This window comes from Citrobacter sp. Cb023, from assembly GCF_030336805.1.
Taxonomy (GTDB): domain Bacteria; phylum Pseudomonadota; class Gammaproteobacteria; order Enterobacterales; family Enterobacteriaceae; genus Citrobacter; species Citrobacter braakii.
In genome coordinates this window covers 1-57,671 of the sequence record NZ_JAOWCV010000037.1, presented here as the reverse complement: position 1 = coordinate 57,671, position 57,671 = coordinate 1, and the positions used below count along the sequence as shown (strand labels likewise).

Annotated in this window: 55 protein-coding genes (1 of these 55 running past the window's edge); 35 read left to right on the top strand and 20 right to left on the bottom strand. The window is 51.4% G+C overall.

Annotated elements, in window-relative coordinates; translation table 11 throughout:
• The 7 genes in view from OGW44_RS13115 to OGW44_RS13085 are tightly spaced (at most 4 nt apart) and all read right to left on the bottom strand, a layout consistent with a single transcriptional unit that may run on beyond the window.
• Positions 1 to 683, bottom strand: the 5' portion of a protein-coding gene (locus tag OGW44_RS13115) for a glycosyltransferase family 2 protein (protein ID WP_016157269.1). The gene continues 307 nt to the left of window position 1, outside the view; 683 of the gene's 990 nt are visible here — the first part of the coding sequence; the start codon lies at positions 681 to 683; its stop codon lies beyond the left edge, outside the window.
• Between the two features lie 4 nt (positions 684 to 687).
• Positions 688 to 2,058 carry a capsular biosynthesis protein gene (locus OGW44_RS13110; RefSeq protein ID WP_185654488.1) on the bottom strand — a complete coding sequence of 457 codons (1,371 nt, stop codon included), beginning with the start codon at positions 2,056 to 2,058 and terminating at the stop codon, positions 688 to 690.
• Positions 2,055 to 3,266: a lipopolysaccharide biosynthesis protein gene (locus OGW44_RS13105; RefSeq protein ID WP_101701230.1), complete on the bottom strand. Its 1,212-nt coding sequence runs from the start codon at positions 3,264 to 3,266 to the stop codon at positions 2,055 to 2,057. The genes OGW44_RS13110 and OGW44_RS13105 overlap by 4 nt, the downstream gene beginning before the upstream one ends.
• Entirely contained in the window at positions 3,263 to 5,392 is a 2,130-nt protein-coding gene (locus OGW44_RS13100) for a GumC family protein (protein ID WP_185654487.1), read from the bottom strand. The genes OGW44_RS13105 and OGW44_RS13100 overlap by 4 nt, the downstream gene beginning before the upstream one ends.
• 2 nt (positions 5,393 to 5,394) lie before the next feature.
• Complete coding sequence (locus OGW44_RS13095) at positions 5,395 to 5,952, bottom strand: polysaccharide biosynthesis/export family protein (RefSeq protein WP_016154118.1); 558 nt, start codon at positions 5,950 to 5,952, stop codon at positions 5,395 to 5,397.
• A gap of 1 nt (position 5,953) precedes the next feature.
• On the bottom strand, positions 5,954 to 7,240 hold the full coding sequence (locus OGW44_RS13090; protein WP_046274862.1) for an outer membrane beta-barrel protein: 1,287 nt from the start codon (positions 7,238 to 7,240) through the stop codon (positions 5,954 to 5,956).
• Positions 7,230 to 8,645 (bottom strand): undecaprenyl-phosphate glucose phosphotransferase, encoded by a 1,416-nt coding sequence (locus OGW44_RS13085; protein ID WP_016157275.1) that lies wholly within the window; start codon positions 8,643 to 8,645, stop codon positions 7,230 to 7,232. Before OGW44_RS13085 ends, OGW44_RS13090 begins: the two co-directional genes overlap by 11 nt.
• 1,049 nt (positions 8,646 to 9,694) lie before the next feature.
• Between OGW44_RS13085 and OGW44_RS13080 the strand changes: the two genes are divergently transcribed.
• From OGW44_RS13080 to OGW44_RS13065, 4 genes are read left to right on the top strand one after another with little or no spacing between them, the layout of a single operon-like run.
• Positions 9,695 to 10,267: a fimbrial protein gene (locus OGW44_RS13080; RefSeq protein ID WP_016157276.1), complete on the top strand. Its 573-nt coding sequence runs from the start codon at positions 9,695 to 9,697 to the stop codon at positions 10,265 to 10,267.
• A gap of 54 nt (positions 10,268 to 10,321) precedes the next feature.
• A complete protein-coding gene (locus OGW44_RS13075; RefSeq protein WP_016157277.1) occupies positions 10,322 to 10,993 on the top strand; it encodes a fimbrial biogenesis chaperone in 672 nt (223 codons plus the stop codon).
• 13 nt (positions 10,994 to 11,006) lie between these two features.
• The gene (locus OGW44_RS13070) at positions 11,007 to 13,559 is read left to right on the top strand and encodes a fimbria/pilus outer membrane usher protein (RefSeq protein WP_185654486.1); all 2,553 of its coding nucleotides are present in this window, start codon (positions 11,007 to 11,009) and stop codon (positions 13,557 to 13,559) included.
• A 10-nt stretch (positions 13,560 to 13,569) separates the two neighbouring features.
• Positions 13,570 to 14,652, top strand: a complete 1,083-nt coding sequence (locus OGW44_RS13065; RefSeq protein WP_185654485.1) for a fimbrial protein — start codon at positions 13,570 to 13,572, stop codon at positions 14,650 to 14,652.
• Here the strand turns inward: OGW44_RS13065 and OGW44_RS13060 are convergent.
• Positions 14,645 to 16,096: a sensor histidine kinase gene (locus OGW44_RS13060; RefSeq protein ID WP_016154125.1), complete on the bottom strand. Its 1,452-nt coding sequence runs from the start codon at positions 16,094 to 16,096 to the stop codon at positions 14,645 to 14,647. The genes OGW44_RS13065 and OGW44_RS13060 overlap by 8 nt on opposite strands.
• Positions 16,083 to 16,757, bottom strand: coding sequence for a transcriptional regulator TctD (gene tctD, locus OGW44_RS13055; RefSeq protein ID WP_016157281.1), 675 nt, complete (start codon positions 16,755 to 16,757; stop codon positions 16,083 to 16,085). Before tctD ends, OGW44_RS13060 begins: the two co-directional genes overlap by 14 nt.
• A gap of 153 nt (positions 16,758 to 16,910) precedes the next feature.
• On the opposite strand from tctD, the gene OGW44_RS13050 reads away from it, so the two are divergent.
• Genes OGW44_RS13050 through OGW44_RS13040 form a run of 3 tightly spaced genes read left to right on the top strand, consistent with a single transcriptional unit; the run spans position 16,911 to position 19,862 of the window.
• On the top strand, positions 16,911 to 17,888 hold the full coding sequence (locus OGW44_RS13050; protein WP_016154127.1) for a Bug family tripartite tricarboxylate transporter substrate binding protein: 978 nt from the start codon (positions 16,911 to 16,913) through the stop codon (positions 17,886 to 17,888).
• Positions 17,889 to 17,902: 14 nt separating this feature from the next.
• On the top strand, positions 17,903 to 18,337 hold the full coding sequence (locus OGW44_RS13045; protein ID WP_016154128.1) for a tripartite tricarboxylate transporter TctB family protein: 435 nt from the start codon (positions 17,903 to 17,905) through the stop codon (positions 18,335 to 18,337).
• 10 nt (positions 18,338 to 18,347) lie between these two features.
• Positions 18,348 to 19,862 carry a tripartite tricarboxylate transporter permease gene (locus OGW44_RS13040; protein ID WP_181547593.1) on the top strand — a complete coding sequence of 505 codons (1,515 nt, stop codon included), beginning with the start codon at positions 18,348 to 18,350 and terminating at the stop codon, positions 19,860 to 19,862.
• Between the two features lie 43 nt (positions 19,863 to 19,905).
• On the opposite strand, the gene OGW44_RS13035 is transcribed toward OGW44_RS13040, so the two are convergent.
• Complete coding sequence (locus OGW44_RS13035) at positions 19,906 to 20,796, bottom strand: LysR substrate-binding domain-containing protein (protein ID WP_016154130.1); 891 nt, start codon at positions 20,794 to 20,796, stop codon at positions 19,906 to 19,908.
• Between the two features lie 98 nt (positions 20,797 to 20,894).
• Here OGW44_RS13035 and OGW44_RS13030 point away from each other — a divergent pair, with 98 nt between their 5' ends.
• On the top strand, positions 20,895 to 21,497 hold the full coding sequence (locus OGW44_RS13030; protein WP_181627037.1) for a short chain dehydrogenase: 603 nt from the start codon (positions 20,895 to 20,897) through the stop codon (positions 21,495 to 21,497).
• Positions 21,498 to 21,548: 51 nt separating this feature from the next.
• Here the strand turns inward: OGW44_RS13030 and OGW44_RS13025 are convergent, their stop codons facing one another.
• Positions 21,549 to 23,723, bottom strand: a complete 2,175-nt coding sequence (locus OGW44_RS13025; protein ID WP_049270958.1) for an extracellular solute-binding protein — start codon at positions 23,721 to 23,723, stop codon at positions 21,549 to 21,551.
• 337 nt (positions 23,724 to 24,060) lie between these two features.
• Here OGW44_RS13025 and OGW44_RS13020 point away from each other — a divergent pair, with 337 nt between their 5' ends.
• The 9 genes from OGW44_RS13020 to csiR all read left to right on the top strand — a co-directional run bounded on the left by OGW44_RS13020 (position 24,061) and on the right by csiR (position 34,449).
• Entirely contained in the window at positions 24,061 to 24,885 is an 825-nt protein-coding gene (locus OGW44_RS13020; RefSeq protein ID WP_016157286.1) for an MBL fold metallo-hydrolase, read from the top strand.
• A gap of 11 nt (positions 24,886 to 24,896) precedes the next feature.
• On the top strand, positions 24,897 to 26,132 hold the full coding sequence (locus OGW44_RS13015; RefSeq protein ID WP_016157287.1) for an MFS transporter: 1,236 nt from the start codon (positions 24,897 to 24,899) through the stop codon (positions 26,130 to 26,132).
• Positions 26,133 to 26,163: 31 nt separating this feature from the next.
• Positions 26,164 to 26,877, top strand: coding sequence for an MgtC/SapB family protein (locus OGW44_RS13010; protein WP_016157288.1), 714 nt, complete (start codon positions 26,164 to 26,166; stop codon positions 26,875 to 26,877).
• A gap of 239 nt (positions 26,878 to 27,116) precedes the next feature.
• Complete coding sequence (glaH, locus tag OGW44_RS13005; RefSeq protein ID WP_016154132.1) at positions 27,117 to 28,094, top strand: glutarate dioxygenase GlaH; 978 nt, start codon at positions 27,117 to 27,119, stop codon at positions 28,092 to 28,094.
• Positions 28,095 to 28,113: 19 nt separating this feature from the next.
• A complete protein-coding gene (gene lhgD / locus OGW44_RS13000; RefSeq protein WP_103766766.1) occupies positions 28,114 to 29,382 on the top strand; it encodes an L-2-hydroxyglutarate dehydrogenase in 1,269 nt (422 codons plus the stop codon).
• A gap of 23 nt (positions 29,383 to 29,405) precedes the next feature.
• The gene (gene gabD, locus OGW44_RS12995; protein ID WP_016157290.1) at positions 29,406 to 30,854 is read left to right on the top strand and encodes an NADP-dependent succinate-semialdehyde dehydrogenase; all 1,449 of its coding nucleotides are present in this window, start codon (positions 29,406 to 29,408) and stop codon (positions 30,852 to 30,854) included.
• Between the two features lie 25 nt (positions 30,855 to 30,879).
• Complete coding sequence (gene gabT, locus OGW44_RS12990) at positions 30,880 to 32,163, top strand: 4-aminobutyrate--2-oxoglutarate transaminase (protein ID WP_019077521.1); 1,284 nt, start codon at positions 30,880 to 30,882, stop codon at positions 32,161 to 32,163.
• Between the two features lie 153 nt (positions 32,164 to 32,316).
• The gene (gene gabP, locus OGW44_RS12985) at positions 32,317 to 33,717 is read left to right on the top strand and encodes a GABA permease (RefSeq protein ID WP_016154136.1); all 1,401 of its coding nucleotides are present in this window, start codon (positions 32,317 to 32,319) and stop codon (positions 33,715 to 33,717) included.
• A gap of 45 nt (positions 33,718 to 33,762) precedes the next feature.
• The gene (gene csiR, locus OGW44_RS12980; RefSeq protein ID WP_049270954.1) at positions 33,763 to 34,449 is read left to right on the top strand and encodes a DNA-binding transcriptional regulator CsiR; all 687 of its coding nucleotides are present in this window, start codon (positions 33,763 to 33,765) and stop codon (positions 34,447 to 34,449) included.
• A 12-nt stretch (positions 34,450 to 34,461) separates the two neighbouring features.
• On the opposite strand, the gene lysM is transcribed toward csiR, so the two are convergent.
• Both lysM and OGW44_RS12970 read right to left on the bottom strand, forming a co-directional pair.
• Positions 34,462 to 34,911, bottom strand: a complete 450-nt coding sequence (lysM, locus tag OGW44_RS12975; protein WP_016154138.1) for a peptidoglycan-binding protein LysM — start codon at positions 34,909 to 34,911, stop codon at positions 34,462 to 34,464.
• A gap of 96 nt (positions 34,912 to 35,007) precedes the next feature.
• Positions 35,008 to 35,166 (bottom strand): YqaE/Pmp3 family membrane protein, encoded by a 159-nt coding sequence (locus OGW44_RS12970; protein ID WP_003037242.1) that lies wholly within the window; start codon positions 35,164 to 35,166, stop codon positions 35,008 to 35,010.
• Positions 35,167 to 35,350: 184 nt separating this feature from the next.
• Between OGW44_RS12970 and OGW44_RS12965 the strand changes: the two genes are divergently transcribed.
• From OGW44_RS12965 to OGW44_RS12955, 3 genes are all read left to right on the top strand, one after another.
• A complete protein-coding gene (locus OGW44_RS12965; protein ID WP_016154139.1) occupies positions 35,351 to 35,650 on the top strand; it encodes an ArsR/SmtB family transcription factor in 300 nt (99 codons plus the stop codon).
• 9 nt (positions 35,651 to 35,659) lie between these two features.
• Positions 35,660 to 36,187 carry a rhodanese family protein gene (locus tag OGW44_RS12960; RefSeq protein WP_016157293.1) on the top strand — a complete coding sequence of 176 codons (528 nt, stop codon included), beginning with the start codon at positions 35,660 to 35,662 and terminating at the stop codon, positions 36,185 to 36,187.
• Between the two features lie 80 nt (positions 36,188 to 36,267).
• Positions 36,268 to 36,447 carry a GDFGVC terminal motif YodC-like protein gene (locus tag OGW44_RS12955; RefSeq protein ID WP_016154141.1) on the top strand — a complete coding sequence of 60 codons (180 nt, stop codon included), beginning with the start codon at positions 36,268 to 36,270 and terminating at the stop codon, positions 36,445 to 36,447.
• A 36-nt stretch (positions 36,448 to 36,483) separates the two neighbouring features.
• On the opposite strand, the gene stpA is transcribed toward OGW44_RS12955, so the two are convergent.
• Positions 36,484 to 36,885, bottom strand: coding sequence for a DNA-binding protein StpA (gene stpA / locus OGW44_RS12950; protein ID WP_016154142.1), 402 nt, complete (start codon positions 36,883 to 36,885; stop codon positions 36,484 to 36,486).
• A 557-nt stretch (positions 36,886 to 37,442) separates the two neighbouring features.
• Here stpA and alaE point away from each other — a divergent pair.
• Complete coding sequence (alaE, locus tag OGW44_RS12945; protein WP_016154144.1) at positions 37,443 to 37,892, top strand: L-alanine exporter AlaE; 450 nt, start codon at positions 37,443 to 37,445, stop codon at positions 37,890 to 37,892.
• Between the two features lie 36 nt (positions 37,893 to 37,928).
• Here the strand turns inward: alaE and OGW44_RS12940 are convergent, their stop codons facing one another.
• Both OGW44_RS12940 and pdxR read right to left on the bottom strand, forming a co-directional pair.
• Positions 37,929 to 38,279, bottom strand: coding sequence for a DUF2002 family protein (locus tag OGW44_RS12940; RefSeq protein WP_016154145.1), 351 nt, complete (start codon positions 38,277 to 38,279; stop codon positions 37,929 to 37,931).
• Positions 38,280 to 38,404: 125 nt separating this feature from the next.
• A complete protein-coding gene (gene pdxR / locus OGW44_RS12935) occupies positions 38,405 to 39,739 on the bottom strand; it encodes a MocR-like pyridoxine biosynthesis transcription factor PdxR (protein WP_185654484.1) in 1,335 nt (444 codons plus the stop codon).
• Between the two features lie 90 nt (positions 39,740 to 39,829).
• Here pdxR and OGW44_RS12930 point away from each other — a divergent pair, with 90 nt between their 5' ends.
• The 14 genes from OGW44_RS12930 (at position 39,830) to emrB (ending at position 53,932) form a co-directional block, all read left to right on the top strand.
• On the top strand, positions 39,830 to 40,261 hold the full coding sequence (locus tag OGW44_RS12930) for a carboxymuconolactone decarboxylase family protein (protein WP_016154147.1): 432 nt from the start codon (positions 39,830 to 39,832) through the stop codon (positions 40,259 to 40,261).
• A 225-nt stretch (positions 40,262 to 40,486) separates the two neighbouring features.
• Positions 40,487 to 40,732 carry a glutaredoxin-like protein NrdH gene (gene nrdH, locus OGW44_RS12925; RefSeq protein ID WP_016157297.1) on the top strand — a complete coding sequence of 82 codons (246 nt, stop codon included), beginning with the start codon at positions 40,487 to 40,489 and terminating at the stop codon, positions 40,730 to 40,732.
• Positions 40,729 to 41,139, top strand: coding sequence for a class Ib ribonucleoside-diphosphate reductase assembly flavoprotein NrdI (nrdI, locus tag OGW44_RS12920; RefSeq protein WP_016157298.1), 411 nt, complete (start codon positions 40,729 to 40,731; stop codon positions 41,137 to 41,139). The genes nrdH and nrdI overlap by 4 nt, the downstream gene beginning before the upstream one ends.
• A complete protein-coding gene (gene nrdE / locus OGW44_RS12915) occupies positions 41,112 to 43,256 on the top strand; it encodes a class 1b ribonucleoside-diphosphate reductase subunit alpha (RefSeq protein ID WP_185654483.1) in 2,145 nt (714 codons plus the stop codon). Before nrdI ends, nrdE begins: the two co-directional genes overlap by 28 nt.
• Positions 43,257 to 43,266: 10 nt before the next feature.
• Positions 43,267 to 44,226, top strand: coding sequence for a class 1b ribonucleoside-diphosphate reductase subunit beta (nrdF, locus tag OGW44_RS12910; protein ID WP_016157300.1), 960 nt, complete (start codon positions 43,267 to 43,269; stop codon positions 44,224 to 44,226).
• 354 nt (positions 44,227 to 44,580) lie between these two features.
• Entirely contained in the window at positions 44,581 to 45,783 is a 1,203-nt protein-coding gene (proV, locus tag OGW44_RS12905) for a glycine betaine/L-proline ABC transporter ATP-binding protein ProV (RefSeq protein ID WP_016157301.1), read from the top strand.
• The gene (proW, locus tag OGW44_RS12900) at positions 45,776 to 46,840 is read left to right on the top strand and encodes a glycine betaine/L-proline ABC transporter permease ProW (protein WP_169329888.1); all 1,065 of its coding nucleotides are present in this window, start codon (positions 45,776 to 45,778) and stop codon (positions 46,838 to 46,840) included. The genes proV and proW overlap by 8 nt, the downstream gene beginning before the upstream one ends.
• 68 nt (positions 46,841 to 46,908) lie before the next feature.
• Positions 46,909 to 47,904, top strand: a complete 996-nt coding sequence (proX, locus tag OGW44_RS12895; protein WP_016154154.1) for a glycine betaine/L-proline ABC transporter substrate-binding protein ProX — start codon at positions 46,909 to 46,911, stop codon at positions 47,902 to 47,904.
• A 179-nt stretch (positions 47,905 to 48,083) separates the two neighbouring features.
• On the top strand, positions 48,084 to 49,268 hold the full coding sequence (locus OGW44_RS12890; protein ID WP_047358817.1) for an MFS transporter: 1,185 nt from the start codon (positions 48,084 to 48,086) through the stop codon (positions 49,266 to 49,268).
• Positions 49,269 to 49,390: 122 nt separating this feature from the next.
• Positions 49,391 to 50,128 (top strand): AzlC family ABC transporter permease, encoded by a 738-nt coding sequence (locus tag OGW44_RS12885; RefSeq protein ID WP_019077531.1) that lies wholly within the window; start codon positions 49,391 to 49,393, stop codon positions 50,126 to 50,128.
• On the top strand, positions 50,118 to 50,453 hold the full coding sequence (gene ygaH, locus OGW44_RS12880; RefSeq protein WP_016154157.1) for an L-valine transporter subunit YgaH: 336 nt from the start codon (positions 50,118 to 50,120) through the stop codon (positions 50,451 to 50,453). Before OGW44_RS12885 ends, ygaH begins: the two co-directional genes overlap by 11 nt.
• 90 nt (positions 50,454 to 50,543) lie before the next feature.
• Entirely contained in the window at positions 50,544 to 51,074 is a 531-nt protein-coding gene (gene emrR, locus OGW44_RS12875; RefSeq protein ID WP_003037300.1) for a multidrug efflux transporter EmrAB transcriptional repressor EmrR, read from the top strand.
• 130 nt (positions 51,075 to 51,204) lie between these two features.
• Entirely contained in the window at positions 51,205 to 52,377 is a 1,173-nt protein-coding gene (gene emrA / locus OGW44_RS12870; RefSeq protein ID WP_049282740.1) for a multidrug efflux MFS transporter periplasmic adaptor subunit EmrA, read from the top strand.
• Between the two features lie 16 nt (positions 52,378 to 52,393).
• The gene (emrB, locus tag OGW44_RS12865) at positions 52,394 to 53,932 is read left to right on the top strand and encodes a multidrug efflux MFS transporter permease subunit EmrB (protein WP_016154159.1); all 1,539 of its coding nucleotides are present in this window, start codon (positions 52,394 to 52,396) and stop codon (positions 53,930 to 53,932) included.
• Positions 53,933 to 54,073: 141 nt separating this feature from the next.
• Here the strand turns inward: emrB and luxS are convergent, their stop codons facing one another.
• The 4 genes from luxS to yqaB all read right to left on the bottom strand — a co-directional run bounded on the left by luxS (position 54,074) and on the right by yqaB (position 57,364).
• Complete coding sequence (gene luxS, locus OGW44_RS12860) at positions 54,074 to 54,589, bottom strand: S-ribosylhomocysteine lyase (RefSeq protein ID WP_016154160.1); 516 nt, start codon at positions 54,587 to 54,589, stop codon at positions 54,074 to 54,076.
• 149 nt (positions 54,590 to 54,738) lie between these two features.
• Positions 54,739 to 56,295 (bottom strand): glutamate--cysteine ligase, encoded by a 1,557-nt coding sequence (gene gshA / locus OGW44_RS12855; RefSeq protein WP_101700154.1) that lies wholly within the window; start codon positions 56,293 to 56,295, stop codon positions 54,739 to 54,741.
• Between the two features lie 77 nt (positions 56,296 to 56,372).
• A complete protein-coding gene (locus OGW44_RS12850) occupies positions 56,373 to 56,801 on the bottom strand; it encodes a YqaA family protein (RefSeq protein WP_003825961.1) in 429 nt (142 codons plus the stop codon).
• Positions 56,798 to 57,364, bottom strand: a complete 567-nt coding sequence (gene yqaB, locus OGW44_RS12845; RefSeq protein ID WP_046274846.1) for a fructose-1-phosphate/6-phosphogluconate phosphatase — start codon at positions 57,362 to 57,364, stop codon at positions 56,798 to 56,800. The genes OGW44_RS12850 and yqaB overlap by 4 nt, the downstream gene beginning before the upstream one ends.
• Positions 57,365 to 57,671 lie beyond the last annotated feature (307 nt).

Below are 57,671 nucleotides of genomic sequence, written 5' to 3'. Positions count from 1 at the left end.
AAAAGCTCGCCCGGTGCCTGATAGTATCCACTTTTCCAGCGGTGCTTCAGCATCTGAAAGGTCGGCATGGTATGCGAAGTATGAATAAAATACGGAATATTCAGACGGCGTAGTTTATAACCCGCATCGAGCAAACGCAGGCCAAGTTCAGCTTCTTCATAAGCGTGCAAATTACGGTTGGTGAGATAACCAATTTTCTCAATCGCAGAGCGGCGATATAACCCACCACCGCCTAAATGGTCGCTATCTCCAAGCGGATAGATTTTACTAATACGCTGCTTACGCGATTTAAATTCATAGTTAACGGCATCGTCCATTTCAACGGTTCCCGCGACACCTGCATATTCCGGCTCAGCCTGCAAAAAAGCGACAGCCTGATCCACAAAGCCCGCTTCCAGCTCCATGTCGCCGTCCATCAGCAACAGATATTCCCCTTCACTATACAGATAACCTAACTGATGCCCGACGCCGCAGCAGCGATCGCCTGGGTCAGTTAAAGAGACCACGGTCACCCCTTTATCGATCGCAAGCTGTTGGGTGTTATCCGTTGACAGGCTATCTGCCACTATAATTTTATGTGGATAATCAACAAGCTGTCTGCGGATACTGTCTATCGTTTTCTCAATACATTCAGATTCATTGAGTGTTTTAATACTCACTGAAATAAACGGTTTTTGGTCCATACAATTACCCTACACAGCGAAGGACGGTTCGACGAATCACTAAACTTGATCCTAGTGATAAATAGAACAGGAATTGTAACATCGGTGTAATCATCAGTATCTGGCTGTAAGGTAAGCTAATTAAGCAACTGATAGCAAAAGCGTTAAACGCCGGTGCAAAGCTCAGCAACTGAAGATCCTGCTGGTCCAGTTGTTCAAGCGTCAGTAATGGCTTTGGCTGACAAACTTTCAGGATATAAATGAATAAGCTAATAAAAAGTAACGTGCCGATCACCCCGACTTCCCACAGCAGCATACTCAGGGAAGTCGAGTCGAGAATTAAGTTATAAATGATATTCAAAAAGCCCGGCGACACCGTACTCCCGCTGTTTGTGGCGTTGAGCCCATAACCAAATAACGTTCCTGAAAGCCCCCACAGATCGTTATTTTTCAACCAGAACAGGAACGTCGTAAAGCGCCCTAACTCCCCGGTAGACATGATGTAGTTCGGGTCAAAAATATAGCTTAAGGAGTCGATGAAAATGCTTAACGAGCTTTTCGACGGATCGCCGCCAAACGCGGAAGAATAATAGTACGCGAGGATCACTATCGACAAGCTAATAAGCAGCAGCATGCCCGCCACAATAACCAACAGCGTTTTCAGATTAACCTTACTGACGTCTTTGACGTAGCTCGGTGAGATCCACACCCACGCGAGGAACAGAGGTGACAGCAGAATGACGAACTTCACTTCACCAATAATACATAGCCCGATCCCAAGAACAATGTGCAACGCCATGGACTTGAACGTGGTCAACCCGTGCTTATACTCAGAGACTTTTAACAACATAATCAACAGGCAAAACAGGCCCATCGCAGCAGTGTTACCGCCCCCCATGGGGTCACCGCCAAACGTGCCAACCACGGAGTCCCATTTCTCATCTTCGCCACGCACCGCAACGCGTTGGGGAACGACCAGTAAAACCTGATAAATCATTACCGGGATTTGCGCGTAAAACACCCAGTACAGATAGCGCGTTGCACGGTAAATCTGCGACTCCCGGCAAAATCCCAGCAGCAAACAGATCATCACCAGTGACAATGCGATTTCATTTTTAAATGCCACAATCGCGACGGTGATCCCGCCCTGAATCAGCGTCGATGTTCCGGCCAGTATCAGGAACGAAAAATACAACGCCAGGACAATCGTCTCCTGCGCATCCAGCTGCAGCGAGCCATCACGCGTCTGCATCACCAATAATCCCACCATCAACAGGGTCAGGAAAAAGGGGATCCACAGCACCGACTGCATGCCGGTAAAGTATTGCACCAGGCCACACAGGATCAGCGTGATAAAGCTAAAAACCTGTAAATAGTATCCGGTATTCAGCATCATAGTATCACCGGCTTATCTTTCAGAAGATTGGCTCGCTTATTCATTTTCAGATAAATGAAGGCGTAGCGAATAAATGTCAGTGAAGAAAACAGGATAACCGACGTGGCATAATCTTTATGAAAATAGGGAATGACGACAAATGCGAATAACACAATCGCCAGCTGTTCCAGTTGGATACGCAGAAAATAGCGGTGGGAACCAAAAATAAGCTCAATCACCGTCAGAGGGCTTATCGCCAGCGCCGGGAACAAATAGGGTAACATGTAGCGCGACGTCTCAATGGAGTTAATCCAGTCTTCGCTAAAGCCCAGACGCATCACTATTGGATAGAAAATAAACACCCCGAGAGTACAGATAACCCCCAGAACCAACAGTAGCATCCGCACCCTGGTATATTCCTGATAATTAAAGGTGTTATTTCTGAAGTCGATAGACCACTTGGAAAAAATAGTATTGCGCACTGCGTTGCCAATGATCACCACCGGCGCCAGGCAAAAGCGGCTAACCACGGAAAAATAACCTGCCGTCAGCGCCGAGAACCAAAAGTTAATCAACATAATCGGCAAATTACTGCTGGCCATCGCCAGCACTTCCGCACTACCGACTTTGGTAATGTGATGGATATTTTGTTTGAAAAAATGCCAGTTACTGGCAGGTCGCAAATGTCTGGCCGCCACGGAACGAATATCAAACGAATGCAAAATACAGCTTATGGTCAGCACCATCGTCGCGCAGGCCCATGACCAATAAAACAGTTGCACCTGATGCGTAACCAGAACCGAAAGTAATACCACCACAGAGACAGAGATGCGCTGGAAAATCAGAAAACGAAAATTGGCCGTGCGCAGCGACAGGTTTTCCGAGATTAAAACCCACGCCGTCGCCAGCGTCAGCAAATAGAGGAACAGGATGTTCTGGTGAAACAGCCACGCTGTCAGTACGGCGTACGGTAAGGCAATGATCGTGCTTTGGATCAGGCAAAATACGACGTTCTGTACCAGTTCGTCGTCGTGCTGTTTTGGAATTAAAAGCTGCGATGCAAAGGTACACACCTGCGCGCCCACCACGGCGATGCTGTAATTGAGCGCATAAAGCCCCACCTCAGCCATATCGTACTTGTGTGAAATCAACCAGATAGACAGCGCACCAATCAACTGCGAGATGACTGATGAACCGGCTATCGTGGAAGCGCTCTTCAGTAGACTCATACCCGACCTGGCGTCGTCATCAGTTGATCGGTACTGAAGTTAAGTGAACGCAGACCCTCCTGGGTTTCAAGATCTTTTTCTTCAACCGCATTGAGTACCGCGCCAATCACCACGCCGTTATTTTCCTCAATCTTATCCAGCGCGCTGGCGATGTGTACCGCCGACCCCACCCCGGCTTTCACAATGAAAACAACCCCATCGACGGCACGTTTGATCAGTTGAACATCCTGACTCTGATTCACAGCAGCAACATCAATAATGATGCGCTGATAATGCGATTTCAGTTCGCGCATTAAGGGTTCAACGTGCTCCGACGACAACATCAGTAAAGAAGAGATGGTGCTCTTGCCGTGCGCAATAAAGTCGAGATTATCACTGAGCGTGATCCGCGCCTGTTCCAGCTGAGTCTCTCCGCGCAGCAGCTCAGCCAGGCCTGCGGATGTGGCTGATGCCAGTTCAGAAGAAAGCCCGCCCGTATTAAAGAAATCTGCATCAATAAGCAGCGTTTTCTGGTCAAAACTAAAGGAGTTCGCTAACAGATTCGCCAACAAAGAACGCCCATCACCGTGTTCCGTCGATGCCACGGCGAGCGTCTGTAATGGACGATTATCCAGCATAATCCGGGTACGGATACCGTGCACAATATCGGCATTCAGCGGGTTCTTCAGGATCATGTCCCGCACTTGCGCACGCCCTGAGGTTCCACTAAAACGACGGATTTCGCCCAGCGGGGTAACGTTGAGGCGCTTTTTCATGCGACTCAGGCTAGCGATTGAGTTATCCATCGCCGCTTTGACAATGAAATACATGATGCTGAACACAACCACCAGCATGACCACCATCACCAACAGCAGTGATTTATTCGGCTTCGCCGGTTTTAATGCAGGAACTGCGGGATCGTATAACACCGCATCGGCATTCACGCCGGACAGCGACAACTCCTGAGTACGCTGATAGAGCGATTTATACAGGTCTTCCATTTTATCTAACGACAGTTTTTGGCCGTTCCAGGCATCCCGTTTTGACGCCATTTTCTGGAAGATCTCTTTCTGCTGTTCCACCTGTTGCTGATAGTTCTTTTCATCCGCCAGCGCCGCCAGATATTGCTGACGTAAGCCGACTTTCAGCTCACCCAACACCCGTCCGGTTTGGCTTTGGATCGACTGAACATCGGCCTCTGCTTTTAAAATGGCGGGGTTTTTTGGCCCATAAACTTTGCGCAGTTCAGACAACGTACGCTGCGCCTGAATCAGCGCAATGCGCAGATCCTGAATCTGAGCGTGGTTAGAGACCGAAGGCAGCGAGATAACGCTCTCGGCGGACTTCCCAGCTCCATTCACTTCGTTATAAACGGATTCAGCGGCAACACGACGTTGGGTGGCGTCGGCCAGACGATTGGTCACGATACTTAACTGCTCGGTTTCAAAACCATCGATACCGCGAAAGGTCAACAGCCCGGCATTTTTCAGATAGCTTTCCATCTCTTCTTTTTGCTTCGCTATCGACTTCTGAACCTCTTCCATTTTTTCATAATTCAGTTCGCGGGCTTTCTCTACTTTCTGACGCTTTTGCTCCAGCGTATAGTTGATGAAAGCCTGCGCGACGCCGTTGGCGATATCAGCCGCAACCTGGGGCGAAGTCGATTCATAGGTAATAGAGGCGAGGTTCGTTGTCCGAATACCGATGACATTCAGGTTTTTCGACAACGTTTTCAGCGCCAGCTCCATTCTCAGTTGCCGACTTTCACTGCTATCAGCGCCCTGAGCATCGGCTTTTTCCCCGGTAAATGCCGGGTTTTCATCCAGCCTCATATCGCGAACGGCTTGCTCGAGCACAATTCGTGAATGCATCAACGCATATTGCGTTTCGTAGTAACCACTGCGCGTTGAATCGAAACCATCAACCTGTGGGAACGGAGAAACGTTATCGGCCTGCGCCTTAATCAGCACCGTCGCCGTTGATACATACTTTGAGGACATCATGCTGATTAACGGATAAGCCACGACCCCAGCAACGATACCGGCCAGCGCGATTTTCCAGGCGTTCTTTTTCAGCGCTTTGGCAAAGCGGGAGAATTCAACAGTGCTTTCTCGTTTTTTGCCGTTTTCCACTATTGATAGTTTCATCGTCAGAAGAACCCCATGCCAATAATCACGACATCCCCAGGATGAACAGAGTGCGTTAAATCAACATTCTCAAGCAGCTGATTGCTACCTGACAGGCGAATGTTGATATCTTGACGGTCAGCACGATCTGTAAATCCCCCCGCCTGCGCAATAGATTTCTCGACGGTAAGTCCTGGCTCATAAGCGAATCCATTCGGACTTTTCACCTCGCCAGAAACATAGTATTTACGGAACTCGGCAATACTCACCGTCACCATCGGTGTTGTAAAATAATCTCCAGTCAGGCGTTGAGTTAATTCGTTAGTCACCTGCTCAACAGTTTTATCTTTTAATATAAGAGCACCAACAAACGGGAAATTAATCTCCCCACTCTTATCCAAAATAAACCGCATCGTCATATCGGGTTGACCATGAACAGCGATATTGACAGTATCCCCTGCCCCAAGTCGGTAATCCTGCTGAACAGTAGCAGGATCGTCCATTAATCTCGGGCTGGACGTTGTGCATCCGACCATCAGGATACTGAATAGCAAAACCGCGCACAGTTCTATTATTTTCATTTTAGATCTGAACCTTAGCTTTAAGCATAATCATAGAATTATCATAACCCAACGTTCTGATGACTTCCTGATTGTCGTTGGGACCGATATAAAACGAATCAGTATCCTTATTCGAATTCAACGTATCTATTTGATATTTAATCTCAAAATTGACCGACGGTGTGTAGTCATAGCTCATGGTTACGCTAAATACCCCATCTTTATCATGCCGATCTTTATTCTGTTTTTTATAGTCTTCTGAAGTGTATGAGTAATCCAGCAAGGTAGAAAAACGGTTGCCTAACCAGAAGTGCTGGTAAGAAAGACCATACTGGGTGACTAAAATATATCCCCCAACTTCCGATGGGTCTTTAATGCTTTGCGCTGAGTGCACCGTGAAAACAGACTGTTGTAACGGCTTCCACTCCCCTTTTATATCCCAGTTTAGACCATTAAAATCATGCGAGTTTGCGTTGTTTTCAAATGTCTTGTACAACCATGAAATATTCATGTCGACATTGGTTTTTCCCGTCAACTGTGACTTCAGGCCATACAGTAAATAATACTCATTAGTGTCTTTTTCTGAGTTGTTATCATAGTGACGCTGGTTAGTAATAAAGCTATAGCGAAAACGCGTTCTGGATGTGTATTGGTCAAAAATTTCTGCCACCAGGCTATTTTCGTGCCATTCCTGTTCCTGAATGTAATTGTAGAAATCTTCACTACTCTCCTGGGCGTCAGACGTATTGCCGAACGTCAGTTTTTTGTATAACAACGCCAGTTCCGCTTTCCCGCGCCCATCCGGCGCGCCATAGCTATAGCGCAATTCACTGTTGATAAAATTCGTCGTCAGCGGAGATTTAATCCCATACTGCTCGAATTGACCCGGTAGAAACCCCTCAGTGATCCCTCGACCGCGGGATTCGTGCCCAAGCGTATCCTCCAGATTGAGTGTTAAGCCGTGCTTGAGCCCATAGCGCCAGGCACCGTTAAAACGGAAAAAATGATCGTTATAGTTATCAGCGGAATCGCTTGAGTAGTTACGATAATCACCGGAGTACATCAGTAAATACTTATCCTGACCGCGCTCTCCGATCATACTCAAAACGGGCGCTGCGCTCTGAAACGAGGAACCGATAGCATCTCTGCTATGTGGCTGATAAGACACGTTATCATTATAACCATAGTCCACAGCGACCTTGCCCTGGAAGTCGATCCCCGCAAAGCCAATGTGTGATTTCGGTGTTAAATCAGCCCATACAGGCTGCGATATCACGATTCCGGTAATCACGAGTAATTTAGTATGCATTCTTACCGATAAATCCTTTAAAAATAGTTTTAATAATAATTTTTATATCCAACCATAAAGACCAGTTTTGAATGTACTCAATATCGTACTGAACCCTTTTTTCCATCTTATAAAGCGCATCGATTTCCCCGCGGAAACCGTTGATCTGCGCAAGCCCGGTGATCCCAGGCTTAACTTTATGGCGGATCATGTAATTTTCGACCTGTTTACGGTACTGCTCATTATGCGTAACCGCATGAGGTCTGGGACCGACAATCGACATACTTCCCTGCAATACATTGATAAATTGCGGTAGTTCATCCAGTGAGGTGCGGCGTAAGAAACTACCGAATTTGGTTACCCGCGGATCGTTTTTAGTGGCCTGAATAACCGTATCGGCGTTCTCCATAACGCGCATCGAGCGAAACTTCCAGACCTTAATTTTTTGCCCGCTAAGACCATACCGGTCTTGTTTGAAAAAGACTGGCCCGCGGGAAGTGAGTTTGATTCCAATGGCAATGGCCAACATCAGCGAAGAAATCATCACCATAATGATGCTGCCAAGCACCAAATCTTCCGCCCGCTTGATAAACGAACCCGCCCCTTCAAACGGCGAACTAAAAATGCCAATAGTTTGCAGGTTGTGAATGGAGCGCAGCTTGGACATGTTGTTACTGTAGGTGTGGAAGTCAGGAACAATATACGTATCTACGGTGGTGTCTGACATCATCGCCAAAAAATGACGAATGCGTTGTAAAGCTACCATCGGTAAAGCGATGTAGATTTCGTCTATATTTCCTTGCCGGGCTTCCTCAACCAGATTGATCACCGGCCCACGAAAGGGGCTTTTAACCTTATCGACGATATCGCCACAGCGGGATAAGGCGCGCTCATCATAAAAAGCCAGATCTAATGTGATATTAGCGTATTCATCCATTAACGCGTTTTCTGCCGCCAGGCCATTGTCGGTCAGACCAATAATCGCCACGCGCATACTCTTTTTCGTTGAATATTTAAAAATGAAATAGCGAATGTAATAAAGAAAAGGTAATGGGATGAAGTACCAGTAAATAATCGCTGAATAAAAGGGGGAAGGCAGTTTGTCTAAGTAGCCGAGAGACTCGGGTTCAGCCACCGTCATGCTGACCAGTTCGTTCAGAAAAATCGCCAGTAGCGTACAAAAAACCAACCGTTTTTGATTACGTAAACCGATCGTCTTAATCTTTTGTTGATACATTTTAATGTATTCAGCAAACAGTAAGAAAAAGACTGAGAAGAGAATACTCAGAATGGCAATGGTGTTAAATGGCGCCAGACCTAACAGATGGGCGCTAAAAATTAACGTCGCATTGATTACAATGAAATCGACCAGCTTTAAAAAGACTGGATATCCCTGGCTGCTAATCTTTAGCGATTTTTTAAGCATATCTCAGCCCATTATTTATTGATCTTTAATTGTTTTTTTCTCATTTATGTTGCTAATTATATCACAAGTCTTAAAAACGCAATGGCACACTGTCAGTAAATGTAAAAAACAATGTAATACAATGTGATGGGTTTCGCACCATACAAATGCAACCCAATGATTTAGATGATTATTTATTGGTAATATTTTTTAATTTCATCCTTAAAAAACATGATTAATTGCAACATAAACGTCATTGACAGATCACAATTCATAAGCTACCAGCGGGTAGAATCACATGATGAGCGCCTGACAACGGGTTAACCTTACAAAAAGCAATACTTTGCCCAAACCTCGTTGCGCTACGGTCAGTGATGAGAGTCCTGGAGAGCGACAAGAAGAAATCAATAAGTCTATTTATAATACCCACCATAAAAATAACTTAGTAACACATTTACAAAGCAATGATTAGCAACCTTATTATAAATAAGGTACTTTACGAGGAGTATGCGATTGCTTTCATTTTCACGCTCAAAATTCAAAAAAAAACGAATAGTAAAAAAAATTTAGTTTAAATAATTGTAGCAACTCCGATGAGTAGAAGTGGCAAGCATGGCTTAAATTAAAACTATAGCCAATCATTGAGAAAATGCGTGTTACATATTACTAATGTCAACATTCTGCATGAACACACCTTTAACATCAGAATTTTCAGCGCTTACCAATACATCGATTTAAAATAAAGAGAAGAGAATAAATGACAGCATTAAAATTTTGTTAAAAGCAGCGTAAATCGCCCCAACGAATTATTGATAACAATGTATACACTTTTGTTAAGATATATATAAAAACACCTTCCAAAGCCATTCAATCATGCCAAAAAATTTTGTTTACTTATTTTTCGCAAATAAATAATATCCGCGCCGGATTACTTGTTGAGCAATTTACGCACGTTAATCATTTCTTTCAAATGAAGTCCTACATCATTTTTTGACGTTGATGAACTCCAGCTGAATCTGTGCCTCTGACAAGTACTTTTCTGGGTAAATAATAAATTTAACGGAGTTATGATGATGAAAACTGCACTTACCAGCAGTGTACTGGTCGCTTTGTTTGCCGCTAATGCTGGCGCAGCAGCGAATTACGTTACCACTGCCGCAACAGGTTCTAAAGCCACCGCGACGGTCCATTTCACCGGTGAAATTGTTGCCAGTACCTGCGTGGTGAGCACAGCAAACCAGCCAGGTAAAACAGTGGCATTGCCACAAGTTACCAACCAGCTATTTAGCGGCGCGGGCTCTAGCACCGGTGATACTCCGTTTACGTTGCAATTTAGCGGCTGTAGTGGGTCAACTGGAGGAAGCGGCTATGTGGTGGTCTTTACTGGTAAAACCCCTGGCAGTAACACAGCACTTCTGGAAGCGAAACGTGGCTCGGCTTCTGCCACCGATGTTGGCATCGAAGTGGATCAAGCGGGTCATGCCCTCGATTTCGCTTCCGGTAGTAATGAGGTGAGCTTAAAAGCAGATCAAAATGGCGATGCACAAATCGATCTGGTCGCCAAATATCAGCAAATTGGCGCAACGCTGCCTGCGGCTGGCACGATCACTGCGGATATGAATTACACCGTCATTTATAAATAACGGACGTTGATTGCTATGGATGGCACTCTTCCCTGAACCTGGAAAGTGCACCTGATGAATAAAATATTCTTTTACCTGTTGCTGTGTGTGGTTAGCACCGCTCACAGCGCAATTAATTTGGGTCAAACACGCGTTATTTATAATGAGAACGATAAAGCGGCGATGTTTGACGTCAATAATAATACAGACAAGCCATATATGGTACAGACGTGGCTGGATAATGGTAATCCGGATGAGACGCCAGCCAATCTGCCAATGTTAATTACGCCTCCGATCCTGAAACTTGACGGCCATAAATCAGCCGTGTTGCGAGCTATTTATCAGGGCAACGGCTTTCCTGAGGATGTTGAATCTGTAGTGTGGATTAATGTGCAGGAAATCCCCACCATCGAGAATGAAGAAAATACCTTACAGCTGGCGCAGCGTATTCGCATCAAACTATTTTATCGCCCTGTTGGGCTGAATATGACGCTACCTGAAGCCGTTGAGAAATTACAGTGGCAGTGCCACGGTCATACTCTGCGGGCAGTCAATGCGACGCCATTACATATCTCCCTGACGCAATTACATATTAACGGCCAAAACATCGATGCCGACATGGTTAATCCGCATGGCGAACGCACGTTTGCGTTGTCACAGCAAAAAGTCAGCCATATCGGTTTTAGCTGGGTAGATGATTACGGCGGCACTAACGCGGTTAATAACGTCCCGGTATCTTGCAATTAAGTTGGGGTTGCACATGATGAAAAAAAATAAGCACCCGCAACGGTACACCCTCTTTACGCTGTCAACGCTGGCCGTGTGCATACCTGCATACGCCAGCAGCACGCCGCAGTTTAATACCCGTTTTGTACATGGTACGCAAAATATTACCTCCGTAGTGCAAATAGCCCGTAATGACGGACTTAGCGAAGGCACGTTTGAATACGATATATATCTTGACCATAGCTTCGTCGAAACGCGCAATGTTGACTTTAAAAGACGTAAACCACAAGGCAAGCCGCAACCTTGCCTGAGCGCGGACGATCTGCGCAAATACGGGATTAAAATCCCCGAAGGTAACGCCGATACCTGCGTGGAGCTCACGGCGCTGATCGCAAACAGTCGCCTGACGGCAGATGCAAACTACCAGCGCATTGATATTTCAGTACCAGAAGCTTTTCTGCTTTCGACTGCGCATGACGCCGTGCCTGAATCTGCCTATGACGATGGGATTAATGCCGCTTTTGTCGGCTACAACGCCAATACGACGCACCTGATTGAACAGGGCCAGGATCATGACTCTGTTTTTGCCAGTTTTGCCAACGGTATAAACCTGGCGGGATGGCATTTTCGTAACCAGTCTACTTTCAGCTATGCCAGCGGTTCAGGCCGTCAATGGCAGGCGGTTTCCACGTGGGTGGAACGTAATATTATTGCGCTGCGTAGCCGCTTGCGCTTCGGGCAAACCTATACGGACGACGATGTATTTGACAGCATCCAGTTTACCGGGGCACAGCTCACCAGCGATGAAAACATGTTGCCTGATAGCCAACGCGATTTTGCGCCAGTCGTTCGCGGCGTCGCCAATAGCAATGCCACAATCGAAATCCGTCAAAATGGCTATCTGATTTACAGTAAAAACGTCGCGCCAGGCGCGTTTGACATTGACGATATCAACCCCAGCAACCAAAGCGGCGACCTGAACGTCAGCGTTATTGAAGCCGATGGCAGTCGGCGTAATTTCACTGTGCCTTATTCAGCGGTCCCGAACATGCTGCGTGCAGGTAACAACCGCTTTCAGTTTACGGCAGGGGAATACCGCGACGGTTACAGCGGCGGCTGGCGGCCCCGCTTTGTTCAAGGCACATTGAGTTATGGTCTCAGCTTTGGCTCCACGTTGTACGGTGGTTTCCTGACCGCAGAAAGCTATAATGCGATTGCCACCGGGATCGCTCAGGATCTGCACCAGTTCGGCGCGATCTCTTTCGATATCACTACCGCCAGAGCGCAGCTCGCCAGTGGAGATGCGTCCACAGGACAAAGTTATCGTTTCTTATACTCCAAATCGCTGAACCAGTACGGTACGGATTTCCGTCTGGTAGGCTACCGCTACAATACCTCCGGTTATTACAGCTTTAGCGACACCATTAACGAGCATAACAGTTGGTCCTCGGGCTATTACGACATCGCCTATGACGACCCGAATCAACAGCTGCGTTTTCCTGGCGAAGAGCACAACAAAAAGCATTACTACACCACTAACTACAATAATCGCCGCCAACGTTTTGAGGTCTCTGTTAACCAGCGTTTGTGGGATAACGCCTCTCTTTACGTCAGCGCCAGCCAGCAAAACTACTGGCACAACGGGAGTCACGACCGCACGATACAGCTGGGTTACAACGATACACTGGAGAAAATCAACTGGAGCGTTTATGTACAGGATACCCGTAACCAGTACGACTACCAGGACCGCAGTATCAACCTGACGCTTTCCATTCCATTCGATTTCATGGATAGCCGCGGCTTTGTCTCCACCAACATCATGCATAGCCAGCAGAATGGCGACAGCTACTCCACCAGCTACAGCAATACAGCATTTGACGATCGTCTGAGCTGGGGCGTTCAGGGCAGTACCACCGATCGACAGGATTCCTCTGCCGGGGTTAACGCCGCCTGGCAAGGTGACAAGATGAATGTTCAGGGGGGCTACAGCGCAGGACGCAACTACCAGAATATGAATATGGGCATCAGCGGCGGGGCAATGCTGCACGCAGGCGGCGTGACGCTCATGCACTCTCCTGGCGATACCATGGTGTTGGTCGAAGCCAAAAATGCCGACGGTGTCCATATCCAGCAACAAAATGGCGTGGCAATTGACGGTAACGGCTATGCGGTCCTTACCGCCGCAGACGCATGGCATTACAACGTGGTGAGTCTGAATACCGCTGATATTGGTGCCGGGCTGGATATTCCGCAGGCACAGAAAAAAATTGTTCCAACAGAGAAAGCCATCGGCAAAGTGGTGTTTGAAACCTTCAGCGGCCGCAACTATCTGGTCAATGCCGTCATGCCCGGCAATATTGCCCCCCCGGTCGGCGCGAACGTACGAGATACCAAAGGTCGTAGCCACGGTCTGGTCGGTATGCATGGCGCACTGTATGCCAGCGGCGTGGAGGACAATTCTCGCCTGGAAGTGCGCTGGGGCTCCCACGCAAATGAACACTGCTTTATTCAAATGCCGGATAACCATAACCAGCCGGTGAAGAGAATCGGATATACACAAATTACCGCCCAGTGCGTCGGCTCGTAAGGTGCAATCAATGAATCCGTTAAAAATAGTTAAACTCGTGGTGCTGCTTTGTTTGCCGATATTCAGTAGTGCAAGCTATGCGGTTACCTGTACAGCAAACAGCGTCTCCGTACACGTTGATCCCATTAAAATCAGCAACAGTACCACCGCTGGGGACACCGTTTGGGTGTCCAATCCACAAACCGTTAGCGTCACTTGCCGCGACACAGACTATATGCCCCACGGCGAAGCCGCCAGAATCTACATCGACCCTGATCATGAGTTTGCGCATTTTCTGCAGGGAACCAATATGAAACTGGTGGTGAGCATTGATGGTCGCCCCTACGATCAAAGCGCCCAGGCCGTCACCACCCAATATCAGGCAACGTTGCCCCGAGCAGGTTCAGACAACTACTGCAGGAGTAATAACCACAGCCATACCAGTGACTGCCAGGCGCGCCCACAAACATTTTCTTTCACCTTTAACCTCAGTCTGGTCGCTACCGGAAAACTCCCGGATCCTTTGCCTGCGCTGGCCGGTCGCACCATCAACAAAGTTTTTGTCGTCGACGGTATTGGCAGCATTAACGCCTGCGGTTCGCATTGCTCCACCAGCAATCCGGCAAAAAACTTTGGCCCCGCGCTTAATGGCCTGAATAACATCAGTTATATCAACTGCGAACCGATCGTCTCTATCAGCTCTGACAAAGGAACGGATACCATCGAGTTTGGCAGGATCAGCATTACCGAAGCAAAAGTGGGAAAAGATAACAGCCACAGTAAACAGTTTGCCGTTATTGCCGCAGAAGCCGCCGGGAAGCATGAATGTCGCGGCATCAACTACGCGGTAACCTTTACCGGCACCACAAGCAACAGCGGCGCAGTTTTTACCGGTCAGGGGACGCCAGATATCGGCGTTACGCTCCAGGATGCTGCACACCCCGGCTCCGGGGACATTATCAGCGGCAACCGTATCGATTTTGCCAGCAGCGCGTTTACCAACCAGAGCGACAGCCGACGCAAAGAGTTCATGGCAACCCTGTTCTGGCTGAAGAATCCTCCCCAACCCGGCACATTTAGTATCCCTGTCAATGCAACGGTGACCTTTAAATAACAGGCGCAGGACGATGCTGATCGTCCTGCGCGTCTCGCACCAGGCATAAAAACCGCAGTCGTACGCTTAACCCGCCTAATGTTTCACTCCGTGATAGCTGAGGGTGCGTGCGGTGCAGACGAGCAATGTCGTTGACCAGCGCCAGGCCTATCCCGGCGCCAGGGACATTACCGACGTTATCAAGGCGATGAAACGGTAGCAGCGCCTGGTGCACCATCTGCTCATCGATACCCGGCCCGCTATCTTCAACCACCAGCACCACCGCCTCTCCTTTTCGCAGCAGACGGGCGGTTACCACACCATGCGGCGGCGTGTATTTTAGTGCGTTATCCAGCAGATTCCCGCACAGTTCGCCAAGCAGGACTTCATCGCCCTCAATCCACACCGCATCCTGTTCCCCTTCATAGCCCAGATCGATCCCTTTACTGCGCGCCTGCGCCAGTCGCGTGAAACAACTGCTTTGCACCACCTCATACAAATTAACCGGCGAGAAGTGCCTTTCTCCTTGCTCTTTGCGCTTCACAGCCGACAGCTGTAACAGCCTTTCCGTCAGTTGAATGGTGTTGTCCAGCGTGGAGCTCATGGCTTGCAGACTCTCATACCATTGCTGCGGCTGCTGGCTGGCGAGGGCCACCGACGCCTGAGTTTTTAGCACCGCCAGCGGCGTTTTAAGCTGATGGGAAGCATCCGCGCTGAAGCGTTCCTGGCGAGAGATCAGGCCGCGAAGTCTGTCCAGATAACGGTTGAATGCCACAATCAACAGACGGGTTTCCGACCACGGCAGCAGCTCCGGCAGCGGCGTCAGCAGCCCAGGCTCGCGACGCACCATCAGCGATGACAGCTGGCGCATCGGGCGTAACACCCGACGCAGCAGCCAGCCGACCAGCACCAGCGTGAGCAGCACCAGCAGCCCTTGCGAAACCCACGAGGAAAACAGCAGCTGTCGCGCCAGGTAACGTCGCGATTGCAGCGTTTCGGCGACATAAATCTCGGCCATGCCGATAATGCCGCCCTCGTTGACGGGCTGCAGCAGACGCGCCACGCGAATTGCCTCCCCGCGATATTCAGTGTGATAAAACCACGCCAGCGCCGGATAAAGCCGCGTACGCGATGTCGCAGGCGGCATCGCAGGTAAATCGTCATAACCTGAGATAACCTTCCCCGCCGGATCGACCACCTTGTAATACAACCTGTCGTTCATATTCAGCTCAAAGCTGTCCAGCACCACCCACGGCACATTCACTTCCAGCTGTTTGTTGTGCACCACCAGTCGCTCGGAGACGGTTCTGGCAGACGAGAGCAGCGTCCGGTCATACGCCTGCGTCGCCGCCTGTAGCGCGCTGACATAGCTGTTAAATGCCGACAGCCCCCACAACAACATGAGCGGCAAACCCAAAAACATCAGCAGTTGCAGGTACAACGATTGGGGTTTAACCCACTTCATCGCTACGCTCCAGCACATAGCCCAGCCCGCGTAGCGTGGCGATGCGCACATCGCTTCCCTGTAGCTTTTTACGCAGACGATGGATGTACAATTCAATGCTTTCGGGGCTGACCTCATCGTTTAGACTGAAGACCTGTTCAAACAACTGCTGACGCGAAACCGGTCGCAATCGACGGTACATCAGCACCGTCAGCAATGCCTGTTCGCGCGGCGTGAGCGCCAGCGGCTGCCCCTGCAACAGAAAATAGCCCTCATCGTGAAACGCCAGTTCACCCAGTTGCTGTATGCCCTGCACCTGCCCCGCGCTGCGGCGTAGCAAAGCCCTCAGCCGCGCATCCAGCTCCTCGATTTCAAACGGTTTTGCCAGATAATCATCGGCCCCGACGTTCAATCCTTTCACCCGATCGGCCACCGCGCTGCGCGCCGTCAGCAGCAGAACAGGAAGCGTCTGCCCGCGTTTGCGCAGGCGCTGAACGACGTCAAGACCATCCAGTCCCGGCATATTGATATCCAGCACCGCCAGCGCGTACGTTTCGCTATGTAAAAGATGGTCGGCCGCCAGCCCATCAAAAACGCAGTCGACGGCAAAACCGTTTTGCACCAGCGCTTTCTCCAGCCAGTGAGCTAACTCACGGTTATCTTCCGCTAATAAGAGACGCATATCACATCCTGTAAAGTTTCTGCCGCATTGAAAGGGAATTGAAAGGTTAATGTTTTAACAATCATGCAACCGAACTGCTACACATCGGCTCACATAATCACAAAAATCTTCTTCCGTACCCGAAAATCCGGTTTTCCGGCGTGAGGATAAACAATGAAAAAACAGTTACTTCGTACCCTTACTGCAAGCATTTTACTGATGAGTACCTCTGTTCTGGCGGAACAAGCGCCATCGCGCACAGAATGTATCGCCCCTGCTAAACCTGGCGGTGGTTTCGATCTCACCTGTAAGTTGATTCAAGTGAGCATGATGGAAACCGGCGCTATCGAAAAACCGATGCGCGTAACCTACATGCCCGGCGGCGTTGGCGCCGTGGCCTATAACGCGATCGTCGCGCAACGTCCGGCTGAAGCGGGTACCGTAGTGGCATTCTCCGGCGGCTCGCTGCTGAACCTGTCACAAGGGAAGTTTGGTCGCTACGGCGTTGATGATGTCCGCTGGCTGGCAAGTGTGGGCACTGACTACGGCATGATTGCCGTACGCCAGGACTCACCATGGAAAACGCTGAAAGATCTGCTGACGGCTATGGAGAAAGATCCTAACAGCGTGGTCATTGGCGCAGGCGCCTCTATCGGTAGTCAGGACTGGATGAAGTCGGCGCTGCTGGCGCAAAAAGCCAACGTCGATCCACACAAGATGCGCTATGTGGCCTTTGAGGGCGGCGGCGAACCGGTCACCGCGCTGATGGGGAATCACGTCCAGGTGGTTTCCGGCGATCTCAGCGAGATGGTGCCTTATCTTAGCGGCGACAAAATCCGCGTGCTCGCCGTGTTCTCTGATCAACGTCTGCCAGGCCAGTTAGCTAACGTGCCAACCGCCAAAGAGCAGGGTTATGACCTCGTGTGGCCCATCATTCGTGGTTTCTACGTTGGACCAAAAGTCAGCGACGCCGAGTATCAGTGGTGGGTTGATGCCTTTAACAAACTCCAGCAGACCGATGAGTTTAAAAAGCAGCGCGATCTGCGCGGCCTGTTTGAATTCAACATGAGCGGTAAGCAGCTCGACGAATACGTGAAAAAGCAGGTCACGGATTACCGTGAGCAGGCGAAAGCCTTCGGTCTGGCGAAATAAGCGCAGAGGCAAAGATGATGAGCGATCGTATTTTTGCAGGTATCTGGCTGTTGCTCTGCATAGCCGGGCTGTTCGTGGCCTGGCAAATCACCAGCGAATACAGCTATGAGCCGGTTGGGCCGCGTCCCTTTCCGCTTGGCATTATCAGCCTGATGCTGGTATGCGCCGTGGCGCTGCTGTTGCGCCATCCCGACACCATCAGTTGGCCCCGCCGTCACGTGCTGCAAAAGCTGCTGACGATGGTGATTGTTCTGTTGATGTACGCCTGGGGTTTCGAATGGCTCGGTTTTCCCATCTCCACCGCCATTCTCACCGTGGTGATTGGCATGCTGTTCGGCGCAACGATTCCGGCTGCGGGTATTTCCGGCGCGGTACTCGGCATTCTGCTGTGGTATGCCTTTGACCGACTGCTTGACGTCACCTTACCACTCGGCGCCTGGCTGGGTTAACGGAGAAACGATGGATACCTGGATTTATCTTTCTCAGGGTTTCGCGGTGGCCATGACGCCGGAAAACCTGGTCATCGCCCTGATTGGCTGTTTTGTCGGTACCATTGTCGGGCTGTTGCCTGGTCTTGGACCCATCAACGGCGTGGCGATCCTCCTGCCTCTGGCCTTCGCTTTGCATCTGCCTGCAGAATCTGCGCTGATCCTGCTGGCTACGGTCTACATAGGTTGTGAATACGGCGGACGTATCTCCTCCATCTTGCTGAATGTTCCCGGCGATGCGGCGGCGATTATGACCGCGCTGGATGGCTACCCGATGGCGCAGCAAGGCCGCGGCGGCGTTGCGCTCTCTATCTCGGCGGTCAGCTCTTTCATTGGTTCGCTTATCGCTATCGGCGGCATCATTCTGTTTGCCCCGGCGTTAGCCCAATGGTCGCTGGCCTTCGGTCCGGCGGAATACTTTGCCTTAATGGTTTTCGCCATTGCCTGCCTTGGCAGCATGATGGCGCAAAACCCGCTGAAATCATTTCTGGCAGCGCTTATCGGTCTCGGCCTTGCGACCGTTGGCGTAGACGCCAATACCGGGGTTTATCGCTTTACCTTTGACAGCGTTCATCTCTCCGACGGTGTGCAGTTTATCGTGGTAGTGATTGGGCTGTTCTCAGTCTCTGAAATACTGTTAATGCTGGAACATACCAGCAGTGGCCAGACGCTGGTGCGTAAAACGGGCCGCATGTTATTTAACGCTAAAGAAGGTGCGCAGTGCGTTGGCGCAACCCTGCGTTCATCGGTGATTGGCTTTTTCGTCGGCGTCCTGCCTGGCGCGGGCGCAACCATTGCCAGTGCTATCACCTACATGACCGAGAAAAAGCTCAGCGGCAATAGCGACAGCTTCGGCAAAGGGGATATACGCGGCGTGGCGGCCCCCGAAGCCGCCAACAACGCCTCGGCCTGTGGCTCCTTTATCCCGATGCTGACGCTCGGCGTACCGGGCTCCGGCACCACGGCGGTGATGATGGGCGCGCTGACGCTGTACAATATCACCCCGGGTCCGGCCATGTTCACCGAACAGCCGGATATCGTTTGGGGGCTGATTGCGGCGCTGCTGATTGCTAACGTGATGCTGCTGGTGATGAACATCCCGTTGATCGGCCTGTTTACCCGTATGCTGACCATCCCCTTGTGGTTTTTGGTACCGGCTATTGCGGCAGTCTCCGCGGTGGGCGTGTATGCCGTCCACAGCACCACTTTCGATCTGGTGCTGATGGTTGCCCTCGGCGTGCTGGGCTACATATTGCGCAAAATGCACTTCCCGATGTCGCCGTTGATTTTAGGCTTCGTTCTCGGGGAAATGCTGGAGCAGAACCTGCGTCGGGCGCTGTCTATCAGTAACGGTAATATGGATATTCTGTGGGCCAGCGGCGTGGCGAAAGTGCTGCTGGTGATGGCGGTAGTGGTTATCGTGGTCCCGCCAGTGCTACGCCTGATTCGTAAACGTAACAGCAAACCGCAGGTGGATATCAGCTAATAATATGCCGGATAGCGGCGCTGACGCGCCTTATCCGGCATTTTCATCTTAATTCCTGAACGGCACTGAGTACGTGCTCAACAAACCGCGTCAGCTTGGGCAGCGGACGCAAATCTTGTCGCCACAGCAGATGAATAGGCCGCGGCTGCGGCGTAAACTTTTCCAGTATCCGAATCAGTTTCCCGGTAGCCAACTCTTGCGCCAGCAGCACCTCCGGTTGCAATAACAGTCCGGCCCCCGCTACCGCCGCCATACGCAGGCCATGACCATCGTTACAGCGCAGGATCGCATCGCGCTTCCATCTGACCTCGCCCGTCACGCCAGGCAGTATCCATTCGTTGCGAGCCGTCCACACGGTATGGGACAGGCACAGATGATCCACCAGATCCGCAGGCGTAAGGGGCGTGCCATGACGGGCAAGATAATCCTTTGATGCACAGATCGCCATACGGTAAGGACACAGGTATTTCGCCACCACATCAGTCTGATGGATATCGCCAATACGGATCGCCAGGTCGACGCCTTCATTCACCAGATCAACCATCCGGTTGGTCAGATCCAGTTCAATGCGCACCTCTGGCCAGGCCTGTAAAAACGCAGCGGCCAGCGGCGAGATAACGCAAGCGCCAAAAGAAGTAGGCGCGCTAATGCGCAGCGTCCCCGCAGGGGCCAGCCGCAGATGCTCTACCGAACGCTCAGCTATCGACACCTGCTCCAGCACGCGGCGGGCTTCTTCAAAATAGACACGCCCGGCATCAGTCAGGCTCTGGCGGCGAGTATTGCGCTCCAGCAGACGCGTGCCAAGCTGTGCTTCCAGTTGGGTGATATATTTTCCCACCATCACCGCAGACATCTCGAGTCTAGTTGCCGCGGAGGTAAAGCTTCCGCTCTCCACCACGGCGATAAACGTTTCCATGCCGCGCAGCTTATCCATATTACAAACCTCTGGTTAGTAATCATCTAACTTATAGCCAGTTTATCCGATTTCATTTTCATTAAAGAATAGTGGCTCACACTATTCTGGAGGTGGTTATGAAAATCGTCATTATTGGTGCCAGCGGTACAGTGGGGCGCGCAGTTACAGAAACGTTAAGCCGTAAACATGAGGTGATCCGCGTAGGTCGCACGCGGGGAGATTACCAGGTCGATATCACCTCGCAGGAGAGTGTCGGGGCATTGTTTGAAAAAGTCGGTCGGATAGATGCGATCGTTTCCGCCACCGGCAACCTGTTCTTTGGCCCGCTGTCGACAATGACCGACGAGGACTTTAATCAGGGATTACAGGATAAGCTGTTAGGCCAGATACGTCTGGCATTAACCGGGCAACATTTCCTCAATGATGGCGGCTCGATTACGCTGATTAGCGGCATTATCGCCCATGAACCCATCGCACAAGGGGCGAATGCGGCAACGATCAATGCCGGACTGGAAGGATTTGTGCGCGCTGCTGCCTGTGAGCTAGGTCGTGGTCAGCGCATAAACCTGATAAGCCCAACCGTACTCAGTGAATCCGCCGAAGCATACGATGGTTTCTTCCCAGGCTTTGAAAGCGTCCCCGCCGCTACCGTTGCCAATGCCTATCGCCGCAGCGTGGAAGGCATTCAAACCGGGCGCATTTATAAAGTCGGTTACTGATCAAAGCATTACCTCGCCTCTTACGTCATCAGTAAGAGGCGCTGCCTATTTTCAGGCACCCGTTTCGTTTCTTATTCGCGCATTGATATATTCCACGGCCTGGGTGACATCCATAATGCCGTTAATCGCATTCGTCACACCTTGCCCGATAATAATCTCTGCCTGGCGCAGGTTGAAAGGTTCACCTTTACTTCCCTCAGACTCCCTTATTCCCGTCATACCTTTTTCATTCAATAAATTAAACCACGGGTAGAGATTGAGAACGTTTTGGTCGTGACATATTCCAGACCAGGCGCTATTCCCTCCCAGCAGAACCAGATGCCGGGCAATTTCATCGGAATAGAGCCAATGAAAGAACTGCTCAACCTGTTTTTTCTTTTTACTGTAGCGGGACATTCCGATGGAGCCGCCACCCAATTGTGGTAGTTGCCCCGGAACGGGCGCATAGCCAATTGTGGGAGCTATGGCGGTGTGCGCCACATCGTTAAACAAATTGAGATACATGATCAGCATGGCAAGATTTCCACGCTCAAACTGTTTTACCGCGTCACTCCACCACTCTCCGGGCAGGTTCACGGCGATAGAAAGTTGTTGTAGATATTGTTCGAGTGCAGCAGTGGCAAGTGAAGGCTCGAGTTGTACCGGCTCGCCTTCACGCACCAAACGCCCACCGAGCGCGTAGTAACGCAGCAGATACTCAGTAGCGATAAGCCCTGAGCTTCCTAGCGTCACCGCCGTTCCCATCGGGCGCTGTTTATTTTCTGGCTGATGTAATTGACTAAAGAAAGCCGCTATCTCATCAAATTGCGCAAAGCTCTCTGGAAGCGTTAACTCTTTTCCCGTTGCTTCATAAAACATCCGTTTAATCGTCGCATCTTCAAACAGATCTCGTCGATAAAACAGAAGCTGCATACTGGCATCAAAAGGTATTGCCCATGCCGTCCCATTTACTATGCTGAAGTGCTGTTGAATTTGCTCAGAGAAGTGTTCCAGCAGTAACGGAAGCTCAGAAGAGACGGACTCCAGCGGTAATAGTGCTTTCTCTGCAAACCAGGGAAAACACGCCATATCGATTCGCAGTAAATCGTAATAAGGATGTAGATGAAGATGGGAGAGAATTTCAAAAACTTCATCATAGGGATAAACCGCAAGATTTACCTTAATACCGGTCTGGCGATAAAAGTGGGGTAATAGTTTCTTCAACGCATCAGTCGAAGGACTCGGTAAAATTAACATATTCAGCGTCGCCTCTTTCTCAGGCGGCGGCACGTACTGACCATTCCAGGAAAAACCGCAATTCGTCAGAATACGATGCTTTTCTTTACTTTTGGGCTGGCGAATACTGGAGGCAATAGTTGTCCCCAAACGACCATAATCCATCTGGTAGCTTGTGATCCCGTCGAAAGATGCAGGAAGATTATCACTCAGTTGCAATATCGGCGGGCAGGACTGGGAGCTACCAAACCAGGCTGCTTGCGTTAGTGCTCGCGTTCTCTCAGAGTCCTGGACAATAAACAGATCTGGAATTGCCCCACGAAAAAAGTCAAAAGCGACGGTGTTAGCTTCACTGGCATGTGCAGGTAAAATCGTCAGCTTTGTAAGCGGACTTAATTCCCGGCAGGTTTCCTGTATCGCCTGAGTAAAGCGCGCGCTGTGGGAAAATTCCAGACGTTCACAGAAAACGCCAATATGGCCCGGCTGCTGTGCCAGCGCCCTTCTCGCTATTTCTTCGCCTGCAGTCACATAATCAAGGCTAAAATAACAAACTGCGCCGACAGGCTGGCGATAGGCAAACAGAACATTCTCCGGAGAGAGTCTGAGCAAGTCGTAATAGGGCTGACTGTCATTCAGGCAACTGACTGAGACAATGGCCTGGTAAGACTTTGCCGCCAGCGTTTGCAGGATCTCCAGCTCAAGATTGGGCAGATCATTGGTCAGGTAAAGGTCAATCGGTTCGCTTAATGAAGGCTGCCAGACCTGATGCAATCCCCGATAGAGTTGAAAATACTGCTCGGCATTGATGTCGGGCAGAATCAATGCCACTCCCTGACTTTTGCTGGCTCTCAACGATTGCGCCTGCGCATTCAACTGATAGCCAACTTCTCGGGCTGCACGTTGAACCGCTTCAATTTTCTCGACGCTTACATTCCCTCTGCCATTGAGCACATTCGAAACAGTCCCATGCGACACACCGGCAATTCTTGCTATGTCTTTGATAGTTGGCATTTTTACATCCTTCCCCTGATGCTTTGATGCTAGCACGGCACTCATCAGGAAACTATCTTCAGCACAATAATTTGAACGTTACAAAACAAAAATGTGCATTTTATAATGCATATCAAAATAAAAGCCTGACGCTATCCATAGACAAAACTCATGACATTAAATTCTTAACACAATGAAATACATATATAAATTTTATAATATTTGAAGAGGATCACTTCTAAAGCAAAAGATCATTGTTCATATAAAACGCTGGAATCATAATTGACACGTTCCAATTACGTTTCATTACATTAGCGCTTAAAAAAACAACAATCACATTTGTCATTAAGAGGGAAACATGAAGATTCATTTTCTGGGAACCGCTGCATCTGAAGGGATCCCCAATCCTTTTTGCCGTTGTGAGCACTGCCAGCAAGCCCGCATTCGTAAAGGCAAAGACTTACGCACACACTCTTCAGCCATTATCGACGATGAACTGCTCATTGACGTCGCGCCTGAATTCAGCCAGCAACTGCTGCGAGATGGCCTGGACGCAACAGAGATCAGATCGCTATTGTTCACACATACTCACCCCGATCATTTCAACGTCGGCGATCTTTTTAGCCGGATGGAAGGGTACGGATTTGAGATTACTCATCCGTTGCACATTTTTGGTAATGACCGTGCAATTAACGGTGCCGCCCAAGTGTTACCGGGCTACAGCGCTGAAAGATTTGCTTTTCATTGTCTGGTTCCCTTCGTGACCGTTGAAACTCGCGGATACCGCATCACTCCACTACTGGCTAACCATGCCAAGTGGGAGCTTTGTTATACCTGGTTTATCGAAAAGGAAGGTCAGTCCATTTTCTACGGACATGATTCAGGCTGGTTTCCTGAGCTCACATGGCAGTGGTTGAAAGGGAAAAAAATCGATCTGGCTGTCCTGGAATGCACCTACGGTTTTAATGGTGATAATCGTACTAATAACCACATGAGTCTGGAAACAGTCTTCGCCGCCAGAGACAGGCTTGCGGAACTGGGTTGCCTTGAGAAAAATAGCCAACTTATCGTCTCGCATATTTCACACAGCGGAGGTCTGCTGCACGACGATCTCATTGCGGCATGCGACAAAGAAAACATTCTTGTCGCCTGGGACGGGCTTAACCTGAGCATCAACCAATAAGGATATGCAATATGGACCTTAATAAAACACCACGCCTGTTGATTATGATGTTCATACAATATTTCATGCAGGGTGCCTGGAATATGACCATGGGGCTGGTATTGAGCACCTATGGTATGGCGACAATTATTGGCTCATCCTATGCCTTGCTTGGCCTGGCGACTATTCTTTCCCCGCTATTTATTGGCATGGTCGCCGACCGCTTCTTTTCGTCACAAAAAGTCATGGCGATCCTGCATTTAATTAATGCTGGTGTACTGTTGTTTGTTCCACAATTTATTGAGGCACACAACACAGGTATGACGTTGACCATGATTTTCCTGGTTGGTCTGCTGTTTTATCCTACAACTGCGCTGGCTAACAGTATCAGTTTCAGCCACATTAACGGGGTAAAATACTTCCCATTTATTCGTGTATTCGGCACATTTGGCTTTATGGTCATCGGCTTTATCATTGGTGAAATGGGTTATTCTGGAAATACCATCACCTGGTATATTGCGTCGGCCTCAGGTGTCGTTCTCGGCCTGTACTGTTTTACGTTGCCAAACACCCCACCGAAAGCAAAAGGAAGCGTGTTTACGCTTCGCGATCTGTTATGTCTGGACGCTCTGGCGCTCTTCAAAGACCGTAGTTTCTCAGTTTTGATGCTCAGTATTTTTGTCCTGATGATCCCCAAAACGGCTTATTCCGCCTATATCCCGGTCTTTTTAAAAGCGCTTGGATTCGATAACGCCGCTTCAATGATGCAGGTTGGCATCGCCTGTGAAGTCATTTTCATGTTCCTGCTGTCATTTTTCTTACTGAAAGCTGGCTTCAAAATAACTCTAATGTTAGGCGCCGTTTGCTGGATTATCCGCACACTATTATTTGCTAATGCTTCGCTGGATGCCAACATGATGTTTGTGCTGATCGGCCTGATGTTACAAGGATTCTGCTGGGACTTTTTCTTTACCGTGGGCGACATTTATGTTGACCGTAAAGCCGCGCCAGAGATCAAAGCACAAGCCCAAAGCTTGCGATTTATCGTCTCCAACGGCGTTGGTCTGCTATTTGCTTCTACCGTATGCGGGCAAATCTTTAATAACACCGTGACGGAACAAGGTCCAGAGTCGTTACCACAATGGGAAACATTCTGGCTAGTTTCAGCAGGCGTTGCCGCAGTGGTCAGCGTATTCTTCCTGATTTTCTTCCGGGACGATATTTCCAAACGCAAAACGGACCTCACATTGAAAAAAGCAAACTCCTGATCGTTAAAGACTCTCTCATTAAGGTAATTGCATGAATAATCTGGCCGCCATCATCAATGAGCAAGGATTGTTGCCTTTAACTACGATCATCAAAATCAGCATTGCATTTATTCTGGGTGGCATTATTGGCCTGGAAAGGGAATCGAAAGGGAAACCGGTCGGCTTCAAAACCTGCGTTATTTTATCCGTAGCCAGCTGCGTGTTAACTGTCGTATCAATACAATCTGCTGAATACTATGCTGAAATTTCGATGAATATCCGTAGCGATCCTATGCGCCTGGCGGCCCAGATTATCAGCGGCGTTGGTTTTCTCGGTGCGGGAGTCATTCTGCACCGACATGACGATGCTATCTCTGGTCTTACTACTGCAGCAATTGTCTGGGCATCTGCAGGGGTGGGAATCACCTGTGGAGCCGGTTTTTATTTTCATGCTTTTTTTGCCACGGCTTTATTTTTACTCGCCATCAAACTAAGCCCATTCATTATTTTCTTACAGACCAGAAACCAGTTTCCCGGAAAAGTAAAAGTGCGGGTCATTCTTGATCAACGCGACGCTCTCGAAAATCTGATAACCCGCATTCATCAACAGAAAAACATTATTGAAAACATCACGATCAGGGATATCAAGAAGGGCAAAATTGAGGTTAATCTCAAAATCGTAATACGTAAAAAGATGACCTTGCCCGACTTATACCACGATCTGACTCATGTTGAACACGTCTGCGCCATCGCACTTGAACATTAATACACCTTATATTCTTCTTTAAAATCAGGGGGTTAGCCCCTGAAATAGCCACTCATTATCCATCCAGCCTCTAAATACTTACTTTTTATAATGTTAAATAATTGTTGCTTTTGATCACAAATAATAAACAAACAAGCCCATTCTGTGCGCGTTTTTCAAAAATGTAGATATTTTTAATTTATGGCTACGAAACGAGCTGCGCCATATCTCCCTGACAATCTACTGAGAGGAACGATTTGATGAACGCACTGACTGCCGTAAAACCGAACGCTGATGATCCAGCCCAGCACTACAGCGGTTTCACGTTGAAACCATCAGCCCAGTCCCCACGCCTGCTGGAGCTGACTTTTTCCGCTGAGACCACTGAGCAATTTCTGAAAGCCGTAGCGCAGTGGCCAGTGCAGGCACTGGAATATAAATCCTTCCTGCGCTTCAAAGTGGGCAAGATCCTCGACGACCTGTGCGGCAATCAGTTGCAGCCTTTGCTGCTGAAAACGTTGCTCGATCGTGCCGAAGGCGCACTGCTGATCAACGCTGTTGGCGTAGATGATGTGGCACAGGCTGAAGAGATGGTCAAGCTGGCGACGGCGGTAGCGCATCTTATCGGGCGCTCCAATTTTGATGCGATGAGCGGTCAATACTATGCCCGTTTTGTGGTGAAAAACGTTGATAACTCAGACAGCTATCTGCGCCAGCCGCACCGTGTTATGGAGCTGCATAACGACGGAACCTACCTCGAAGAAATCACCGACTATGTGCTGATGATGAAGATTGACGAGCAGAACATGACCGGCGGTAACTCGCTGCTGCTGCACCTCGACGACTGGGAACATCTGGATCAGTACTTTACCCACCCGCTGGCACGTCGCGCCATGCGCTTTGCGGCACCGCCAAGCAAAAACGTCAGCCAGGAAGTGTTCCATCCGGTGTTTGACGTTGACCAGCAGGGCCGCCCGGTGATGCGCTACATCGACCAGTTCGTCCAGCCAAAAGATTATGAAGAAGGTGTCTGGCTGAGCGATTTGTCGGATGCGTTGGAAACCAGCAAGGCCATTATTTCCGTTCCGGTTTCAGTCGGTAAATTCCTGCTAATCAACAACCTGTTCTGGTTGCACGGTCGCGATCGCTTCACCTCGCATCCTGACCTGCGCCGCGAACTGATGCGCCAGCGTGGTTATTTCGCTTATGCGACAAACCACTACCAGACCCATCAGTAAGCGCGAAGGAATAAAGCGGATGTATGATTTTGTGATTATTGGCGGCGGCATTATCGGCATGTCGACCGCCATGCAGCTGATTGATGTCTATCCGGACGCCAGAATCGCGCTGCTGGAAAAAGAGTCCGGCCCGGCCTGTCACCAGACGGGCCACAACAGCGGCGTAATTCATGCCGGGGTCTATTACACCCCCGGCAGCCTGAAGGCGCAGTTTTGCCTGGCCGGAAATCGCGCCACAAAAGCCTTTTGCGACCAAAACGGCATCCGCTACGACGTCTGCGGAAAAATGCTGGTTGCCACCTCCGATCTGGAAATGGAGCGCATGCGCGCGCTGTGGGATCGCACCGCCGCTAACGGCCTTGAGCGCGAATGGCTGAATGCGCAGGAGCTTCGCGAGCGTGAACCCAACATCACCGGGCTGGGCGGTATTTTTGTTCCGTCGAGCGGGATCGTCAGCTACCGCGAAGTCACCGCCGCGATGGCGAAGATATTTCAGGCCAAAGGCGGTGAGATTATCTACAACGCTGAGGTCAGCGCGCTAAAAGAGCACGCTGCGGGCGTTGTCGTACATACCCGTCAGGGTCAGGAATTTGAGGGAGCGACGCTGATTAGCTGCTCTGGCCTGATGGCGGACCGACTAGTGAAAATGCTCGGCGTTGAACCCGGCTTTATCATCTGTCCGTTCCGTGGCGAATATTTCCGTCTGGCGTCAGAACATAACCAGATAGTCAACCATCTGATCTACCCCATCCCCGACCCGGCGATGCCGTTTCTCGGCGTTCATCTGACCCGGATGATTGACGGCAGCGTCACCGTGGGCCCCAACGCGGTACTGGCATTTAAACGTGAAGGCTACCGTAAACGCGACTTCTCGCTCAGCGATACGCTGGAGATCCTCAGCTCTTCCGGCATTCGTCGCGTGCTGCAAAACAACCTGCGCTCAGGACTTGGCGAAATGAAGAATTCGCTGTGCAAAAGCGGTTATCTGCGGCTGGTACAAAAGTACTGCCCGAGTCTGACGCTCAAGGATCTGCAGCCCTGGCCTGCAGGCGTGCGGGCACAGGCTGTATCACCGGACGGCAAGCTAATCGACGATTTCCTGTTTGTCACCACGCCACGCTCAATTCACACCTGTAACGCGCCTTCTCCGGCAGCAACGTCGGCGATCCCTATCGGCGCGCATATTGTCAGCAAAGTTCATGCGCTGCTGGAGAACCAGAGTAATCCCGGACGCACGCTGCGTGCGGCACGTAGCGTGGAAACATTACACGCCGCATTCACCCGTTAAAACGATTTAGACAGGACGCAATTATGCAACTTAACGATCCAACCTTATTTCGCCAGCAGGCACTGATCGACGGCAACTGGCGTGACGCCAACAGCGGCGAGACCATCGCGGTGACCAACCCCGCCAACGGTCAGCAATTAGGTAGCGTACCGAAAATGGGGGCGGATGAAACCCGCGAAGCGATTAACGCCGCTAACCGCGCTCTGCCCGCCTGGCGTGCGCTGACCGCCAAAGAGCGGGCCAACATCCTGCGCCGCTGGTTCAACCTGATGATTGAGCATCAGGACGATCTCGCCCGTCTGATGACCCTGGAACAGGGTAAACCGCTGGCAGAAGCCAAAGGTGAAATCACCTATGCCGCTTCCTTTATTGAGTGGTTTGCCGAAGAGGGCAAACGTATCTATGGCGATACGATCCCCGGCCACCAGGCCGACAAACGCCTAATCGTCATCAAACAGCCGATCGGCGTTACCGCCGCGATTACGCCGTGGAACTTCCCCGCGGCGATGATTACCCGCAAAGCCGGTCCGGCGCTGGCGGCTGGTTGCACAATGGTGCTTAAACCGGCCAGCCAGACCCCCTACTCCGCACTGGCGCTGGCAGAGCTTGCCAATCGAGCCGGGATCCCGGCAGGCGTTTTCAGTGTGGTGACCGGTTCAGCGAGCGCGGTCGGCAACGAGCTGACTGGCAACCCGCTGGTACGCAAGCTGTCATTTACCGGCTCAACCGAAATTGGCCGTCAGTTAATGCAGCAGTGCGCCAAAGACATCAAAAAAGTGTCGCTGGAGCTGGGCGGCAATGCGCCGTTTATCGTCTTTGACGATGCCGATCTTGATAAAGCCGTGGAAGGCGCACTGGCATCAAAGTTCCGTAACGCTGGCCAAACCTGTGTCTGCGCCAACCGCCTGTACGTGCAGGACGGCGTGTATGAGCGTTTTGCCGAAAAACTCCAGCAGGCAGTGAGCAAACTGCACCTCGGTGATGGTTTGCAGCCTGACGTCACCACCGGGCCGCTGATCGACGAGAAAGCGGTAGCCAAAGTGCAGGAACACATCGCCGATGCTCTGGATAAAGGCGCGCGCATTATCGCGGGTGGCAAACCTCACGCACTCGGCGGCAACTTCTTCCAGCCCACCATTTTGGTGGATGTGCCTGACAACGCGAAGGTCGCCAAAGAAGAGACGTTCGGCCCGCTGGCTCCGCTGTTCCGGTTTAAGGACGAGGCTGACGTCATCGCTCAGGCTAATGACACTGAGTTTGGTCTGGCCGCCTATTTCTACGCCCGTGATTTGAGCCGCGTCTTTCGCGTTGGCGAAGCGCTGGAATACGGCATTGTCGGGATTAACACCGGCATTATCTCCAACGAAGTCGCCCCGTTTGGGGGAATCAAAGCCTCCGGTCTTGGCCGTGAAGGATCGAAATACGGCATCGAAGACTACTTAGAAATCAAATATATGTGCATCGGCCTTTAATAAAATAAATACTGGAGAACACCTGATGAGCACCAACAAAGAACTTATGCAACGTCGCAGCAACGCCGTTCCCCGTGGCGTAGGACAAATCCACCCTATTTTTGCCGAGCGTGCAGAAAACTGTCGAGTCTGGGACGTTGAAGGCCGTGAATTCCTCGATTTTGCTGGCGGTATTGCGGTGCTGAACACCGGCCACCTGCACCCGCAGATCGTCTCTGCGGTAGAAGCACAGTTGAAAAAGCTGTCCCATACCTGTTTCCAGGTGCTGGCCTATGAGCCGTACCTGGAGCTGTGCGAAATCATGAATAAGAAAGTGCCGGGCGATTTCGCCAAAAAAACCCTGCTGGTGACAACCGGCTCGGAAGCGGTGGAAAACGCGGTGAAAATCGCCCGCGCTGCCACCAAACGAACCGGCACTATCGCCTTCAGCGGTGCTTACCACGGTCGAACCCACTACACCCTGTCGCTGACCGGGAAAGTAAACCCGTACTCTGCAGGAATGGGGTTGATGCCGGGCCACGTGTACCGTGCGCTTTATCCTTGCCCGCTGCACGGCATCAGTGAAGACGATGCTATCGCCAGCATTCACCGTATCTTCAAAAATGATGCCGCTCCGGAAGACGTTGCCGCCATCGTGATTGAGCCCGTCCAGGGCGAAGGTGGTTTTTACGCCGCCTCTCCTGCTTTTATGCAACGTCTGCGCGCCATTTGTGACGAGCACGGCATCATGCTGATTGCCGATGAAGTACAGAGCGGCGCGGGCCGTACCGGTACGCTGTTCGCTATGGAGCAGATGGGCGTTGCGCCCGATCTCACCACCTTCGCCAAATCTATCGCCGGTGGCTTCCCGCTGGCGGGAGTGACCGGGCGCGCCGAAGTCATGGACGCAATCCCACCGGGCGGTCTGGGCGGTACCTATGCCGGTAACCCGATTGCCTGTGCCGCCGCGCTGGCGGTACTGAATATTTTCGAACAGGAAAATCTGCTGCAAAAAGCCAACGACCTGGGGCAAACCCTGCGCGAAGGCCTGCTGGCTATCGCGGAAAGCCACCGCGAGATTGGCGATGTACGCGGGCTGGGAGCGATGATCGCAATCGAACTGTTTGAAGACGGCGATCACACGAAACCAGACGCCAAACTGACCGCGGAAATCGTCGCGCGTGCGCGCGATAAAGGGCTGATCCTGCTCTCCTGCGGACCTTACTACAACGTACTGCGCATTCTTGTCCCACTGACCATTGAAGATGCCCAAATCCGCCAGGGGCTGGACATTATCGCTCAGTGTTTTGCCGAAGCGAAGCAGGGTTAACACCGCATTCGACCAATAAAAAACGCAATCCTCAGGCCGGATAAGGCGGAGCCGCCATCCGGCAGACAGGGTCAATAACAATAAATACGCGTGCCCCGGCGCGGGAATGCCGGGGTGCTCTCCCAAGTGAAATACTTTCGAGAGGTTTAAAAGATGGGGCAAGTGTCACAATCACATGATTTAGGGGGCGGGCTGAAATCACGCCACGTCACCATGCTGTCTATTGCCGGGGTTATCGGCGCAAGTTTGTTTGTGGGTTCAAGCGTGGCGATTGCAGAAGCCGGTCCCGCAGTATTACTGGCCTATCTGTTCGCCGGATTGCTGGTGGTGATGATTATGCGCATGCTGGCCGAAATGGCCGTTGCCACCCCAGATACCGGTTCCTTTTCCACCTACGCCGATAAGGCCATCGGGCCGTGGGCGGGTTATACCATCGGCTGGCTGTACTGGTGGTTCTGGGTGTTGGTTATCCCGCTGGAAGCGAATATCGCCGCCATCATTCTGCACTCCTGGGTTCCAGGCATTCCTATCTGGCTGTTTTCTCTGGTTATCACGTTGGCATTAACCGGCAGTAATTTGCTGAGCGTCAAAAATTACGGTGAGTTCGAGTTCTGGCTGGCGCTGTGCAAAGTGATTGCCATTCTGGCGTTTATCACTCTCGGCGCGGTGGCGATTAGCGGTTTCTATCCCTATGCCGAGGTCAGCGGAGTTTCGCGCCTGTGGGATCAGGGCGGCTTCATGCCCAACGGTTTTGGCGCGGTGATCAGCGCGATGCTAATCACCATGTTCTCCTTTATGGGCGCAGAGATTGTTACCATCGCCGCCGCCGAGTCCGACACCCCGGATAAGCACATCGTCCGCGCCACCAACTCGGTTATCTGGCGTATCTCCATCTTTTATCTGTGCTCTATTTTCGTGGTCGTCGCGCTGATTCCGTGGAACATGCCGGGACTGAAAGAGGTGGGCTCTTACCGCTCGGTGCTGGAGTTACTGCATATCCCACACGCGAAGCTGATCATGGACTGTGTCATATTGCTGTCGGTAACCAGTTGTCTGAACTCCGCGCTGTATACGTCGTCGCGTATGCTTTACTCCCTGAGCCGTCGTGGCGATGCTCCCGCCTTTATGGGTAAAACGAACCGGAGTAAAACGCCTTATGTGGCGGTGTTGCTGTCTACGGGCGCCGCGTTCCTCACCGTGGTGGTCAACTATTACGCCCCGGCCAAGGTGTTCAAATTCCTGATCGACAGCTCCGGCGCCATCGCCCTGCTGGTTTATCTGGTGATTGCAATTTCCCAACTGCGGATGCGCAAAATCCTGCTGGCGCGAGGCGGTGAAATTAAACTGAAAATGTGGCTCTATCCGTGGCTTACCTGGCTGGTAATCGCCTTTATTATCTTTGTGCTGGTGGTGATGCTCTTTCGCCCGGCTCAACAGCTGGAAGTTATCTCTACCGGGTTGTTAGCCATAGGAATTATTTGCACCGTGCCCATTATGTCACGCTGGAAAAAACTGCTATCGTGGCAAAAAGCACCGTTGCAAAATACGCATTAAACCTTTTCCCGGCGCAGGCCGGGAAAACCGTTCAGGAGTAAGACCATGACCGCCATTCCCCAACCGACGGCCATTGATGGATACCGCTGGCTGAAAAACGACATCATCCGCGGTGTGTATCAGCCTGATGAAAAACTGCGTATGAGCCTGCTGACCTCACGCTATGAGCTTGGCGTGGGACCGCTACGCGAAGCGCTTTCGCAGTTGGTTGCCGAGCGGCTGGTCACGGTGGTCAATCAGAAAGGGTATCGTGTCGCCCCAATGTCCGAACAGGAGTTGCTCGATATTTTCGATGCCCGCGCCAATATGGAAGCCATGCTGGTCGCGCTGGCCATTGAACGCGGCGACGACGCCTGGGAAGCTGAAATTCTGGCGCGGGCGCATATGCTCGGCAAGCTTGAAGCCGTTGACGCCAGTGAACAGATGCTCGACGAGTGGGATCAGCGCCATCAGGCTTTTCACTCGGCAATTGTCGCTGGCTGCGGTTCACAGTATCTGCTGCAAATGCGCGAACGGCTATTCGATTTGGCGGCGCGCTACCGGTTTATCTGGCTGCGAAAAACGGTGCTGTCGGTGGAGATGTTGGAAGATAAACACGATCAGCACCAAACCCTGACCGAAGCAATTCTGGCACGCGATGCCGCACGTGCCAGCGAATTAATGCGCCAGCACCTGCTGACGCCCATTCCGATTATTCAACAAGCGATGTCCGGCAAATTGCTGACGCAATAAGCCTGAACTTTCTTATTGTTCTGGAATACGCAAAACCTGCCCTGGATAAATTTTATCCGGGCTTTTCAGCATCGGTTTATTCGCTTCAAATATCTGGTTATACAGGTTGGCGTTACCGTATACCTGTTTGGCAATAGCGCTCAGGGTATCTCCTGATTTTACGGTATAAAACTGGCTTTCACTCGCCGGCGCAGAAGTTTTTACCTGATCGTCGACGCTGGCAATACCAGAGATATTACCAATCGCAATCAGGATTTTTTCTTTCGCTTCCTGACTTAATCCATCGCCAGAAACGGTGGCCTTACCTTCGTTAATTTGGACGTTCACTTTATCCGCATCCGGGATGCCCGTTTTGTTCAGGTGTTCCTGTACCTTTTTTGCCAGATCGGCAGTGTCATGGTTGCCAGTAACCGCATCCCACAGTTTTTCACCCGCATCTTTTACAAAATTAAAGAGTCCCATATCCACCTCGGTAGTTAACAATCAACACCAGGAAGTGTAGCAGAGGAGAAAGGAGCGCAAAGAAAACGGCGCCAGAGCGCCGTAGTAGAAAGGTAATTAGTTACGCGTTTGTATCCAGAAGGCGTGGATCAGACCCGGGATGTAGCCCAGCAGCGTCAGAACAATATTGAGGATAAATGCCCAGCCGAACCCCTTCCCCAGCAGCACGCCAAGCGGGGGCAGAATAATAGTAAAAACGATTCTCCAGAAACCCATACACACTCCATACAAGCAAAAAGTTACTCATTGTTTAAAAAGAGATTTTATCTCTAAGCATAGTCAGTGTACCTAACTCTGCCAGCCTTCCCCTGCTGTTTTACCCTCCTTTACGCTCTTTACGCTGGCGTACGTTGACCGTTTATTTTAGAATAAGCTTAATTTAGAATATACTTAAATACATATGACTGAACTTGAACAACTCCAGGCCAGCGCTGAGCAGGCTGCTGCCCTGCTAAAAGCGATGAGTAACCCGAAAAGGTTGCTGATTTTGTGCATGCTCTGCGGCTCACCCGGTACCAGCGCGGGCGAATTAGCCCGTGTTACCGGCCTGAGTCCTTCCGCCACTTCGCAGCATCTGGCGCGTATGCGTGAAGAGGGCCTGATAGACAGCCAACGCGATGCCCAGCGCATCCTGTACTCCATCAAAAATGCGGCCGTGAATTCACTGATCGCCACATTAAAAACACTGTATTGCCCATAAGGAGCCATCATGACCATTGGGACGATTTCCCCGCGCGAGGCGCAGACGCTGGTCGCACAAGGCGCAAAACTGATTGATATCCGCGATGCTGACGAGTATCTGTACGAGCATATTCCGGAGGCGCATCTGGTACCATTATCTACGCTAGAGCAGGGATCGCTGCCTGCGAATTTACGCGCCGGGCAGGTGATTTTTCACTGCCAGTCAGGCAAACGTACACAAAACGCGGCGACAAAACTGAACGCTATTGCCGCGCCTGCGCAGGTCTGGTTGTTGGAAGGTGGCATTGACGGCTGGAAAGCCGCAGGTTTTCCGGTGGCAAAAGATCGTTCACAACCGTTACCACTGATGCGCCAGGTGCAGATAGCCGCCGGCAGCCTTGCCTTACTCGGCGTCATTCTGGGCTACACCGTTAGCAGCGCCTTCTTCCTGCTGAGCGGTTTTGTGGGCGCCGGGCTAATACTCGCTGGCGTGACCGGCTTTTGCGGCATGGCGCGATTGCTGGATATCATGCCCTGGAACCGACGTACTCATTAAGCGGTAATCATTGAAACTGCACTGTACCCGCTGATTGACGTGATCTATGGTGAGTTCTGCGATAAATAAAGGAGAGCAATATGTTTAAACCTGGCGATCTGGTTCAACCACGCATGGGTGGACCTAAACTGAAAGTTGTCGAAGTCAATGGCGATCACATTGTGGCGGTACACGCCAGTAATGAAAGCGGCGAAAAATTCACGCTGAAAGCAGCTGACGTGACGCGATATACCGAAGAGGGTGATTTTGGCGTTTGCTGAAAATAAGCGGTGAGGTCGCCCTCACCGCATTAATAATCAGATCAAAAAGTCATCAAGAGATTTACCGGCAGCCAGTGCCTGGGCAATTGGCTTCGGTGTGCGACCTTGTCCGGTCCATGTTTTTGTTTCACCATTGAGATCGGTAAAACGATATTTCGCCGGGCGCGGCTGACGTTTTTTAACTGAACCTGCCGTCGCAGGCGTCATGCTCAGTAGCTCTTCCGGATTGATCCCGTCTGCCTGCATCAGCGCCAGCAAAGTATTAATTTTTTCCTGCTGTTCTGCACGTTGGCGCTGTAGTTGTTCTTCTTCATCGCGGCGTTCTTTGGTCACTACCCTGAATTTTTCAAGCATATCTTCCAGCACATCAACGGAAAATTCACGAGCCATTGCACGCAGCGAGCGGATATTATTTAAGTTTTTTAACATTGAACTCATATTAACAAAACCTCTTTAACGTAAAACATAAAAACGGTATTACCCTAAATATTGTATGCAACTGCTTATTATATTTCCAGTCTAATTTATTCGCATATTACTAATCAAAAAAGCTAATTCGTGTATTTATTGCATCCATTTTGATATCGCCTATGCGATATATTCTATTCCTCTGCTAGTCGCTATAAATATACCTGCAAGGAGTCTCAGGGTATCAGTCGAGAAACAGGCCACAACATCGCGCGGAGCCGGTGCGTATACATATTGCACATTAGTCAACATTGAGAAAAGGAGCGCAAAAAATTCAGAAAAACAAGTTTCCATAACCCATTGATCTAAAATGCCTTTAATTAAATCAGCAACGAAAATACCAAAACGAACAAAAAACAAACCATTGCAGAGCATTTTATCGACAAAAAGGTAATAAATAAAAATTTTAAGCTAGTTGCTAGTTATTATCCAGGCAGATATCCTATTCAAACGCGAAAGCAGCAAGACAAATCACTAGCAAGAAGGTATTCAAAACCTTTTTTTCCCTTTTTACAAGGAGCATTAACATGTTCTCTCCGCAGTCACGCTTGCGTCATGCAGTAGCAGACACGTTCGCGATGGTTGTTTATTGTTCTGTCGTGAACATGTTGATCGAAATATTCCTTTCAGGAATGAGCTTCGAACAGTCTCTGTACTCCAGACTGGTGGCTATCCCCGTCAACATCCTGATCGCGTGGCCATACGGCATGTATCGCGATTTGTTTATGCGCGCGGCGCGTAAAGCCACGCAAGCAGGATGGGGGAAAAACCTGGCGGACGTGCTGGCTTATGTCACCTTCCAGTCACCAGTGTATGTGATTATTCTATTGACGGTTGGCGCAGACTGGCACCAGATTACGGCTGCAGTAAGTTCGAACATCGTGGTATCAATGCTGATGGGCGCGGTCTATGGCTACTTTCTTGATTATTGCCGCCGCCTGTTTAAGGTCAGCAGCTATCACCAGGCTAAAGCCTGACAGATCTCTTCGCGACTGGCCCTGCCAGTCGCATTATTAGTTTGAACTAACGTCGCCAAACAACCCACTCAGATAACGCTCAAGCGCAATTCGCGAACTGAAGCCGTGCGGAATACCATAATGTTCGTGAGTCTCTCCGGCTAAATATAGCGGGAATTGCTGGTAGTGATCGCAGGTTTTAATATCCGTCGCAGGTTCCGCCAGCGAAGAGCTGCGCTCTTTTAGCGTGGGATGGATAACTAATGCGGTACGTCCCATACGTGCTTCACGGTTAACGTACACATAATTTTCGCCACGACGATAGCCGTACGTTTTTTGCGTCACTACATCGACGGTAAAGCCCACTTTTTCAAGTACGCGCGCCACCTCATCAGGTCGTAAATACATATATTTTTCCTCGTTATCTTTTTTACTGCGGGCTTACCTTACCTGATTCAGCATTAGCAACGCTTTCAGAAAAGTCCATAAACGAGTGGCGATGGTGGGACGAATATCTTAAGAACCGCGCAGAATTATGTCAGCGACATCCGCAGTTGATACGCCGCCTGCTGCGCCATTTCCACCGAGCTGATGTTAGTAAACGACAGCAATATTCCCCCCTTTCCTGCTGAAGTTATTCGCCAGCGGCTTAACGCCTGAACCGCCAGCCCGGCCTGATTCGCTTTGCGCACTAGCGCAACATCATCTCCGTCGACAGTTATCACCAGCTGAATCCCTCCTTCCTGAGGAATGACGTTAAATCCTTGTTCGCTCAGCGCGTTTTCCATCCATTGACGTCGCAGGGCATAATTCTGGCGCATACGTTTTAAGTGCCGCCAGAAGTGGCCATCTTGCATAAAATCCGCCAGCGTTTGCTGCCATAAAACCGGAACGCTACAGGCCGTTAGCGCCGCCTGCTGACGAAAATGTTCGACCTGAGTCAGGGGTACCACCAGCCATGCCGTGCGCAAAGCCGGAAACATCGATTTGCTGAACGTTCCGGCATAAATCACCCGCTGGGGCGCATCCAGACTTTTTAGCGGCGGCAACGGTTTGCCGTGGTAGCGAAATTCACTGTCGTAATCATCTTCAATGATCCACGCCTGCGCCCGAGTCGCCCATTCAAGCAGTTGGTGGCGACGGTCTAATGACAGGGCGATGCCCAGCGGACTTTGGTGTGCGGGTGTGAGCAGCACAAAACGCGCCTGCGGGTAGTCACGGATCCCAGCGCAGACATCCAGGCCATCGGCATCAACTGCCACCGGCATCAGCTCAATGCGCTCCTGAGCCACCACGGGGTGAATCAACGGAAAGCCAGGATCTTCGACCCACATCCCCTCACCGGGTTGAGACAGAGCGCGCAGGATTAACGTCATTGATGCCGCGTAGCCTGAAGTAATAAAAATCTGCTCCGGCTGGCACTCAATACTGCGTGAGACGCGCAGGTAATCGACAATCGCCTGACGTAAAACCCGTTCGCCGCAAACATCGCCCACGGCCAGGTCAAAACGCGTTTGGGTGCGTAAACGCCGCCCCATCACCCGCGCCCAGACGTCCCGCGGGAAGAGATCGAGTGCGGGTAATCCCATCTGAAAAGGCTGTGGCCTGGGGTTTTCTCCGGCGAAGATGGCGGGAGACACAGGTGCGTTTTCCGGTCGCAGTTGCTCACTGACAAATGTTCCTGCCTGCCCGCGTCGCGCGAGCCAGCCCTGCGCCACCAGATCTGCATAGGCATTTTCCACCGTCGAACGTGATACCCCCAGCTCCTGGGCCCAGGTCCGACTGGAGGGCAATCTTGTGCCTGGTTTTAGTTCACCTTTCTCAATGGCGTTTTTTAACTGACGGGCGATTTGCTGATAGCGTGGCATTTATGGTCTGCTTTTTTGGCAACAATATGGCTCTCTGTAGCAGTCCATTATAGTGCTACATTGCGGGTCATCCAAACGAGGAGAAATACCATGACAATGTTACGCCAGCCCTATTATGAACTCAGTCCTGAAATCTATAACGCTTTGGTTCAGGCCAGCAAAGCGCTGGAAAACTGCGCGCTGGAACCTACGCTGACGGAACTGATTTACCTGCGAGTCTCGCAAATCAACGGCTGCGCCTTTTGCCTGGAAATGCACAGTAAGGCGCTGCGCAAATCCGGTGTTGCGCAGGCCAAACTGGACGCGCTGGCAGGCTGGCGGGTTAGTCATCACTTCAGCGAGCAGGAGCGTGCAGCGCTGGCGTGGGCCGAATCCGTCACCCATATAGCCAGCACCCATGCCGAAGATGACGTTTATCTGCCGCTGCTCGACCATTTTAGCGCGAAAGAGATTAGCGATCTGACGTTTGCTATTAGCCTGATGAACTGCTTTAACCGTCTGGCGGTAGGGATGCGCATGTGATTCTGCGCTGCCGGATGGCGACATAAACGCCATCCGGCAACCTGCCATAGTTTCTATCACTTCCTCCGTCACGCTCATCACCCATGCCCTCATCAATCTAAAATTACCATATCTTGTATGGTTGAATCTTTTTAAAACTACATCTAGTATCTCCTCTATCAAGACACACACAACCTGACGCCCTCTATCGCGTCATTCTTTTACTTTTAGATGGAAATACGAATCATGCGCATTGTTATTTACACTCGTAACAACTGTGTTCAGTGCCACGCCACTAAGCGGGCGATGGAAAGCCGCGGGTTTGACTTTGAGATGGTAAACGTCGATTTACACCCCGATATGGCTGATCGCCTGCGCGATCAAGGCTTTCGTCAGTTACCGGTCGTGGTCGCAGGGGAAACCAGTTGGTCAGGATTTCGCCCGGACATGATCAACCGTCTGCGCCCGGCTCCTCAAGTGGCCAGCGCATGAGTCAGCTCGTCTACTTTTCCAGCAGCTCCGAAAATACGCACCGCTTCATGCAGCGTCTGGGGCTGCCTGCCATCCGCATTCCGCTTAACGAACGCGAGCGGATCCGGGTAGACGAACCTTACATTTTAATCGTGCCCTCCTACGGTGGCGGCGGTACAGCTGGCGCGGTCCCGAGACAGGTGATCCGCTTTTTAAACGATACGCACAACCGGGCGTTAATCCGTGGAGTGATCGCCTCCGGCAATCGCAATTTCGGGGATGCCTACGGTCGCGCGGGTGATGTCATCTCACAAAAATGCGGCGTGCCGTGGCTCTATCGCTTTGAGCTGATGGGCACCCAAAGCGATATCGACAACGTGCAAAAAGGAGTGAGCGAATTTTGGCAACGACAACCGCAGAACGTGTAATACAGCAGACGCTGGATTATCACGCCCTGAACGCCATGCTGAATCTGTACGATAAGGCCGGGCGCATTCAGTTCGACAAAGACCATCAGGCGGTGGAGGCGTTCTTTACCGCCCACGTCCGCCCCAACTCGGTGGCGTTTGCCAGCCAGCAGGCGCGTCTGGACACGTTGGTGGATGAAGGCTATTACGATGCCAGCGTGTTAGCCCGCTACGATCGCGCGTTTGTGCTGAAGCTATTCGCACACGCCCACGCCAGCGGATTCCGTTTCCAGACGTTCCTCGGCGCATGGAAGTTCTACACCAGCTATACGCTGAAAACGTTCGACGGGAAGCGCTATCTCGAAGACTTTGAGGATCGCGTAACGATGGTGGCGCTCACGCTGGCGCAGGGCGATGAAGCGCTCGCTCTGCAACTAACCGATGAAATGCTCTCCGGGCGTTTTCAACCCGCCACGCCAACCTTTTTAAACTGCGGTAAACAGCAACGCGGCGAGCTGGTTTCCTGCTTCCTGTTACGCATTGAAGACAACATGGAGTCAATTGGACGGGCGGTCAACTCGGCGCTGCAACTCTCCAAACGCGGCGGCGGCGTGGCATTTTTGCTCTCTAACCTGCGTGAGGCGGGTGCGCCCATTAAGCGCATTGAGAACCAGTCCTCTGGGGTGATCCCGGTAATGAAAATGCTGGAGGATGCGTTTTCTTATGCGAATCAATTAGGGGCGCGTCAGGGTGCGGGCGCGGTGTATCTGCACGCGCATCATCCGGATATTTTGCGTTTTCTCGATACCAAACGTGAAAACGCCGACGAGAAAATCCGTATCAAAACGCTCTCGCTTGGAGTGGTGCTCCCGGATGTCACCTTCCAGTTAGCCAAAGAAAATGCCCAAATGGCGCTGTTTTCACCGTATGACGTGGAACGAATTTACGGCAAACCATTCGGTGATATCGCCGTAACTGAACGGTATGACGAACTGGTTGCCGACAAACGAGTGCGCAAAAAATACATTAACGCCCGCGATTTCTTCCAGCGGTTGGCCGAGATCCAGTTCGAGTCCGGCTACCCTTACATCATGTTTGAAGACACGGTGAATCGCGCCAATCCGATTGCCGGTCGTATCAATATGAGCAACCTGTGCTCGGAGATTTTGCAGGTTAACAGCGCTTCCACCTACGATGAAAACCTCAATTACGCACAAACAGGGCACGATATCTCCTGCAACCTCGGCTCGTTGAATATCGCTCATACCATGGATTCGCCAGACTTTGGGCGCACCGTGGAAACGGCGGTTCGCGGCTTAACGGCCGTTTCGGACATGAGCCATATCCGCAGCGTACCCTCAATTGAGGCCGGGAACAGCGCATCGCACGCTATCGGTCTTGGGCAGATGAACCTGCACGGGTATCTGGCACGGGAAGGTATCGCCTACGGCTCACCTGAAGGGCTGGATTTCACCAATCTCTATTTCTACACCATCACCTGGCATGCGCTGAATACGTCGATGAAGCTCGCCCGGGAACGCGGCAAAACCTTTGCCGGATTCAGGCAGTCCCGCTACGCCAGCGGTGAGTATTTTAACCAGTATCTGCAGGGCGACTGGCAGCCAAAAACCGCCAAGGTTCGCACACTGTTTGCCACCAGCGGCATTATGCTGCCAACGCGCGAAATGTGGTCGCAGCTGCGTGAAGATGTCATGCGCTACGGCATTTATAACCAGAATTTACAAGCGGTTCCGCCAACGGGTTCTATCTCCTACATCAACCATGCGACATCAAGCATTCACCCGATCGTGTCAAAAGTGGAGATTCGCAAAGAGGGCAAAACCGGGCGCGTTTACTACCCTGCCCCGTTTATGACCAATGAGAATCTGGCCTTGTATCAGGATGCCTACGAGATTGGTCCACAAAAAATCATTGATACCTACGCTGAAGCAACGCGGCATGTCGATCAGGGGCTTTCACTGACGCTCTTTTTCCCCGATACCGCCACCACTCGCGATATCAACAAAGCGCAGATTTACGCCTGGCGTAAGGGCATCAAATCGCTGTATTACATCCGACTACGCCAGTTGGCGCTGGAAGGAACCGAAATCGAAGGTTGCGTGTCATGCGCGCTGTAAGGAGGACAACATGACATTATCCCGCGTGAGTGCCATCAACTGGAACAAGATTGAGGATGATAAAGATCTCGAGGTTTGGAATCGCCTGACCAGTAACTTCTGGTTACCGGAAAAGGTCCCGCTCTCCAACGATATCCCGGCCTGGCAAACGTTGAACGCCGCCGAACAGCAGCTGACTATCCGCGTTTTTACCGGGCTGACGCTGCTCGACACCATTCAGAACATAGCCGGTGCGCCAGCATTGATGGCCGATTCGTTAACGCCGCATGAAGAGGCGGTGCTATCGAATATCAGCTTTATGGAAGCGGTGCACGCCCGTTCGTACAGCTCAATTTTCTCCACTCTTTGCCAGACCAAAGACGTGGATGCGGCTTACGCGTGGAGTGAAGAAAATACCCCACTCCAGCGCAAGGCACAGATCATTTTGACACATTACGCCAGCGACGAACCGTTGAAGAAAAAAATTGCCAGCGTGTTTCTGGAATCCTTCCTGTTCTATTCCGGCTTCTGGTTGCCAATGTATTTCTCCAGCCGCGGAAAACTGACCAATACCGCCGATCTCATTCGTCTGATCATTCGTGATGAAGCCGTTCACGGGTATTACATTGGTTATAAATATCAAAAAGGTCTGGAGCACATTTCTGAATCCGCACGCGAGGAGTTAAAGAATTTTGCCCTCGACCTGCTGATGGAATTGTATGATAACGAAGCGCGTTATACGGAAGAATTGTATGCAGAAACCGGCTGGGTGGATGACGTCAAAGCCTTCCTTTGCTACAACGCCAATAAGGCATTAATGAATTTGGGGTATGAGGCATTATTTCCGCCAGAAATGGCGGAGGTTAACCCGGCAATCCTTGCCGCGCTGTCGCCCAACGCTGACGAAAACCACGATTTCTTCTCGGGTTCCGGCTCATCATACGTGATGGGAAAAGCTGTCGAAACCGAAGACGACGACTGGAATTTCTAGCGCTCATTCCCGCGGAAAATACCGTACATTTTTCGCGGAAATATTCTAACAGGATCACACTTTTGTCGTGCAAATATAATTGTGTGATCTACACTCAATATCAGCCGCATTATTCGCCTGCATTTCAGCAATTCAGGCGACTTTTCATTGCCATTTACAAAAAATATTACCCCATTCACATTCGCGCTCAGCCCTTATATCACGGGAAGTCCCGCCACATGGCCTTCAGCAATATTCGTGCCACAAACAAATTCAGGGTTGTCTCAGATTCTCAGTATGTTAGGGTAGAAAAAGGTCACTATTTCCATCAGGTAATATATCGATATAAACAAATAACAGGAATCATTCTATTGCATGGCAATTAAATTAGAAGTTAAAAATCTCTATAAGATATTTGGAGAGCATCCGCAGAGAGCCTTCAAATATATTGAAAAAGGACTTTCAAAAGAGCAGATTCTGGATAAAACAGGGCTATCGCTTGGCGTTAAGAACGCCAGTCTGGCCATTGAAGAAGGCGAGATATTTGTCATCATGGGATTATCCGGTTCGGGTAAATCCACAATGGTACGCCTTCTCAATCGCCTGATTGAACCCACCCGCGGGCAAGTATTGATTGACGGCGTAGACATCGCCCGGATATCCGATGCAGAGCTTCGCGAGGTGCGCAGAAAAAAGATTGCGATGGTTTTCCAGTCCTTTGCCCTGATGCCGCACATGACGGTCCTGGACAATACGGCATTCGGCATGGAATTAGCCGGTGTTGGCGCGGATGAACGTCGTGAAAAAGCGTTAGATGCGCTGCGTCAGGTTGGTCTGGAGAATTATGCTCACGGATACCCGGATGAACTTTCCGGAGGGATGCGCCAGCGTGTGGGCCTCGCCCGTGCATTAGCCATAAACCCTGACATCTTATTAATGGATGAGGCCTTTTCTGCCCTCGATCCGTTAATTCGTACCGAGATGCAGGATGAACTGGTAAAACTACAGGCGAAACATCAACGTACCGTGGTCTTTATTTCCCACGATCTCGACGAAGCTATGCGTATTGGCGACAGAATTGCCATTATGCAAAACGGTGAAGTGGTCCAGGTCGGCACGCCAGATGAAATCCTGAATAATCCGGCCAATGATTATGTACGCACCTTCTTCCGCGGCGTTGATATTAGCCAGGTCTTTAGTGCCAAAGATATTTCACGTCGTAGCCCTGAAGGTTTAATTCGTAAAACGCCCGGGGTCGGTCCACGTTCAGCGCTGCAATTATTGCAGGACAAAGATCGCGAATATGGTTACGTGATCGAGCGCGGCAATAAATTCGTCGGCGTTGTCTCTATCGACTCTTTAAAAACAGCATTAAGTCAGGCGCAAGGTATTGAAGCGGCATTGATCGATGAGCCGTTAGCCGTGGATGCGCAAACTCCTCTCAGCGAGTTGCTTTCTCATGTCGGCCAGGCCCCGTGCGCGGTGCCGGTTGTTGATGAGGAACAACAGTATGTGGGCATCATTTCAAAACGCATGCTGTTACAGGCTTTAGATCGTGAGGGGGCAAACAATGGCTGATCAAACCAATCCGTGGGATACCACACCAGCGGCCGACAGTGCCGCACAAACCGCCGATGCCTGGAGTACGCCATCAGGCGCGCCAACTGACGGCGGTGGCGCAGACTGGCTGACCAGCGCACCCGCGCCGGCGCCAGAGCATTTCAATATTATGGATCCGTTCCATAAAACGCTGATCCCGCTGGATAGCTGGGTCACAGAAGGGATCGACTGGGTCGTTACCCATTTCCGTCCGGTCTTCCAGGGCATTCGAGTCCCGGTGGATTATATTCTCAACGGCTTCCAGCAGCTTCTGTTGGGTATGCCAGCCCCGGTGGCGATTATCCTGTTCGCTCTGATTGCCTGGCAGATTTCCGGCGTTGGAATGGGCGTTGCTACGCTGATTTCATTGATTGCAATCGGGGCCATCGGCGCGTGGTCGCAGGCCATGATCACCCTGGCGCTGGTACTAACCGCGCTGCTGTTCTGCGTGGTGATCGGTCTACCAATGGGGATCTGGTTGGCGCGCAGTCCACGGGCGGCAAAAATTGTTCGTCCGCTGCTGGACGCCATGCAAACCACACCGGCGTTCGTCTATCTGGTGCCGATCGTCATGCTGTTTGGTATTGGTAACGTCCCGGGCGTGGTGGTGACGATTATCTTCGCCCTGCCGCCAATCGTGCGTCTGACCATTCTGGGTATTAACCAGGTGCCAGCCGACTTGATTGAAGCCTCGCGCTCATTTGGCGCCAGCCCGCGTCAGATGCTGTTTAAAGTGCAGCTCCCGCTGGCGATGCCTACCATTATGGCCGGGGTCAACCAGACGCTGATGCTGGCGCTCTCAATGGTCGTCATCGCGTCGATGATCGCCGTCGGCGGACTGGGTCAGATGGTTCTGCGCGGAATCGGTCGTCTGGATATGGGGCTTGCCACCGTCGGCGGAGTTGGGATCGTGATCCTCGCCATCATTCTCGACCGCCTGACGCAGGCTGTCGGTCGCGACGCCCGTAGCCGTGGCAACCGTCGCTGGTACACCACCGGTCCCGTAGGGCTTATCACTCGCCCATTCACGAAGTAATTCACCCGTTGCCCGGTGGCGCATTGCTTACCGGGCCTATACGTCCCTCCAATAATTAAGGAACAACGATGCGACAGAACGTCATTATTGCCACAGCGTTTGCCACCCTTGTCTCCACCAGCACTTTCGCTGCCGATCTGCCAGGCAAAGGCATCACTGTACAGCCAATCCAGAGCACTATCTCTGAAGAATCCTTCCAGACGCAACTGGTCGCCCGTGCGCTGGAGAAACTGGGTTATACCGTTAACAAAACAAGCGAAGTTGACTACAACGTCGGCTATACCTCCATTGCCTCTGGCGATGCAACTTTTACCGCTGTGAACTGGCAGCCGCTGCATGATGATATGTATGCCGCAGCGGGCGGAGACAAAAAGTTCTATCGCGAGGGGGTATTCGTTACGGGTGCCGCGCAAGGTTATCTGATCGATAAAAAAACCGCTGAGCAGTATAAAATCACCAACATTGCCCAGTTAAAAGATCCGAAGATCGCCAAAATCTTTGACACCAACGGCGACGGAAAAGCAGACATGATGGGCTGCTCGCCGGGCTGGGGCTGCGAAGCGGTGATCAACCACCAGAACAAAGCCTTCGATCTGGAAAAAACCGTCGAGGTCAGCCACGGTAACTATGCGGCGATGATGGCTGACACTATTACCCGCTTTAAAGAAGGCAAACCCATTCTTTACTACACCTGGACACCGTACTGGGTGAGCGACGTTATGAAACCGGGTAAAGATGTGGTCTGGCTGCAGGTGCCGTTCTCTTCCCTGCCAGGCGAGCAGAAAGACATTGATACCAAGCTGCCAAACGGCGCCAACTACGGCTTCCCGGTGAACACTATGCATATCGTCGCCAACAAAGCCTGGGCGGAGAAAAACCCGGCTGCGGCGAAACTGTTTGCCGTCATGAAGCTGCCGCTGGCGGATATCAACGCGCAGAACGCGATGATGCACGACGGGAAAGCATCTGAAGCCGACGTGCAGGGTCACGTTGACGGCTGGATCAAAGCCCACCAGCAACAGTTTGATGGCTGGGTGAAAGAAGCGCTGGCTGCGCAGAAATAACCCCCTCGTAGGCCTGATAAGCGTAGCGCCATCACACCAATGCCGGATGGTGGCGCGATGCGCCTTATCCGGCCTACACGCCCTCCTCCCAACCGCACAATCCATCACCCAACAAATCAGCAACATTTAATCACTTACGTTATGATTGTTTTCTGCAACCCATTTTTCAGTTGAAAACCATGACGAAAACCACTCAGGGACTTAGCCCTTCGCTGATCCTGTTAATGTCTATCGCCACCGGCCTCGCCGTCGCCAGTAACTATTACGCGCAGCCGCTGCTCGACACCATCGCACGTAACTTTTCGCTATCGGCCAGTACCGCTGGCTTTATCGTCACCGCGGCCCAGCTCGGCTATGCCGCCGGCCTGCTGTTTTTAGTACCGCTTGGCGATATGTTTGAACGTCGGATGCTGATCGTCTCCATGACGCTGTTAGCGGCAGGCGGCATGCTTATTACCGCCAGTAGCCAGTCGCTGGGCATGCTGATCCTCGGCACCGCCCTGACCGGGTTGTTCTCGGTAGTGGCACAGATTCTGGTTCCGCTGGCGGCGACGCTTGCCACGCCGGATAAGCGCGGTAAAGTTGTCGGCACCATTATGAGCGGCCTGCTGCTGGGTATCCTGCTGGCGCGCACCGTGGCGGGATTACTGGCCAATCTTGGCGGCTGGCGCACCGTATTTTGGGTCGCATCGATATTAATGGCGCTGATGGCGATTGCGCTGTGGCGCGGTCTGCCGAAGATGAAATCAGATACTCATCTCAACTATCCGCAACTGTTAGGCTCCGTATTCAGCCTGTTTATCCATGATAAATTGCTGCGTACCCGCGCGATGCTGGGCTGCCTGACCTTTGCCAATTTCAGTATTCTCTGGACCTCTATGGCGTTTTTGCTCGCCGCGCCGCCGTTTAACTACTCTGAAGGAACGATCGGGCTGTTTGGCCTGGCAGGGGCCGCAGGGGCGTTAGGCGCGCGTCCGGCAGGTGGTTTTGCCGATAAGGGAAAATCACATCTCACCACGACCACAGGTCTGTTATTACTGCTGCTCTCCTGGTGGGCTATCTGGTTAGGGCATAGTTCCGTACCAATGCTGATTATCGGTATCTTGGTCCTGGACCTCACCGTTCAGGGTGTGCATATCACCAACCAGACGGTTATCTATCGCATTCATCCGGACGCACGTAATCGCCTGACCGCCGGATACATGACCAGCTATTTTATTGGCGGGGCGGCAGGTTCGCTGATTTCGGCCTCCGCCTGGCAGCATGCCGGTTGGGCTGGCGTTTGTCTGGCCGGTACGACCGTTGCCCTACTCAACCTGTTGGTCTGGTGGCGAGGATATCACCGTCAGGAAGCCGTAAATTAAGCATATAGCGTATGTTTACCGCTGATTGGGCTCCGCAGGGTGTTAAGGAGCCCATCAGTCTGCTAAGGTTATAACTCATTGAACCAAGTTATATTAATTTCGGTAATGAAACCTATAACCCTATGGAAAGCCCGATATCCCAGTCTGAACCCAGTTCTGCGACGCTAACTGAAGGATTCAAAGACAGCCTGCCAATAGTCATCAGCTATATTCCGGTCGCTTTTGCATTTGGTCTCAATGCCACTCGCCTTGGCTTTACTCCGGTTGAAAGCGTGTTTTTCTCCTGCATTATCTATGCGGGAGCCAGCCAGTTTGTCATCACCACAATGCTCGCCGCAGGCAGTTCTTTGTGGGTCGCCGCACTGACCGTCATGGCCATGGATGTACGCCATGTTTTGTACGGACCTTCCCTGCGTAGCCGAATCGCCCAGCGACTGAGCAAACCCAAAAGCGCGCTGTGGGCCTTTGGCCTCACCGATGAAGTCTTTGCCGCCGCCACGGCGAAGCTGGTACGGGATAACCGGCGCTGGAGTGAAAACTGGATGATCGGCATTGCGCTATGCTCCTGGGCCTCCTGGGTGTTTGGCACGGTGATCGGCGCGTTTTCCGGTAGTGGTTTACTCAAGGATTACCCGGCAGTTGAAGCCGCGTTGGGCTTCATGCTCCCGGCGCTGTTCATGAGCTTCCTGCTCGCCTCTTTCCAGCGTCAACAAGCACTCTGCGTGACTGCAGCACTGGCCGGCGCGCTGGCTGGCGTCATGCTGTTTTCCATTCCTGCCGCCATCCTTGCAGGCATTGTCTGCGGATGTCTGACGGCTCTTATCCAGTCATTTTGGCAGGGAGGTCCCGATGAGCTATGAGGTCCTGCTGCTTGGCCTGTTGGTCGGCTGCGTTAACTACTGTTTTCGTTATTTGCCGCTCCGTCTTGGAGTGGGGAATGTTCGCCCGACGAAGCGCGGCGCGACGGGCATATTACTCGACACCATTGGCATTGCATCAATTTGCGCCCTGTTGGTGGTGTCTACCGCGCCAGAAGTGATGCACGATTCTCGTCGGTTCGTGCCTACGCTGGTGGGGTTTGTCATACTGGGCGCAAGCTTCTATAAGACCCGCAGCATCATCATTCCAACCTTACTGAGTGCTCTGGGCTATGGATTAGCCTGGAAAATGCTGATTGTCTTATAGATAAAAACAATCATTTTAAATAAATAATACATTTACTTTATTTGTCACTGTCGTTACTATATCGGCTGAAATTAATGAGGTTATACCCAAATGGATAGTTCGTTTACGCCCATTGAACAAATGCTAAAATTTCGCGCCAGCCGCTACGAAGAGTTCCCTTATCAGGAAGTGCTTCTGACTCGTCTATGCATGCACATGCAGGGCAAGCTGCTGGAAAACCGCAATAAGATGCTGAAAGCTCAAGGGATTAACGAGACATTGTTTATGGCGTTGATTACGCTGGAGTCTCAGGAAAACCACAGTATTCAGCCTTCTGAACTGAGTTGCGCGCTTGGCTCGTCACGCACTAACGCAACCCGCATTGCGGATGAGTTAGAAAAACGTGGCTGGATCGAACGTCGCGAAAGCGATAACGATCGCCGCTGTCTGCATCTGCAATTGACCGAGAAAGGCCACGCATTTTTGCAAGAGGTGTTACCGCCTCAGCATAACTGCCTGCATCAGCTTTGGTCATCTCTCAGCACCACCGAAAAAGATCAGCTTGAGCAAATTACCCGTAAACTTCTGACCCGTCTTGACCAGATGGAGCAGGATGGCGCGGTATTAGAAGCGTTGCGCTAACGCGCCGACTCGCTCAGAAATCCAGATTTATAAATGAAAAAACCGACAGGCCAGCACGCATACTGCTGGCCTGTCTGATAAACAGGTCGGCTCAGCCGATGTGAAAAAAAAGAAGATCGTGGAGAACAACATGAGCGCAAATGCGGAGACTCAAACCCCGCAGCAACCGGTCAAGAAGAATGGCAAACGTAAAAGTATGCTGCTCCTTCTGACCTTGCTCTTTATTATCATTGCCGTGGCATATGGGATTTATTGGTTTTTAGTACTGCGTCATGTCGAAGAGACAGACGATGCGTACGTGGCAGGGAACCAGGTTCAAATCATGGCGCAGGTATCAGGCAGCGTGACGAAAGTCTGGGCTGATAACACTGACTTTGTAAAACAAGGCGATGTGCTGGTCACCCTCGACCAGACGGACGCTAAGCAGGCATTTGAAAAAGCCAAAACTGCGCTGGCTTCCAGCGTGCGTCAGACGCACCAGTTGATGATCAATAGCAAGCAGTTACAGGCAAGCATTGAAGTGCAGAGAACCGCGCTGGCGCAGGCACAAAGCGACTTTAATCGCCGTGTCCCGCTGGGCAACGCCAACCTGATTGGCCGCGAAGAGCTGCAACATGCGCGTGATGCCGTCGCCAGCGCTCAGGCTCAGCTTGATGTTGCTATCCAACAATATAATGCCAACCAGGCGATGATTCTCGGCAGTAAGCTGGAAGACCAGCCCGCCGTGCAACAGGCGGCCACTGAAGTGCGCAATGCCTGGCTGGCGCTGGAACGAACCAGAATCGTCAGCCCAATGACTGGCTATGTTTCCCGTCGTTCCGTGCAGCCGGGGGCGCAAATTAGCCCGACCACGCCGCTGATGGCGGTCGTTCCAGCCACTAACCTGTGGGTGGATGCCAACTTCAAAGAAACACAGCTCGCGCACATGCGTATCGGTCAACCTGCGACCGTTATCAGCGATATTTACGGCGATGACGTGAAATATACCGGTAAGGTTGTCGGGCTGGATATGGGTACGGGCAGCGCCTTTTCCCTGCTGCCAGCACAAAACGCAACGGGTAACTGGATCAAAGTCGTCCAGCGTCTGCCGGTGCGTATTGAACTGGATGCACAGCAGCTGGCGCAGCATCCGCTGCGTATCGGTTTATCTACGCTGGTTACGGTAGATACCTCAAATCGTGACGGACAAATTCTGGCAAGCCAGGTTCGCACCACGCCGGTATCAGAAAGTAATGCACGGGAAATCAACCTTGCTCCGGTCAATAAGATGATCGAAGAGATCGTGCAGGCCAACGCGGGCTAATTCAAAGGTGCGTGTGATGCAACAGCAAAAACCGCTGGAAGGCGCGCAGCTCGTCATTATGACGATCGCGCTGTCCCTGGCGACATTCATGCAGGTGCTGGACTCCACCATTGCTAACGTGGCGATCCCCACTATCGCCGGGAACCTCGGCTCTTCACTGAGCCAGGGAACCTGGGTGATCACCTCATTCGGGGTGGCGAACGCTATCTCGATTCCGATCACCGGCTGGCTGGCAAAGCGCTTTGGCGAAGTAAGGCTATTCATGTGGTCAACTATCGCCTTCGTCATTGCGTCATGGGCATGCGGGATGTCCACCAGCCTGAACATGCTGATTTTCTTCCGCGTAATCCAGGGGATTGTCGCCGGTCCATTAATTCCGCTGTCACAAAGCTTGTTGTTGAATAACTATCCTCCCGCCAAGCGTTCCATCGCCCTGGCGCTATGGTCGATGACAGTGATTGTTGCCCCGATATGTGGCCCTATTCTTGGGGGCTATATCAGCGACAACTATCACTGGGGCTGGATATTTTTCATCAACGTGCCAATCGGTGCTGCGGTGGTATTGATGACCCTGCAAACCCTGCGTGGTCGGGAAACCAAAACCGAGCAGCGGCGCATCGATGCCATTGGTCTGGCACTGCTGGTCATTGGTATCGGCAGTTTGCAGATTATGCTCGACCGCGGCAAAGAGCTGGACTGGTTTGCCTCTCAGGAGATTATCATCCTGACGGTGGTCGCCGTTGTCGCCATCAGCTTCCTGATCGTCTGGGAGCTTACCGACGAGCACCCCATTGTCGACCTCTCGCTGTTTAAGTCGCGCAACTTTACCATCGGCTGTCTGTGTATCAGTCTGGCCTATATGCTCTACTTCGGCGCAATCGTCCTGCTGCCGCAGCTGTTGCAGGAGGTATACGGCTATACGGCAACCTGGGCCGGTCTGGCGTCAGCGCCGGTTGGGGTGATTCCGGTGATCTTATCGCCGATTATCGGCCGCTTCGCGCACAAGCTTGATATGCGTCGGTTAGTCACGTTCAGTTTTATTATGTACGCCGTCTGTTTCTACTGGCGTGCGTGGACGTTCGAACCGGGTATGGACTTTGGCGCATCGGCCTGGCCACAGTTTATTCAGGGTTTCGCGGTAGCCTGCTTCTTTATGCCGCTGACGACTATCACGCTGTCCGGCTTACCACCTGAGCGTCTGGCCGCGGCATCAAGTTTGTCGAACTTTACGCGAACGCTGGCCGGCTCTATTGGCACATCAATTACGACGACGATGTGGACTAACCGCGAGTCACTTCACCATGCGCAGTTAACGGAATCCGTTAATCCTTACAATCCAAATGCGCAGGCAATGTACGATAAACTGCAGGATTTAGGGATGACGCACCAGCAGGCGTCAGGCTGGATAGCCCAGCAGATCACCAATCAGGGACTGATTATTTCCGCCAACGAAATCTTCTGGATGTCGGCGGGGATCTTCCTGGTCTTGCTTGGCCTGGTGTGGTTTGCCAAACCCCCCTTCGGTGCGGGCGGCGGCGGCGGTGGCGCGCACTAAATATCTGATAAAAGGGATCTGCGGATCCCTTTTTTATTGCCCCGTAAACCACCTCCCAGGGATATGGTTGAGGGGAGGCAATAAAAAACCCCGGTTATAAGCCGAGGTTAATTTAAATACTGGAACAACTAATCAGTATGACTAAATATGCAGTTCCTGCAGTTTCTCTTTCGGCAGCGCCAGCTCTTCATTGCTGTTAACGCGTACATCATGCTCCAGAATATGACGTGCGATATCCTGTGCTTCGCTAAGAGAGTGCATCTGATACGTGCCACACTGGTAAACGTTCAGCTCCGGGATCTGGTTTTGATCCTGCACTTTCAGCACGTCCGCCATCGCCGCTTTCCACGCGTCGGCAACACGCTGCTCGTCTGGCGTACCAATCAGGCTCATGTAAAAGCCAGTGCGGCATCCCATCGGAGAGATATCGATAATCTCCACGCCGTTGCCGTTGAGATGGTTACGCATAAAACCTGCAAACAGGTGTTCCAGCGTGTGGATACCTTTCTCAGGCATCACTTCTTTGTTCGGAATGCAGAAACGCAGATCAAACACGGTGATTGCGTCGCCATGCGGGGTGTTCATCGTTTTTGCAACCCGGACCGCGGGAGCTTCCATCCGGGTGTGATCGACAGTAAAACTATCTAACAACGGCATTTAGCCACCTCCGATAAATTTTTTGAAAATAATCTGAACTCTTTGTTCCGGGGCGAGTCTGAGTATATGAAAGACGCGCATTTGTTATCATCATCCCTGTTTTCAGAGATGAAATTTTGGCCACTCCCGAGTGGCCTTTTTCTTTTGTATCAAGCGTGCTTTTCCAGCCACACGCTAAACGGCTCAGTATCAGCCGCTTCGATCTCCTGCTGACGACGCTTTGAAGCCTCGGTTTCAGCAATAAATTCCGCTTCCTGCAATATTTCTAACGGCTCTTCACGCAGCAGATTTCGGTAAGCCTCACCCAGCGCTTTACCCGTGCCGCCAATGCCTTCATCAATCATAGACCGTAGGATGCGGGCAGAGAAAGTCAGTTCTGGGTTGTCAAAACAGGCAACCAGTTCATCACAGACCTTTTGATACTCCTCTCCCCCATCGATGCTGTCCAGCGTTTGTGCCACGCGTTTCAGATCGCGGAACAGATCTTTCCCTACCTTAGGCAACGGGAACTGGGCTGTTTCACAGCCAATACCTAACGTCAGCCCAGGCTTACGACCTTCGAGAATCACCCGATTCCAGTTTTTACGCGTACACAGCAATTCATCACTGCTCATTTCCGGGGCATCGGCCAGCGCACACCAGACCATAAACAGATCGAGGAAGCGCACCTGCTGCTCGTCCACGCCGATCGGTGAGAACGGGTTGATATCCAGTGAGCGAACTTCGATGTACTCAATACCGCCACGCAGAAGCGCGTCAGAAGGCGTTTCGCCACGACGAGTGACGCGTTTCGGGCGAATAGGCGCATACAGCTCATTTTCAATCTGCAGAACGTTGCTGTTGATTTGCAGACGCTTACCGTCCTTCTCCAGACCGATCGCCGCGTACTCCTCGGAAGGGGTTTTAATCGCGCGCTTTAATCCTGCCACATACTCATGCAAATCGTTAAACGTAATTCCGAGATTGCTTTGCGACTTATTGGTATAGCCCAAATCACTCAGGCGCAGCGACGTCGCATACGGCAGGTAATACATCCCACAGTCAGTTTTTTCAAACGGCAGGGTTGTCGGTTTTCCTTGCAGGAAAGAGGAACAAATGGCCGGAGAGGCGCCAAACAGATACGGGATCACCCAACCAAAACGGTAGTAGTTGCGGATCAGACGGAAGTAACCCGCGGAGATCTTCTCTTTAGCATCTTCGCCGCCCGTTACGCCACATTTCGCCTGCCAGAAAGCCATCGGCAATGAGAAATTGTAGTGTACGCCAGAGATAGTCTGCATCAACGCGCCGTAACGGTTTTTGAGGCCTTCACGGTACAGCGTTTTCAGACGACCGGTATTCGACGTACCGTACTGCGCCAGTTCGATATCCTGACCTTCGGCAATATAGCAAGGCATGCTCAACGGCCACATACGCTCGTCGCCCAGGTTCCTGGCGGTATACCGATGCAGGTCGCGCATGAACGTGAGCATTTTCTCAATGTCGTCGCCTGGAGGCGTAATAAACTCCAGTAGTGCTTCGGCAAAGTCAGTGGTTATCCATTTATGCGTTAGCGCTGAGCCTAACACCTCAGGATGGCCTGTCGTTGCTAATGACCCATCTGCATTAACGCGCAGCGTTTCGCGCTCCAGCCCACGTTGAATCCCCTTTAACGCCTGAGGATGGTTTTCCAGCCAGGCCAGCGCCTGTGATACGTCCGGGATCAAATTGACCTCCCGCCTGTCAAAATCGTTTTAATTAGCATAATGGTATTGGTTACCCTGAAGGCTATCTCACAACACAATTAGTGCCACCACATAATGCCTTGCGTCGTAACCGCTGCGACAACTACATAGCGCAGCGCCTTGCCAAGGCATAAGAAAAAAAGTACTGGACCCCACGAGATGCGCATCCATCCAGCTAACAGGCACAGTAAATCACCCACAACCGGCATCCAGCTTAATAATAGTGTGACAGCGCCATAGCGCCGCAGCCAGCCAGTGGCTTTTTCTTGCCAGCGCGATGTTTTACGCAATGGAAAGAAACGCCCAAGGATAACGTTAGTTAACCCTCCAAGGCTATTACCCATTGTTGCTGTTAAGACTAAGACCCAGGGATGACTTACCCCAGAGACCAGCAAAGCAACTAAAACAACTTCAGAATTGCCGGGTAATAGCGTAGCGCTGAGAAAACTGCTGGCAAACAGTGACAGGAGCGATAGTCCATCACTCACAATAACCGGACATCCACCGCGTCCATTCCTGCGGCACGCGCCGCCTGAAGCCCAAAATCGGCATCTTCAAATACGACACAGCGCGCCGGAGCAACACCCATACGTTCGGCACAGAGCAAAAACGTATCAGGAGCAGGTTTATGGTGTTGTACGTGATCGGCTGCGACTACAGCATCAAAATAGCGACGCAGCCCAAGGTGTTCGAGAAGAGCTTCCGCAATCGCGCTTTCACTCCCCGTACCTACCGACATAGGACGACGACCATGCCAGGCTTTCACGACGTCAACCAATGGCAAAGGCTGGACGCTATCCAGCAGCATGCTTCTCACCTTGTCGGTTTTTTCACGCGCCAAGGCATGAGGGTCAAGATCGGCATGATTCAATTCAATTACCGACTGAGCAATACGCCACGTTGGGGAGCCATTGAGGGCGACCATGGCTTGTTCATCAAAACGTAACCCATAATGCCCCAATACCTCATGCCACGCCTTACGGTGCGTTGGCTCGGTATCCAGGATGGTGCCATCCATATCAAAAATCAAACCCGCATAACGTTCGTACATCGTCTTCTCACAAGCCGAATGACCAGACGTTATTTTATCGTAATTGATTGATTTTGTCGCTGACAGCGAATTAAGGGGGTTCCGGGAGTATGTGGAAATGATTCAAAGGAGAGAAGATGGTGCATCCGGGAGGATTACTCGGCTGCGCCTCGCCCTGGGGCCGTTGCTGAAGCAACGTTATCCTCCCTGGTGCTCACGATTATCTCGCAGACCATGAAACAACAGTGTTGCTGTTATCTCGGAGAAGATGGTGCATCCGGGAGGATTCGAACCTCCGACCGCTCGGTTCGTAGCCGAGTACTCTATC

Coding starts and splice junctions, on each gene's coding strand:
- nrdI (WP_016157298.1), top strand. CDS start 40,729: ATGAGTCAGCTCGTCTACTTTTCCAGCAGCTCCGAAAATACGCACCGC.
- OGW44_RS13035 (WP_016154130.1), bottom strand. CDS start 20,796: ATGGATAAGCTGCGCGGCATGGAAACGTTTATCGCCGTGGTGGAGAGC.
- emrR (WP_003037300.1), top strand. CDS start 50,544: ATGGATAGTTCGTTTACGCCCATTGAACAAATGCTAAAATTTCGCGCC.
- OGW44_RS13045 (WP_016154128.1), top strand. CDS start 17,903: ATGATGAGCGATCGTATTTTTGCAGGTATCTGGCTGTTGCTCTGCATA.
- stpA (WP_016154142.1), bottom strand. CDS start 36,885: ATGAGTTCAATGTTAAAAAACTTAAATAATATCCGCTCGCTGCGTGCA.
- OGW44_RS13065 (WP_185654485.1), top strand. CDS start 13,570: ATGAATCCGTTAAAAATAGTTAAACTCGTGGTGCTGCTTTGTTTGCCG.
- glaH (WP_016154132.1), top strand. CDS start 27,117: ATGAACGCACTGACTGCCGTAAAACCGAACGCTGATGATCCAGCCCAG.
- OGW44_RS13015 (WP_016157287.1), top strand. CDS start 24,897: ATGGACCTTAATAAAACACCACGCCTGTTGATTATGATGTTCATACAA.
- OGW44_RS12930 (WP_016154147.1), top strand. CDS start 39,830: ATGACAATGTTACGCCAGCCCTATTATGAACTCAGTCCTGAAATCTAT.
- OGW44_RS13095 (WP_016154118.1), bottom strand. CDS start 5,952: ATGAAAATAATAGAACTGTGCGCGGTTTTGCTATTCAGTATCCTGATG.
- proX (WP_016154154.1), top strand. CDS start 46,909: ATGCGACAGAACGTCATTATTGCCACAGCGTTTGCCACCCTTGTCTCC.
- ygaH (WP_016154157.1), top strand. CDS start 50,118: ATGAGCTATGAGGTCCTGCTGCTTGGCCTGTTGGTCGGCTGCGTTAAC.
- OGW44_RS13010 (WP_016157288.1), top strand. CDS start 26,164: ATGAATAATCTGGCCGCCATCATCAATGAGCAAGGATTGTTGCCTTTA.
- gabP (WP_016154136.1), top strand. CDS start 32,317: ATGGGGCAAGTGTCACAATCACATGATTTAGGGGGCGGGCTGAAATCA.
- OGW44_RS12940 (WP_016154145.1), bottom strand. CDS start 38,279: ATGTATTTACGACCTGATGAGGTGGCGCGCGTACTTGAAAAAGTGGGC.
- gabT (WP_019077521.1), top strand. CDS start 30,880: ATGAGCACCAACAAAGAACTTATGCAACGTCGCAGCAACGCCGTTCCC.
- proV (WP_016157301.1), top strand. CDS start 44,581: ATGGCAATTAAATTAGAAGTTAAAAATCTCTATAAGATATTTGGAGAG.
- OGW44_RS13090 (WP_046274862.1), bottom strand. CDS start 7,240: ATGCATACTAAATTACTCGTGATTACCGGAATCGTGATATCGCAGCCT.
- OGW44_RS12970 (WP_003037242.1), bottom strand. CDS start 35,166: ATGGGTTTCTGGAGAATCGTTTTTACTATTATTCTGCCCCCGCTTGGC.
- OGW44_RS13085 (WP_016157275.1), bottom strand. CDS start 8,645: ATGCTTAAAAAATCGCTAAAGATTAGCAGCCAGGGATATCCAGTCTTT.
- emrB (WP_016154159.1), top strand. CDS start 52,394: ATGCAACAGCAAAAACCGCTGGAAGGCGCGCAGCTCGTCATTATGACG.
- OGW44_RS13020 (WP_016157286.1), top strand. CDS start 24,061: ATGAAGATTCATTTTCTGGGAACCGCTGCATCTGAAGGGATCCCCAAT.
- OGW44_RS12885 (WP_019077531.1), top strand. CDS start 49,391: ATGGAAAGCCCGATATCCCAGTCTGAACCCAGTTCTGCGACGCTAACT.
- lhgD (WP_103766766.1), top strand. CDS start 28,114: ATGTATGATTTTGTGATTATTGGCGGCGGCATTATCGGCATGTCGACC.
- yqaB (WP_046274846.1), bottom strand. CDS start 57,364: ATGTACGAACGTTATGCGGGTTTGATTTTTGATATGGATGGCACCATC.
- OGW44_RS12955 (WP_016154141.1), top strand. CDS start 36,268: ATGTTTAAACCTGGCGATCTGGTTCAACCACGCATGGGTGGACCTAAA.
- OGW44_RS13110 (WP_185654488.1), bottom strand. CDS start 2,058: ATGATGCTGAATACCGGATACTATTTACAGGTTTTTAGCTTTATCACG.
- OGW44_RS13100 (WP_185654487.1), bottom strand. CDS start 5,392: ATGAAACTATCAATAGTGGAAAACGGCAAAAAACGAGAAAGCACTGTT.
- OGW44_RS13070 (WP_185654486.1), top strand. CDS start 11,007: ATGATGAAAAAAAATAAGCACCCGCAACGGTACACCCTCTTTACGCTG.
- nrdH (WP_016157297.1), top strand. CDS start 40,487: ATGCGCATTGTTATTTACACTCGTAACAACTGTGTTCAGTGCCACGCC.
- emrA (WP_049282740.1), top strand. CDS start 51,205: ATGAGCGCAAATGCGGAGACTCAAACCCCGCAGCAACCGGTCAAGAAG.
- OGW44_RS13025 (WP_049270958.1), bottom strand. CDS start 23,723: ATGCCAACTATCAAAGACATAGCAAGAATTGCCGGTGTGTCGCATGGG.
- proW (WP_169329888.1), top strand. CDS start 45,776: ATGGCTGATCAAACCAATCCGTGGGATACCACACCAGCGGCCGACAGT.
- OGW44_RS13060 (WP_016154125.1), bottom strand. CDS start 16,096: ATGAAGTGGGTTAAACCCCAATCGTTGTACCTGCAACTGCTGATGTTT.
- OGW44_RS13030 (WP_181627037.1), top strand. CDS start 20,895: ATGAAAATCGTCATTATTGGTGCCAGCGGTACAGTGGGGCGCGCAGTT.
- OGW44_RS13040 (WP_181547593.1), top strand. CDS start 18,348: ATGGATACCTGGATTTATCTTTCTCAGGGTTTCGCGGTGGCCATGACG.
- csiR (WP_049270954.1), top strand. CDS start 33,763: ATGACCGCCATTCCCCAACCGACGGCCATTGATGGATACCGCTGGCTG.
- OGW44_RS12965 (WP_016154139.1), top strand. CDS start 35,351: ATGACTGAACTTGAACAACTCCAGGCCAGCGCTGAGCAGGCTGCTGCC.
- OGW44_RS13080 (WP_016157276.1), top strand. CDS start 9,695: ATGATGAAAACTGCACTTACCAGCAGTGTACTGGTCGCTTTGTTTGCC.
- OGW44_RS13075 (WP_016157277.1), top strand. CDS start 10,322: ATGAATAAAATATTCTTTTACCTGTTGCTGTGTGTGGTTAGCACCGCT.
- nrdF (WP_016157300.1), top strand. CDS start 43,267: ATGACATTATCCCGCGTGAGTGCCATCAACTGGAACAAGATTGAGGAT.
- gabD (WP_016157290.1), top strand. CDS start 29,406: ATGCAACTTAACGATCCAACCTTATTTCGCCAGCAGGCACTGATCGAC.
- alaE (WP_016154144.1), top strand. CDS start 37,443: ATGTTCTCTCCGCAGTCACGCTTGCGTCATGCAGTAGCAGACACGTTC.
- OGW44_RS13050 (WP_016154127.1), top strand. CDS start 16,911: ATGAAAAAACAGTTACTTCGTACCCTTACTGCAAGCATTTTACTGATG.
- OGW44_RS13105 (WP_101701230.1), bottom strand. CDS start 3,266: ATGAGTCTACTGAAGAGCGCTTCCACGATAGCCGGTTCATCAGTCATC.
- tctD (WP_016157281.1), bottom strand. CDS start 16,757: ATGCGTCTCTTATTAGCGGAAGATAACCGTGAGTTAGCTCACTGGCTG.
- lysM (WP_016154138.1), bottom strand. CDS start 34,911: ATGGGACTCTTTAATTTTGTAAAAGATGCGGGTGAAAAACTGTGGGAT.
- OGW44_RS12890 (WP_047358817.1), top strand. CDS start 48,084: ATGACGAAAACCACTCAGGGACTTAGCCCTTCGCTGATCCTGTTAATG.
- pdxR (WP_185654484.1), bottom strand. CDS start 39,739: ATGCCACGCTATCAGCAAATCGCCCGTCAGTTAAAAAACGCCATTGAG.
- OGW44_RS12960 (WP_016157293.1), top strand. CDS start 35,660: ATGACCATTGGGACGATTTCCCCGCGCGAGGCGCAGACGCTGGTCGCA.
- luxS (WP_016154160.1), bottom strand. CDS start 54,589: ATGCCGTTGTTAGATAGTTTTACTGTCGATCACACCCGGATGGAAGCT.